The sequence below is a fragment of the Methylobacterium sp. EM32 genome, from assembly GCF_040593685.1.
Lineage (GTDB): Bacteria > Pseudomonadota > Alphaproteobacteria > Rhizobiales > Beijerinckiaceae > Methylobacterium.
In genome coordinates this window covers 1-43,927 of record NZ_JBEXZS010000266.1, presented here as the reverse complement: position 1 = coordinate 43,927, position 43,927 = coordinate 1, and the positions used below count along the sequence as shown (strand labels likewise).

General features: G+C 71.2%; 38 protein-coding genes and 1 tRNA gene. 18 read left to right on the top strand and 21 right to left on the bottom strand.

Annotated elements, in window-relative coordinates; all coding sequences use genetic code 11:
- Positions 1-213 precede the first annotated feature (213 nt).
- The 8 genes from ABZT49_RS33170 to ABZT49_RS33135 all read right to left on the bottom strand — a co-directional run bounded on the left by ABZT49_RS33170 (position 214) and on the right by ABZT49_RS33135 (position 10,728).
- Complete coding sequence (locus tag ABZT49_RS33170; RefSeq protein WP_355292723.1) at positions 214-1,176, bottom strand: amidohydrolase family protein; 963 nt, start codon at positions 1,174-1,176, stop codon at positions 214-216.
- 33 nt (positions 1,177-1,209) lie between these two features.
- A complete protein-coding gene (locus ABZT49_RS33165) occupies positions 1,210-2,139 on the bottom strand; it encodes an amidohydrolase family protein (RefSeq protein WP_355292721.1) in 930 nt (309 codons plus the stop codon).
- A gap of 8 nt (positions 2,140-2,147) precedes the next feature.
- The gene (locus ABZT49_RS33160) at positions 2,148-3,065 is read right to left on the bottom strand and encodes an SMP-30/gluconolactonase/LRE family protein (RefSeq protein ID WP_355292719.1); all 918 of its coding nucleotides are present in this window, start codon (positions 3,063-3,065) and stop codon (positions 2,148-2,150) included.
- A 30-nt stretch (positions 3,066-3,095) separates the two neighbouring features.
- Entirely contained in the window at positions 3,096-4,370 is a 1,275-nt protein-coding gene (locus ABZT49_RS33155) for an MFS transporter (protein WP_355292730.1), read from the bottom strand.
- A gap of 79 nt (positions 4,371-4,449) precedes the next feature.
- Positions 4,450-5,124: an RraA family protein gene (locus ABZT49_RS33150; protein ID WP_355292717.1), complete on the bottom strand. Its 675-nt coding sequence runs from the start codon at positions 5,122-5,124 to the stop codon at positions 4,450-4,452.
- A 254-nt stretch (positions 5,125-5,378) separates the two neighbouring features.
- The gene (locus ABZT49_RS33145; protein ID WP_355292716.1) at positions 5,379-6,287 is read right to left on the bottom strand and encodes a DUF1932 domain-containing protein; all 909 of its coding nucleotides are present in this window, start codon (positions 6,285-6,287) and stop codon (positions 5,379-5,381) included.
- A 23-nt stretch (positions 6,288-6,310) separates the two neighbouring features.
- Positions 6,311-9,361, bottom strand: coding sequence for an FAD-binding and (Fe-S)-binding domain-containing protein (locus ABZT49_RS33140; RefSeq protein ID WP_355292714.1), 3,051 nt, complete (start codon positions 9,359-9,361; stop codon positions 6,311-6,313).
- 32 nt (positions 9,362-9,393) lie between these two features.
- Positions 9,394-10,728 (bottom strand): MFS transporter, encoded by a 1,335-nt coding sequence (locus tag ABZT49_RS33135; protein ID WP_355292712.1) that lies wholly within the window; start codon positions 10,726-10,728, stop codon positions 9,394-9,396.
- 191 nt (positions 10,729-10,919) lie between these two features.
- On the opposite strand from ABZT49_RS33135, the gene ABZT49_RS33130 reads away from it, so the two are divergent.
- Both ABZT49_RS33130 and ABZT49_RS33125 read left to right on the top strand, forming a co-directional pair.
- Positions 10,920-11,618 (top strand): IclR family transcriptional regulator, encoded by a 699-nt coding sequence (locus ABZT49_RS33130; RefSeq protein WP_355292710.1) that lies wholly within the window; start codon positions 10,920-10,922, stop codon positions 11,616-11,618.
- Positions 11,619-11,886: 268 nt separating this feature from the next.
- A complete protein-coding gene (locus tag ABZT49_RS33125) occupies positions 11,887-12,945 on the top strand; it encodes an HPP family protein (RefSeq protein ID WP_355292728.1) in 1,059 nt (352 codons plus the stop codon).
- 153 nt (positions 12,946-13,098) lie between these two features.
- Here the strand turns inward: ABZT49_RS33125 and ABZT49_RS33120 are convergent, their stop codons facing one another.
- On the bottom strand, positions 13,099-13,530 hold the full coding sequence (locus ABZT49_RS33120; protein ID WP_355292727.1) for a group III truncated hemoglobin: 432 nt from the start codon (positions 13,528-13,530) through the stop codon (positions 13,099-13,101).
- Between the two features lie 372 nt (positions 13,531-13,902).
- Here ABZT49_RS33120 and ABZT49_RS33115 point away from each other — a divergent pair, with 372 nt between their 5' ends.
- The 3 genes from ABZT49_RS33115 to ABZT49_RS33105 are packed head-to-tail and all read left to right on the top strand — an operon-like array spanning position 13,903 to position 17,677.
- Positions 13,903-15,180, top strand: a complete 1,278-nt coding sequence (locus tag ABZT49_RS33115) for a selenium-binding protein SBP56-related protein (RefSeq protein ID WP_355292708.1) — start codon at positions 13,903-13,905, stop codon at positions 15,178-15,180.
- A 5-nt stretch (positions 15,181-15,185) separates the two neighbouring features.
- A complete protein-coding gene (locus tag ABZT49_RS33110; protein ID WP_355292706.1) occupies positions 15,186-15,869 on the top strand; it encodes an SCO family protein in 684 nt (227 codons plus the stop codon).
- A 20-nt stretch (positions 15,870-15,889) separates the two neighbouring features.
- The gene (locus ABZT49_RS33105) at positions 15,890-17,677 is read left to right on the top strand and encodes a cache domain-containing protein (RefSeq protein ID WP_355292705.1); all 1,788 of its coding nucleotides are present in this window, start codon (positions 15,890-15,892) and stop codon (positions 17,675-17,677) included.
- Here ABZT49_RS33105 and ABZT49_RS33100 read toward each other — a convergent pair.
- The 4 genes from ABZT49_RS33100 to ABZT49_RS33085 all read right to left on the bottom strand — a co-directional run bounded on the left by ABZT49_RS33100 (position 17,667) and on the right by ABZT49_RS33085 (position 20,788).
- Positions 17,667-18,644, bottom strand: a complete 978-nt coding sequence (locus ABZT49_RS33100) for an ABC transporter substrate-binding protein (protein ID WP_355292725.1) — start codon at positions 18,642-18,644, stop codon at positions 17,667-17,669. The two genes, ABZT49_RS33105 and ABZT49_RS33100, sit on opposite strands and share 11 nt — an antisense overlap.
- 159 nt (positions 18,645-18,803) lie before the next feature.
- Positions 18,804-18,989, bottom strand: a complete 186-nt coding sequence (locus tag ABZT49_RS33095) for a hypothetical protein (protein WP_355292704.1) — start codon at positions 18,987-18,989, stop codon at positions 18,804-18,806.
- A 174-nt stretch (positions 18,990-19,163) separates the two neighbouring features.
- Positions 19,164-19,571 carry an SWIB/MDM2 domain-containing protein gene (locus ABZT49_RS33090; RefSeq protein WP_407943625.1) on the bottom strand — a complete coding sequence of 136 codons (408 nt, stop codon included), beginning with the start codon at positions 19,569-19,571 and terminating at the stop codon, positions 19,164-19,166.
- Between the two features lie 203 nt (positions 19,572-19,774).
- On the bottom strand, positions 19,775-20,788 hold the full coding sequence (locus ABZT49_RS33085) for an aldo/keto reductase (RefSeq protein WP_355292700.1): 1,014 nt from the start codon (positions 20,786-20,788) through the stop codon (positions 19,775-19,777).
- 426 nt (positions 20,789-21,214) lie between these two features.
- Between ABZT49_RS33085 and ABZT49_RS33080 the strand changes: the two genes are divergently transcribed.
- A complete protein-coding gene (locus ABZT49_RS33080) occupies positions 21,215-22,390 on the top strand; it encodes an MFS transporter (protein ID WP_355292698.1) in 1,176 nt (391 codons plus the stop codon).
- Between the two features lie 114 nt (positions 22,391-22,504).
- Positions 22,505-23,176 (top strand): sigma-70 family RNA polymerase sigma factor, encoded by a 672-nt coding sequence (locus tag ABZT49_RS33075; RefSeq protein WP_355292696.1) that lies wholly within the window; start codon positions 22,505-22,507, stop codon positions 23,174-23,176.
- Positions 23,177-23,197: 21 nt separating this feature from the next.
- Here the strand turns inward: ABZT49_RS33075 and ABZT49_RS33070 are convergent, their stop codons facing one another.
- Positions 23,198-23,473, bottom strand: a complete 276-nt coding sequence (locus ABZT49_RS33070; RefSeq protein WP_355292694.1) for a hypothetical protein — start codon at positions 23,471-23,473, stop codon at positions 23,198-23,200.
- Positions 23,474-23,996: 523 nt separating this feature from the next.
- On the opposite strand from ABZT49_RS33070, the gene ABZT49_RS33065 reads away from it, so the two are divergent.
- Positions 23,997-24,308, top strand: a complete 312-nt coding sequence (locus ABZT49_RS33065; protein WP_355292692.1) for a hypothetical protein — start codon at positions 23,997-23,999, stop codon at positions 24,306-24,308.
- A 102-nt stretch (positions 24,309-24,410) separates the two neighbouring features.
- Positions 24,411-25,580, top strand: a complete 1,170-nt coding sequence (locus ABZT49_RS33060) for a mandelate racemase/muconate lactonizing enzyme family protein (RefSeq protein ID WP_355292690.1) — start codon at positions 24,411-24,413, stop codon at positions 25,578-25,580.
- A gap of 216 nt (positions 25,581-25,796) precedes the next feature.
- Here ABZT49_RS33060 and ABZT49_RS33055 read toward each other — a convergent pair whose 3' ends face one another.
- Both ABZT49_RS33055 and ABZT49_RS33050 read right to left on the bottom strand, forming a co-directional pair.
- Entirely contained in the window at positions 25,797-26,807 is a 1,011-nt protein-coding gene (locus ABZT49_RS33055; RefSeq protein ID WP_355292689.1) for a TRAP transporter substrate-binding protein, read from the bottom strand.
- A gap of 127 nt (positions 26,808-26,934) precedes the next feature.
- A complete protein-coding gene (locus tag ABZT49_RS33050) occupies positions 26,935-28,185 on the bottom strand; it encodes an alpha/beta hydrolase (RefSeq protein ID WP_355292687.1) in 1,251 nt (416 codons plus the stop codon).
- 334 nt (positions 28,186-28,519) lie between these two features.
- On the opposite strand from ABZT49_RS33050, the gene ABZT49_RS33045 reads away from it, so the two are divergent.
- The 5 genes from ABZT49_RS33045 (at position 28,520) to ABZT49_RS33025 (ending at position 35,501) form a co-directional block, all read left to right on the top strand.
- Positions 28,520-29,317, top strand: a complete 798-nt coding sequence (locus tag ABZT49_RS33045) for a glycosyltransferase family 2 protein (protein WP_355292685.1) — start codon at positions 28,520-28,522, stop codon at positions 29,315-29,317.
- A 210-nt stretch (positions 29,318-29,527) separates the two neighbouring features.
- Entirely contained in the window at positions 29,528-33,130 is a 3,603-nt protein-coding gene (locus tag ABZT49_RS33040; protein WP_355292683.1) for a CheR family methyltransferase, read from the top strand.
- Positions 33,120-33,884, top strand: coding sequence for a Crp/Fnr family transcriptional regulator (locus ABZT49_RS33035; RefSeq protein ID WP_355292681.1), 765 nt, complete (start codon positions 33,120-33,122; stop codon positions 33,882-33,884). The genes ABZT49_RS33040 and ABZT49_RS33035 overlap by 11 nt, the downstream gene beginning before the upstream one ends.
- Before the next feature lie 363 nt (positions 33,885-34,247).
- Positions 34,248-34,505 (top strand): hypothetical protein, encoded by a 258-nt coding sequence (locus tag ABZT49_RS33030; protein WP_355292679.1) that lies wholly within the window; start codon positions 34,248-34,250, stop codon positions 34,503-34,505.
- A gap of 441 nt (positions 34,506-34,946) precedes the next feature.
- Entirely contained in the window at positions 34,947-35,501 is a 555-nt protein-coding gene (locus ABZT49_RS33025) for a hypothetical protein (protein ID WP_355292677.1), read from the top strand.
- Between the two features lie 7 nt (positions 35,502-35,508).
- Here the strand turns inward: ABZT49_RS33025 and ABZT49_RS33020 are convergent, their stop codons facing one another.
- The 3 genes from ABZT49_RS33020 to ABZT49_RS33010 form a co-directional block, all read right to left on the bottom strand.
- Positions 35,509-37,227: a sensor domain-containing diguanylate cyclase gene (locus tag ABZT49_RS33020; RefSeq protein WP_355292675.1), complete on the bottom strand. Its 1,719-nt coding sequence runs from the start codon at positions 37,225-37,227 to the stop codon at positions 35,509-35,511.
- A gap of 148 nt (positions 37,228-37,375) precedes the next feature.
- Positions 37,376-37,615, bottom strand: a complete 240-nt coding sequence (locus tag ABZT49_RS33015) for a hypothetical protein (RefSeq protein WP_355292674.1) — start codon at positions 37,613-37,615, stop codon at positions 37,376-37,378.
- Between the two features lie 189 nt (positions 37,616-37,804).
- Positions 37,805-39,343, bottom strand: coding sequence for a tannase/feruloyl esterase family alpha/beta hydrolase (locus ABZT49_RS33010; protein WP_355292672.1), 1,539 nt, complete (start codon positions 39,341-39,343; stop codon positions 37,805-37,807).
- 104 nt (positions 39,344-39,447) lie between these two features.
- Between ABZT49_RS33010 and ABZT49_RS33005 the strand changes: the two genes are divergently transcribed.
- Positions 39,448-41,085, top strand: coding sequence for a GMC family oxidoreductase N-terminal domain-containing protein (locus ABZT49_RS33005; protein ID WP_355292671.1), 1,638 nt, complete (start codon positions 39,448-39,450; stop codon positions 41,083-41,085).
- Between the two features lie 16 nt (positions 41,086-41,101).
- Here ABZT49_RS33005 and ABZT49_RS33000 read toward each other — a convergent pair whose 3' ends face one another.
- A complete protein-coding gene (locus tag ABZT49_RS33000; RefSeq protein WP_093570767.1) occupies positions 41,102-41,392 on the bottom strand; it encodes a ribbon-helix-helix domain-containing protein in 291 nt (96 codons plus the stop codon).
- A 208-nt stretch (positions 41,393-41,600) separates the two neighbouring features.
- Here ABZT49_RS33000 and ABZT49_RS32995 point away from each other — a divergent pair, with 208 nt between their 5' ends.
- The 3 genes from ABZT49_RS32995 (at position 41,601) to ABZT49_RS32985 (ending at position 43,801) form a co-directional block, all read left to right on the top strand.
- Complete coding sequence (locus tag ABZT49_RS32995; protein WP_355292669.1) at positions 41,601-43,073, top strand: amino acid permease; 1,473 nt, start codon at positions 41,601-41,603, stop codon at positions 43,071-43,073.
- An 84-nt stretch (positions 43,074-43,157) separates the two neighbouring features.
- Positions 43,158-43,556, top strand: a complete 399-nt coding sequence (locus ABZT49_RS32990) for a cupin domain-containing protein (protein WP_355292667.1) — start codon at positions 43,158-43,160, stop codon at positions 43,554-43,556.
- Between the two features lie 14 nt (positions 43,557-43,570).
- Positions 43,571-43,801, top strand: coding sequence for a tautomerase family protein (locus tag ABZT49_RS32985; RefSeq protein WP_355292665.1), 231 nt, complete (start codon positions 43,571-43,573; stop codon positions 43,799-43,801).
- Between the two features lie 47 nt (positions 43,802-43,848).
- Here the strand turns inward: ABZT49_RS32985 and ABZT49_RS32980 are convergent.
- Positions 43,849-43,925: transfer RNA gene (locus ABZT49_RS32980), tRNA-Met, on the bottom strand.
- Between the last annotated feature and the right edge of the window lie 2 nt (positions 43,926-43,927).

Genomic DNA, 43,927 nt, shown 5'->3' with positions numbered 1-43,927 from the left:
TCCCATCTCGAACTCGGCCGTTAACCGCCCCAGCGCCTATGGTACTGTGTCTCAAGACACGGGAGAGTCGGTCACCGCCAGACCTGCCAAGCACGTACACCCTCCCTCGTCACGACCCTCACGACGAAGCCCGCCCGAGCTCACGCTTGGCGGGCTTCGTCGCGTTCAGGCGCCCTCGCCTGCCGAAGCGGAGGATATCGCCCCGCCCGCCGGTCACGATCGTCCGAAGTCGTAGAGCGTCGCCGGGTTGTCGACGAGGATGCGCTGCCGCGCGGCCTCGCTCGGAGCCCACTCGGCCAGGAGGTCGAACAGGCCGGCATCGTCCGGCATGTGCTTCTCGCCGCGATGGGGCCAGTCGCTGCCCCAAACCATGCGCTCCGGCGCCGCCTTCGCGAACAGCTTGGCGATAGGGGTCGCGTCCGCGTAGGCCGGTGGACCACTTGTGGTGTTGAGGTAGGCGCCCGACAGCTTCATCCAGGTCCGGCCGTTGTCGAGGAGCCTGCGGACGACCGGGACGGCGCGGTGGTCGAGCCCCTGCCCCGGCAGCAGGCGGGCGAGATGGTCGATCACCAGCGGGGTCGGCAGGCGCGCCAGGACCTCGGCATGGTCGGCGATCTGGTCACCGGTCATGTAGACCTGGACGTGCCAGCCGAGGGGCTGGACCTTCCGGGCCATCGTCTCCAGGCGCTCCGCCGTGGTGACGCCCCAGGATTGCGGCGTCACGAAGTTCACCCGGATGCCGACAGCGCCCCGGGCGGCCATGTCCTTGAGCTCGGCCTCGGTCACGTCGAGATCGACGACCACGACGGCGCGGGCGGCGGCGCCGAGCTGCGCCACCCCGTCGAGGGTGGCACGGTTGTCGATGCCGTAGGTCGACGGGGTGACGACGACCGTGCGACTGGTCCCGATGCGCGTCTGGAACAGGCGGTAGGCCGCGACGTCGCTGTCGGCGACCGGCTGGCCCTTCCAGTGCGGCGAAGCGGGAAAGCGCGTCGAGAAGATGTGGATGTGCGAGTCGCAGGCGTTCAGCGGCACCGCCGTCTTCGACGGCTCGGTGCCGGCGGAGAACGGCACGGCGCCTTGCGCGAAGGCCTCGCGGCCCCGCAGCCCGACGAGTGCTGCGCCGGTCGCGGTCGCCTGCAGAATGTCGCGCCGCGACAGGGTGAATGCTCTCACAATGGTCTCCCGATGATGAGGGGCGGGCCGCGCTCAGAAGCCGTAGAGCCGGGCCGGGTTCGAGACGAGGATCTTGGCCTGGACGGTCGGATCGGGCGCCCACTCCGCCAGGAGGTCGAGGAGCCCGGCATCGTCGGGCTTGGCCTCGGCCGGCGCCGTCGGGTGCGGCCAGTCGGAGCCCCAGACCAGCCGCTCGGGCGCGAGGGCGACGTAGGCGCGGGCGAGCCGGCCGCGATCGGCGTAAGCCGGCGGGCCGGACTTCGACAGGATGTAGGCGCCGGTGAGCTTCACCCAGGCGCCGCGCGTCGCGATCAGGTCGGCGATCACCCGGAAGGCCGGATGGTCGGGCCCGGCCGGCTCGGGCAGGTGGCCCATATGGTCGAACACCACCGGGACAGCTAGGCGCTCCAGCACGTCCTTCAGCGTGACGATCGTTTCACCCTCGGAGACGAGCTGGATGTGCCAGCCGAGATCGGCGATCTTGCGGGCGACCGGTTCGAGATCGGCGATCGGTGCGCCGCCCGGCAGGCGCGTGCCGAAGCGCACGCCGCGGATGCCGGCCGTGTCGAGGCGGCGCAGCTCGTCCGGCGCGACGCTCGCGTCGAGCATCGCGACGCCGCGCGCGCTCGGCCCGAAGGCTTTCAGCGATTCGACCAGCAGCCGGTTGTCGGTGCCGTAGGTCGAGGGCTGCACCACGACGTTGCGGGTAAGGCCGAGGCGGCGCTGCAGGGCCCGGTAATCGTCGACGCTCGCGTCCGGCGGTCGCAGGGTGGCCGCCGGCGCCGCGGGAAAACGGGCGTCGTAGATGTGGTGGTGGCAATCGGTGGCGTTCGCCGGGACGGCGATCCGGGGGCGCTCCGCGCCGGCGGACCAGCGCACGGCCTGGGCCGCCGCCGGGCCGGCACCGAGCGCGAGCCCGGCCGCCAGAAGCGCGAGGTGGTCGCGCCGCGTCATCTCGGTCATCGGGTTCCTCAGGCGTGCGAGAACAGGGCCTGGCCCGGAGCCGGCATCGGCGCCGTCAGGATGGTGCCCGTGGCGGACTCGGTGATGAACAGCGTCGTCCGGTCCGGCCCGCCATAGGCGATATTGGTGGTCGAGATGCCGGCGTGGGACTTCACCCGCAGGAGCGGCTCGGCCACCGGCGACAGGCGCCAGATCGAGCCGAAGCCCGTATGGGCGACGATCAGGCAGCCTTCCTCGTCGAGGGCGATGCCGTCCGGCCCGCCCATCCCGCCGTGGAGCTGGGCGAAGACGCCGACCTTCGCGACGAGGCCGCTGCCGTTCAGCGGGATGCGCCAGACCTGCTGCGCCCGGGTGACGGCGACGAACAGGTTCTTCATCGCGGTGTCGATCACGATGCCGTTCGGGCTCGGCACGGTGTCGATCAGGCAGGTCAGCTCGCCGGAGGCGCGCAGGCGGTAGACGCGGCCCGTCGGGTCCTGCAGGCCGGTCTGGCCTTGGTCGGTGAAGTAGAGGTCGCCGTTCGCCGCGAAGGTGAGGTCGTTGACGCCCCGGAACCCCTCCGACCCGGCATTCTCCAGGAACGGCGTCACCGAGCCCGAATCGGGATCGAGCCGCATGATCCCCCGCTTGTAGCAGGTGATGAAGATCCGCCCGTCGCGATGGATCTTCACGCCGTTCGGCCAGCCGTCATACTCGGCGACGAGGTCCCAGGCCCCGGCCGGATCGATGCGGAAAATCCGGCCGTGCGGGATGTCGGTGACGTAGAGCCGGCCCTGGCGATCGAAGACCGGGCCTTCGAGGAAGGAATCGATCGCCTCGCCGCCGCGGTTGGCGTCGGCCCAGGCGGTGGGCTTGGGCTTGCGGTAACGGTCTGGCAGGCGGGTGAAGGTCTCGGCCGTGACGATTGGCGGGGGAGAGAAGAACATCGCGGACCTCGGAAATTCGTGTTCGGGAGGTCAGGCCACCACGGCCTGTGCCCGCACCGCGCGGGCATGCGAGCGGCTGATCGCCAGCACGCTGACCGCCGCGGCGACGTCGAGGAGCGCGACGGGGAGAAGGCCGAGGGCGAAGCTGCCGGTCGCGGTCTTCACCAGGCCGACGATGTTCACCATCAGGCCGCCGCCGATCAGGTTGGCGATGGCGTTGATGCCGGCGAGGCCCGCCGCGAGCGTCCCGGCCGAGAGCCACCCGGCTGAGAGCGCCCAGAACGGCCCCTTGAAGGCGTAGGCGCCGACGAGCGCGAACGAGACCGCCACGATCGTCATCGTGAGGCCGCCGGCGAGGTTGAGGGCGGCGAGCCCGATGCCGGCGAGAAGCAGCGGGATCGCGGTGTGCCAGGTGCGCTCGGCGCGGCGGTCCGAGTGGCGGCCCCACAGGATCATCAGCACCGTGGCGATGCCGTAGGGCACCGAGTTGACGAAGCCGGTCTGGAGATTCGTGAGCCCGAACGACTTGATGATCTGCGGTTGCCACACCGAGAGCGTGCTGCCGGTGGCCGAGGCGCCGGCGCAGACCAGCGCCATGGTGAGGAAGTACTTGTTGCGCGCCAGGCCCCAGAGCGAGATGTGGCCGACCGGCGTCCTGCCCGCGGCCTCCGTCGCGAGGCGGGACACCAGCCAGTCGCGCTCGGCGGGCTTGAGCCAGGTCGCGTCCTTCGGCTTGTCGGTGAGCACGAATAGGCAGGCGATGCCGAGCAGCACGGTCGGCAGGCCCTCCAGCACGAACAGCCACTGCCAGCCGCGCAGGCCGAGGAGACCGTCGAGTTCGAGCAGCGTGACCGAGAGCGGCGAGCCCAAAAAGGTCGCGAGCGGGATCGAGACGGTGAAGGTGGCGAGCACCCGGGCCCGGTAGCGGCTCGGCAACCAGTAGGTCAGGTAGAGGATCGCGCCCGGGAAGAACCCGGCCTCGGCCGCACCCAGGACGAAGCGCATCGCGTAGAGCGAATATGGCCCGACAACGAGCGCCATGCCCATCGTCACCAGGCCCCATGTGATCATGATCCGGGCGATCCAGCGCCGCGCCCCGACGCGTTGCAGCGCCAAGTTGCTCGGCACCTCGACCAGGAAGTACGAGACGAAGAACAGGCTCGCGGCGAAACCGAACATCGCCGGCGTCAGCCCGAGATCGTGGTTCATCTGCAGGGCGGCGAAGCCGACGTTCACCCGGTCGAGCAGGGCGAAGAAGTAGCAGACCATCAGGAACGGCACGAGCCGGAGGATCACCCGGCGCATGGTCGTCGCTTCGAGGGTCTGATTGTCGTCTGTGGTGGCGCTCACGTCCCGTCCTCCCGTTCTTGGTCTTGTCTGACGATCAGAGGCCTTCGCAGCCGGCCTTCTCGAGTTCGCGCTCGACCCACGAGCGGTCGACGGTGCCGGCCTTGATCGCCGCCATGGTCTTGGCCTCGCCCTGCTGCTTCTTGTCGGCTGCGGCGAAAACCGTTTCCGTGAGGTCGTACGGCACGCAGACGAAGCCATCGTCGTCGCCGACGATCAGGTCGCCGGGCTCGATCACCATCCCGTCGATGGCGATCGTGCCGTTCACCTCGCCGGGACCGCTCTTGTACGGCCCGCGATGGGTCACGCCGGCGGCGTAGACCGGAAAGGCGTTCGCCTTGATCCAACCGAAGTCGCGGACGGCGCCGTCGACGATCACGCCCGCGCAGCCGACCTGCTGGGCATGCGAGAGCATGAGCTCGCCGAGGATCGCGTTGGTCAGGTCGCCGCCCGCATCGACGACGATTACGTCGCCCGGCTTCACGCGGTTGAGGGCGGCATGGACCATGAGGTTGTCGCCCGGGCGCGACTTCACGGTCAGTGCGACGCCGCAGAGCACGCCGCCGGCATGCATCGGCCGAAGCCGCGGCCCGCCATGCGTCATGCGCCCCATCGAGTCGCTGATGTTGGCGACCGCGATCGCCTTGAATTTTTCGACCGTGGCGGCGTCGACCGTGCGGGTGCGGGGATGGATCTTGAAGCCGATGGACATGGGGTGCTTTCCGTGGTTGCAGGCTGTGCGATGGGCTCGACGATCCTGCTCCCCACTCAGTCATTCCGGGGCCGCGCAGCGGAGCCCGGAATCCAGACACTCAGGTGGGGCAGGATGAAGCGGAACACTGTCCGCTTTGTTCTGAAGAACTCAGCCTTTCTGGATTCCGGGCTCCGCTGCGCGGCCCCGGAATGACGATGGAGGATATGAAATATCTCGGTGGAGAACTGGTTCTGATCAGCAATCGATCAGGATTACTTCTTAGCCTGCAGCCCCGCCTTCTCCGCCATAGCCTCCAGCGCCTCCTGGTAGGTGCCGGGCACGATGCCGCCGAAATGGTCCTTGAGGCCGAGGCTCTCCTTCCAGCGCAGGCGCTGGGCGATGGCGCGGGCCATGATCGGCTCGACGCCCGAATCGGCGACCGCCTCGGCCGACATCTCCAGCTCCTCGGCCCGGCGCTTGGCGTGGATGACGCCCGACGGGGTGAGGCTCTTGACCGTGTCCATCCAGGGACGATTCAGGGTCTTCGAGGCGGAGGCGAGCACGATCTCGTCGATGCCGTATTGGCGCGCGGCGAGCAGCATCTCGTCGTGCAGGGCCTCGATGCCCTTGATCAGGACCGAGCGCAGGATCTTGATGCCGGACGCCGTGCCGAGGGTCGGGCCGGTGAACTCGATCTGCATGCCCCAGGGCACCAGGAGGTCGCGCACCCGCTCGCCGGCGGGCCCGCTCGACAGCATCCGCATGGAATAGCCGTGCAGCGGCGTGCCCTCGATCGAGCCGTCGCCGAGGAGCGCGCCGGTGGCGGAGAGCCGCTCGGCGACCGCCTGCTTCACCTTCGGGGTGGCGGAGGCGAAGTCGAGGAAGGTGTGGCGGTCCGTCAGCACCGGCGCGAAAGCCTCGGCACTCTCGACCGAGGCGACGCCGGGGGTCACGCTGACAATCAGGTCGGCGGCCTCGGCGAGCGCGGCGTTCGAGCGCACCAGGGTGACCCCGGCCTCCCGCGCCCGGCCCTGGATCAGGGCGGCATAGGGGCCGTCGAAGGCGTACTTGTCGTAGCAGGCGATGGATTCCAGGCCGGCGCCGCGCAGGCCGGCCCCGAGGGTGCTGCCGATCTCGCCGTAGCCGACGAGGCCGAGCCTGAATTGCGTGCGCTCCGTCATGATGATCTCCTGTGATGTCAGGTTCAGCGCACCGCCTCGACGAGGCGGGGCGCGGGATTTCTTGTCGCGAGGTGGTCGCGCAGGATCTCGACCGGGTGCGGCAGCCGCACGCCGTCGATGATCTTGGCCTGCGAGCGGCAAGAATAGCCGTCGGCGAGGAGGCGGCCGGTCCGGCCCTTCTCGGCCACGGGCTTGGCCCAGCTGAGGCCGTAGATGCGCTCGGAGGTCGCCCGGTTCTCGGCCTCGTGACCGTAGGTGCCGGCCATGCCGCAGCAGCCGGAGGGCAGAACGGCGAGGCGCAGGCCCAGCGCCCGGAAGACGCCCGCCCATTCCGCCACGGCGGCCTGCGCCGTCGCCCGCTCGGTGCAGTGCGGCAGGAGCCAGTAGGGCTCGCCGGCGGGCGCGGGCGTGACGCCGTCGAGGCGCGCGGCGAGCCATTCCTGGACGAGGCGGACCTGCAGCAGGTCGCGGCCCGGCAGGGCCTGCCGGTACTCCGACCGGTAGGTCAGCGTCATCGACGGGTCGAGGCCGATCAGCGCGATGCCGGTCGCGGCGATCGTGTCGAGGTCGGCGGCGTTCGCGGCCGCCACCCGTTCGAACGCCCTGAGGAAGCCGTGGACGTGCAGCGGCTTGCCGTTCGGGCGGTAGGGCGCGAGCCAGGGCCGGATGCCGAGGCCGATCAGGAGGTCGAGCAGGGCCAGCAGGACCGGCGTGTCGTAGTGGCTGGTGAAGGCGTCCTGCACCACGACGACGCTCGCCAGCCGCTCGGCGGGGGTGAGCCGCGCCAGCGCGCCCGGATCGGCGAGGGCGACGCCGCGGCACGCCATCTCCCGACCGAGATCGATGCCCGACAGGGTCGGGGCATGGACGAGCCCGACCGCCCTCCCCGCCCCGAGCCGCGTCGCGGCGTTGACGATCCGCGGCACGCGGGCGAGCCAGGGGGCCAGCGGCTCCAGGGCCGCGATGGCGTAGTGGCGCAGGGGCCGCAGGTAGCGGCCGTGGTAGAGTTCGAGGAATTTCGCCCGGAAGGTCGGGACGTCGACCTTGATCGGGCACAAGCCCGTGCACGACTTGCAGGCGAGGCACCCGGCCATCGCCTCGTGTACCTCATGGGAGAAATCGTCCCGCCGCCGCAGGGTCGCGGCGAGGCGGGCCGGGAAGCTGCGCCAGGCAGCCTGCGCGCGCGAGGCCAGGGCCTCCGCCGGCGGGTCGAAGCCCTGCTCGGCGAGGCGGCGCAGCCACTCGCGCATCAGCTGGGCGCGGCCCTTGGGCGAGTGCCGGCGCTCCCGCGTGCCCTTCCAGGACGGGCACATCGCCTCGTCCGGATCCCAGGAGAAGCAGGCGCCGTTGCCGTTGCAATGCAGCGCCTCGTCGTAGGCGGCCCGGACCGCGGGCGGGATCGCCCGGTCGTGGCCGCCCTTGGTCGGCACGCCGTCGATGGTGAGGAGCGCGCCGCCCGCGGGGGCCGCGATCTTGCCCGGATTGAACTGGTTCCTCGGGTCGAAGGCGGCCTTCACCGCCTGGAGCACCGGGTAGAGCGGGCCGAACACTTTTGGCGAGAACTCGGAGCGCACGCCCTTGCCGTGCTCGCCCCACAGGAGCCCGCCGTATTTCTGCGTCAGCGCGACGACCTCCTCGGTGACCGCGCGCACCAGGGCCTCGGCGCCGGGCGCCTTCATGTCGATCGCCGGGCGTACGTGCAGCACGCCGGCATCGACGTGGCCGAACATGCCGTAGTCGAGGCCGCGCCGGTCGAGGGCGCCGCGGAACTCGGCGATGAAGTCGGCGAGGTGCTCCGGCGGAACCGCGGTGTCCTCCACGAAGGCGATCGGACGCGCCTCGCCCTTGCGGTTGCCGAGGAGGCCGACCGCCTTCTTGCGCATCGTCCAGAGGCGGCCGACCTCGGCCTCGCCCCGCGCCACCGTGTAGCCGCGCCGCCCGGCCGCGGATCCGTCTAAGTCGAGGGTCGCGGTGAGGCGGGCGAGTGCCGCCTCGACCGCGGCTTCGCCATCGCCGACGAACTCGACGAGGTTGACGCCGCGGGCACGCTCGCCCGCATCCTCGGGGAAGTAGGCCGCGACGCCGTCCCAGACGGGATCGCCCTGTGCCAGCGCCAGCACCGTCGAATCGACCGTCTCGATCGAGGCTGCCCCGCTCCCCGCCAGCGCCCGCGCGTCGCGGAGCGCCGCGTCGAAGCTCCCGTAGCGCAGGACGACGAGAGCCCTGTGGCTCGGCAGCGGCAGGACGGCGAGCGTCGCCTCCGCGATGAGGCCGAGCGTGCCCTCCGAGCCGCACAACACCGCGTTGAGGTCGAACCGCCCATCGGCGCGGCGAATATGGGCGAGGTCGTAGCCGGTGAGGCAGCGGTTGAGCGGGGGAAACCGCTCGGCGATGAGCGCCGCGTTCTCGCGCTGGAGCCGGTCGACCTCCCGGTGGATCGCGCCGGCCCGGCCAGCCTGAGCCTTCGCCGCGTCGAGCCCGGCTTCGTCCAAGGGCTCGGAGTGCCAGACCGTGCCGTCGGACAGGATCGTGGTCAGCGCCAGCACATGGTCGCGGGTCTTGCCGTAGAGGCAGGAGCCCTGGCCGCACGCATCGGTCGAGATCATGCCGCCGATCGTGGCGCGGTTCGAGGTCGAGAGCTCGGGGGCGAAGAATAGCCCGTAGGGTTTGAGCGCCGCGTTGAGCTGGTCCTTGACGACGCCGGCCTCGACCCGGACCGTGCGGGCGGCCGGATCGATCGCCAGGATGCGGTTCATGTGCCGCGAACAATCGACCACGAGGCCGTCGGTGAGGGACTGGCCGTTGGTGCCGGTGCCGCCGCCGCGGGGGGCGATCCGGATCTCCGCGAAGCGGTCCTCCGCCAGGAGCTTGGCGATCAGCACGAGGTCGTCGCGCTCGCGCGGGAAGGCGACGGCTTGCGGCGTGAGCTGGTAGATCGAGTTGTCGGTCGCCAGCACGGTGCGGTCGGCGGGCGACAGGGACAGGTCGCCGGCGAAGCCCCGCGCCCGCAGCTCGGCGCAGAAGGCCGCGTGGAGCGACGCCGTCTCGGGCTTGGAAGGCAGGCGCGGGATCATGGTGTCGGGCTTTCCGCTTCAAGGTCCCGGCGTCAGGCCGGGATCGCGGCGGGCAGGTCGGCGCGGCGGGCGCGCCGGCCGAAGGCGAGCATCAGGGCGGCGCCGGCGAGCAGGCAGAGGCCGACCGCCACCAGCGGCGCGGTGAAGCCGCCCGAGAGGTCGCGCACCAGGCCGATCATGTACGGCCCGGCAAAGCCTCCGAGATTGCCGATCGAGACGATCATGGCGATCCCGCCGGCGGCGGCCCGCCCGGTGAGGAAGCTGGAGGGCACCGCCCAGAAGGTGGCGACGAAGGAGTTGATGCCCATCACCGCCACGCAGAGCGCCGCGATGGTGAGGAAGGGCGAGGGGGTGAAGGCGCTGGCGATCAGCGCGGCGGCGCCGACGAGGAGCGAGATCGCCGGGTAGATCGTCCGGTCGCTGCCGCGGTCGGACATCCGGCCCCACACCACCATCGCAACCGCGCCGCAGATGTAGGGGATCGCCGTCACCACTCCGACGAGGGAGGTGGCGAGCCCCAGCTGCTTGATGATCTGCGGCAGCCACAGGCCGATGCCGAGCGAGCCGACGATGGCGCAGAAGTTGATGCAGGCGAGCATCAGCACGCGCCAGTTCCGCAGCGCCTGGGCGAGCGTCATCTTGTGCTTCTGCTCGATCAAAGCCTTCTCGGCCGCGAGCTTCGCCACGAGGGCGTCGCGCTCGGGGGGCGTCAGCCAGGCCGCCTTCTCGGGCCGGTCGGTCAGGACGAACAGGCAGGCGATGCCCAGAGCCACCGCCGGCAGCGCCTCGAGGATCAGGAGCCACTGCCAGCCCTTGAGCCCGAAACCCTCGACCTGGATCAGCGCCCCCGAGATGGGCGAGCCGATGATGTTGGCGACCGGGATGCCGAGCAGGAACAGGGCGGTCGCCCGCGCCCGCACCGCCGAGGGGAACCACAGGCTGAGATACAGGAACACGCCCGGCACGAAGCCAGCCTCGCCGAGCCCCAGCAAGAAGCGAGCGATGCCGAACTGCACCGGACCGGTGACGAAGGCGGTCGCCGCCGAGACCAAGCCCCAGGTGATCATGATCCGGGCGATCCAGATCCGGGCGCCGACGCGCATCATGATCAGGTTGCTGGGGATCTCGGCGATGAAGTAGCCGAAGAAGAACAGGCCGGCGCCGACGCCGAACGCGGTCGCCGTGAGGCCGATATCCTTGTTCATCGTCAGCGCGGCGAAGCCGACATTCACGCGGTCGAGGTAGCTAACCACGTAGCAGACGAACAGGAACGGCAGGATGCGCCACATCATCTTGCGATGCAGCGCCGGCTCGTCGACCGCATCGGGCGGCGTGAATGCCGACTGTGCCGATCCTGCCCGCGTCATGGCGTCGTCTCCCTATAATTTTGCAACGGCGTTTCATTTTGAGTAGCCGCGTCGTCCGGACGGGTCAAGCGCGGGCCGGCATGCGCGAATGCCGCAGGGCTCGCGGCCGATGGCTCGGGCGTTTGGCGGCGGCGCGCGGCACCGCTAAGGGAGGCGTCCGCCCCGCCGGAACCGTGAGTGAGCGTGAGACGATGCCGAAAGAGGCCCGACCGAGACCCAAGCTCGAAGGCGTCGCCTCGGCGGAGCGGGTGCTGGCCGTCCTGACCGCGTTCCAGCGCGGCGACGACGCGCTCGAACTGACGGAGCTCGCCCGGCGCACGGAGCTCGTGAAGAGCACCATCATGCGGCTGTGCATCTCGCTCGAGAAGTTCGGCCTGATCGAGCGGCTCGACGACGGGCGCTACCGCCTCGGTGTGGAGGCGGCGCGGATCGGCTCGGTCTACCAGCAATCCTTCGCGCTGGAGGAGCGGGTGGTCCCGGTGCTGGAGCGGCTCGCGGCCGAATCCCTGGAGACGGCGTCGTTCTACATCCGCCGGGGGAACCAGCGGCTATGCCTGTTCCGGGCCGATTCGCCCTACCCTTTGCGCATGAACGTGCGCCCGGGCGACATGCGGCCGATGGACCAATCGGCGATCGCCCAGGTTCTGGCCGCCTTCGGCGAGCGGACGGCGCAGGCGAAGCCCGAATTGCCGCTCTACAGCTCGGGCATCACCGACCCGCACGTCGCCTCCCTGGCGATGCCGGTCTTCGGTGCCGGCGGCCGGCTGATCGGCGCCATGGCGCTGTCGGGCCCGTCCTCGCGCCTCACCGCCGAGCGGGCCGGCACCCTCGCCCCGCGGCTGCGCGAGGAGGCCGAGCGCCTGTCGTCCGAGCTGGGGGCGCAGACGTGACGCGGCGGGCGGGCCATCGCGAAGCGCGCCTGCGCGCGGGCCATCGAATGCCGTCATGACGGGCATGGTGCCGTCAATCTTTGCAAGCTGAAGCGGTGCTCGTAGAGGTGCGCCGATCGGCGCGGGGAGACCGGCGCCGTCACGCTCCGCCTTGTCGAGGAAGCCGGCCGGTATGAGGGGACCATCGCGCCTATCCGGGATCGTCGGGCCGTTGCGCTCCAATGGTCGCCGCTGGGGGAGCCGGCTGGTCAGGCCCCTGCTCCCGCCGATGCTGCCCGGCGCGACCCTGCGCGATCGCCTCGTCGCCTGCCTGGGCGCCCTGATAGGCATCGCCCTCACCGGGCTGATCAGCGGCTGGATGGTCGGCCAGGGGCCGCATATCCCGACGATCGTCGCGCCGATGGGCGCGAGCGCGGTGCTGCTCTTCGCCGTGCCCGCGAGCCCCCTGGCACAGCCCTGGTCGATCATCGGCGGAAACACGCTCTCGGCCCTGATCGGGGTGACCGCCGCGCATTTCATTCCCGATCCGGTGGCGGCGATCGGCGTCGGGGTGTCCGTCGCCATCGCCGTCATGTCGCTCACCCGCTGCCTTCACCCGCCCGGCGGCGCCGCGGCTTTGACCGCATTGATCGGCGGTCCGGCGGTCACCTCGTCCGGGTTCCTGTTCCCGTTCGTGCCGGTCGGCCTCAACTCGCTCATCCTGGTGGGGCTCGGCATCGTCTTCCACCGGCTCGCCCGGCGCCAGTACCCACACGTCCCGACCTCCGGCCCGGCCAATCCGCACGCTACCACCGACCTGCCCGCTCCGGTGCGCGTCGGGTTCCACGTCGAGGACATCGACGCGGCCCTGCTCGCCCTCGACGAGACCCTCGACATCGACCGCGCCGACCTCGACCGGCTGCTGCGCGAGGTCGAGCACAAGGCGCTCGTGCGGTCGCACGGAACGCTGACCTGCGCCGAGGTGATGTCGCGCGACGTGGTCACCGTCGCGGTGGACGCGCCGGTCGCGCGGGCGGTCGAGCTGCTGTTCAGGCACGATGTCCGCATCCTGCCGGTCGTGAACGAGGACGGCCGCCTCCTCGGCACCGTCGGCTTGCGCGAGCTGACCCGCGGACCGGCGGGCGACATCGCGCAGGCGATGTCCGCGGCCCGGATCGCGGGGCCGGACGAGCCGGCGGTGGCGCTGGTGCCGGCGCTGACCGACGGCCGCACCCACGCCGTCGTGGTGACCGCGCCGGACCGCAGGGTGCTGGGGATCGTGACCCAGACCGACATGCTCGCGACCCTGGCCCGTGCCGCTACCGCGCGGGTCCTGCTGACGTCGTGAGACCGGGGATGCGGTGAGCGGCCAGGGTGGGCCCAATTGTTGCAAGCACGACCCCTGTTGCGCACGCTCCGTCCGCAGGGAAGATTCCGATGACCGACTCGCCCCTGGGCCTCCACCTCCTGCACGCCGCCCTCATGGCGGCGAGCATGATGCTCACGTGGCAGGTCCACCGGTGGCAGACGGTCCGGCTCCGGAATCGGGCGCTCCCGCAATCTCGGGACGGAAGAACAGGCCGGCCTTGAGGCTGGCGCCGATCCGCTCGGCCCGGTCCAGCAGGGCGGCGACGTCCTCCGGTGTGAAATGCGCCGCCGCCGTCTCTTGGAACAGGGCGAGCCAGCGCGCGAAATGCTCCGGACGCAGGACGCCGAGGGCTTGGTGGCGGCCGAACGGATTGCCCTTGTAGCGGCCCGTCCTGAACAGCACCGACGACCAGAAGGCCTCGATCGTCGCCATGTGCCGCGGCCAGTCGGCGTCGGGAATCGCGGCCGCGAAGACCGGGCCGAGGAGCGGATCGCCGCGGACGCGCCCGTAGAAGGCCGCCAGGAAGGGGGCGAGGCTGTCGTCGTCCAACGCCGTGCGGGTCATTCCCATCAGATGCCCACCGGCGCGGGAAGCTGCAAGGGACGCGGCCCGGACGATGCGGGCCGGCACGACCTTATCGGTCCCGGCACGTCGGCATCATCGCCGAGCGTCCGGTAAAAACTTGGCTGCGACGCAACGATCGAAAAATGATCGATCTGCCGAGGTGCGGTCGGCTATACTGATACAATCGATTGACAGCCAGGCATAACCGGCAAAACATGGACACGGTCGCTATCTTGGCGGCGTCGCTCTCTGCGCCGGAGCGCTTATAACAGTAAAATATGTCCGGCGGATACGCGGTGATGTCGCTCGTGCGCGCGAGGGGAGGAAACCATGCGGGGACGCCGTGCAATCCCACGCCGCAGGATCGCTGCGATGCTGTGCGCCGCATCGCCCCTGGTGACCGTATTGCCTGTGCGCGCCGACGAGACCTGCCAGTCGCCCTACATGGCGAAGATCACCGGCATCGAGGATTTCGTCTATGTCTGGACCCTCGGGGTCGAGGGGCTGGGCGACGGCTCGGACAAGCTCGTCACGGTCGATGCCCGAGAATCCTCGCCCACCTTCGGCAAGCCGATCCATGCCGCCCCGGTCGGCGGCCGGCACGAGGCGCATCACGGCGGCTTCACCGACGACCGGCGCCAGTTCTGGGCCGCCGGCCTGTCGGACAGCCGGATCTTCATCTTCGACGTCGCGAGCGAGCCGGCCAGGCCCCGCCTCGTCAAGGTGATCGACGACTTTGTCGAGAGGAGCGGCGGCGCGGCCGGCCCGCACGGCGCCTACGCGCTGCCCGGCCGCATGCTGATCCCGAGCCTGTCGAACCGCGACGGCACCGGCCGGGCGGCTCTGGTCGAGTATTCGAACGAGGGCGAGTACGTCGCGACGCACTGGCTACCGACCGATGCGGAGCCGAACGGCGCCCGGATCGAGGGCGCGGCGGACGGCTACGGCTACGATGCCCGCGTGCTGCCGCGCCGCAACGTGATGCTGACCTCGTCCTTCACCGGGCTCGACAATTACATGCGTCCCCTCGGCGACCTGATGAAGGATGCCGAGGCGATGAAGCGCTTCGGCCAGACGATGGTGCTGTGGGACTTCCACGCCAGGAAGCCCCGCACCGTGCTCAGCGTGCCCGGGGTGCCGCTGGAGATCCGCTGGGCCTGGGGGCCGCAGCACACCTACGCCTTTACTTCGACCGCGCTGACCTCGAAGCTCTGGCTGGTGCGCGAGGACGCCGCCGGCGCCTGGAGCGCCAAGCCGGTGGCCGAGATCGGCGACCCCGCGAAGCTTCCGGTGCCGGTCGACATCAGCCTCTCGGCCGATGACCGCACCTTGTTCGTCGACACCTTCATGGACGGCACCACCCGCGTCTTCGACGTCTCCGATCCCGACCGGCCGCGGCAGATCTACGAGAAGAAGATCGGCGCGCAGCTGAATATGGTCTCGCAGAGCTGGGACGGGAAACGGATCTACTATACCAGCTCGCTGCTCGCGAACTGGGACAAGACCGGGGCGGAGAACGAGCAGTTCCTCAAGGCCTACACCTGGAACGGCAAGGAATTGGCGACGCGCTTCGCGATCGACTTCACCGCCGAGCGGCTCGGGCGGCCGCACATGATGGCGTTCGGCGCCGCCTCGCTCTACGGGCCGTGACGCCGATGCGAAGCCCCTCATTCTCTTCCTGCGCGGCGCTCCTCTTCACCGGCGCCCTCGCTCACGCTGCCCTCGCGCATGAGGGCCACGCGCCGCGGCCCGCCGCGGCCTCCGTCTTCCCCATCCCGGCGCCCGGGAGCTACCGCCTGCCGCCGATCAAGCCCGCGTCCGGCGGCACCGTCCTCGACGAGGCCGGCGCGCGCCGGGACCTCCTGGGGGAGCCCCGCCGCATCACCGTCCTGGCGCTGATCTACACGCGCTGCGGCGACGTCTGCCCGCTCGCCAGCGCCGACATGGCCCGGCTGCAGGACCTCGCCGCGAAGGATGTCGGGCTCGCGCGCCGGATGCGCCTCGTCACCCTGAGCTTCGACCCCGAGCACGACACGCCGGAGGTGATGCGCAGCTTCGCCGCCGCGTGGCGCTCCGCCGATCCAGCGGCGCCCGCCTGGGCCTTCCTGACGGCGCCCGATCGGGCCGCGCTCGCACCGATCCTCACGGCCTACGGGCAGCGCGTCGATGCCAGGGCCGATGGCGGGCTGAACCACGTCTTTCGCGCCTTCCTGATCGATCGCGGGGGCTCGGTCCGCAACATCTACAGCCTCGACTTCTTCGAGCCGGCGCTCGTCCTCACCGACATCCGCACGCTGCTCCTGGAGGAATCCGGCCCGGGAGGCACGCAGGGCCGCTGAATGGAGCGGGAGACGCGAACATGGTCAGGCCCGCGCTCGATCCGCGCCGGTCGCTCTTCGCCAAGTACTGCGTCGTGCTGTTCTCCGCGGTGGCGCTGCCGCTCTTCGCCAATGGTGGGCTCGAGGCGTGGTTCGGCACCCGCGACCGGCGCGATCAGCTCGACGCGCTCCTCGGCCTGGAGGCGCGGGACGCCGCCTTCCGCATCCAGGGCTTCATCGACACCATCCGCGGCCAGCTCGGCTGGATGGTGCAGCTGCCCTGGACTCCGGCCGCGGAGGAGTCCCAGCGGCTCGACGCCTTGCGCCTGCTGCGGCAGGTGCCGGCGATCGCGCAGCTCACCCTCGTCGACGGGGAGGGCCGCGAACGGCTGCAGGTCTCCCGCGTCAGCTTGAACCGCGCCGGGAGCGGCGCCGACCGTTCGGGCGATCCGGCGGTGGCCGGTGCCCGGAAAGCCCCGGCCGGTGCCACCCGGGCCTGGTACGGGCCGGTCACCTATCACCGCGGCTCCGAGCCGTTCATGACCGTGGCGGTGGCGGGCACCAGCGCCTCGGTCGGGGTGGCGGTGGCGGAGATCAACCTCAAGCTGATCCGGGAGGTGATCTCGGGCATCCGCGTCGGCGAGACGGGCCAAGCCTTCGTGCTCGATGGTCCGGGCCGGCTCGTCGCCCATCCGGATCTCAGCCTCGTGCTGCGCGGTGCCGACGATCCGGCGGCGCGCGCGCTCGCGGCCTTGCGCGCCGAGGCGCGGGTGGCCGGCGGCACCGCCACGGGCCGCGACAGCCTCGGCCGCCGCGTGATCGCCGCGACCGCGACGGTCCCCGGCGTCGACTGGACGGTGGTGGTGATGCAGCCCCTGGCGGAGGCGGTCGCGCCGATCGTGCGGGCGCTCCTGCGCATTGGCGCGCTGATCCTGCTCGGCCTCCTGTTCGCCGCCGCCCTCGCCTACGGGCTGGCGCGGCGCATGACCGGCCCGATTCGCCTGCTCGAGGAGGGCACGCAGCGGATCGGCGCCGGGGAGTTCGGGCACCGCATCGCCGTCGCCTCGGCGGACGAGCTCGGCCGGCTCGCCGCCCGGTTCAACGCGATGGCGCGCGACCTGGCCCTGTCGCAGGAGCGCGAGGAGCGCATCGGCCGCCTGAGGCGCTTCCTCGCGCCGCAGGTCGCCGAGCTCGTCGATCGTTGCGGCGACGACGGCGTGCTCGACGGGCGCCGCGTCGAGGTGGCGGTGGTGTTCGGCGACCTGCGCGGCTTCACCGCCTTCTCGGCCGCGGCGGCCCCCGAGACGGTGATCGAGGTCCTGGGCGAGTATTTCGCGGCGCTGGGCGGCGCGATCACGGCGCATGGCGCGACCCTCGTGACCTTCACCGGCGACGGCCTGATGGCGCTCGTCAACGCGCCGGTGCCGGTGTCCGACCCGGGACCCACGGCCATCCGGCTCGCCGTCGACATGCAGGCGGCCGTCCGCCCCCTCGCGGCGGCGTGGGACGCGCGGGGCTTTCGCCTCGGCTTCGGCGTCGGCGCCGCGATGGGGCCGGCGACCGTTGGGCGGATCGGCTGCGAGGGCCGCTCCGACTACACGGCGATCGGCCCGGTGGTGAACCTCGCCGCCCGGCTCTGCGCCGCGGCGGGGGACGCGCAGATCCTGGTCGATGCGACCCTGGCCGAGGCCGCGCCCGGAGCCTGCACCGTTACGCCCCTCGGGACGGTGCCGCTGAAAGGATGGGCGCGGGAGGTGCCGGTCTTCGGCGTCGACGGCGCGTCGCCGGCCGCGTCCGAACGAGGGCTCGCCGCCCCGCTCACTCGATGACCGTGTCGGCGCCGACGAGGAGCGAGGTCGGAATCGACAGCCCGAGGGTGGCGGCGGCCTTGAGGTTCACGAACAGCTCGACCTTCGTGACGAGCTGCACCGGCAAGTCGGCGGGCCGCTCGCCCTTGAGGACCCGGCCGGTATAGTGGCCGGCCAGCCGATGCGACTGGGTGAAGTCGCCGCCATAGCTCAGCAAGCCGCCGGCCAGCGGAAAATCCCGCGACTGCGTCACCGCCGGCAGGGCGTGGCGGCGCGCGAGGTCGGCGAGCAGCCGGCTGCGCCCGGCGAAGTACGGGTCGGAGGTGAAGACCAGTCCCCCGGGCCGCTCGGCCGCCGCGAAGATCGGCGCGAAATCCGCCTCGTCCCGGACCGGGGAGACCCGGAGTTGCACGCCGAGCGTCCCGGCGGCCTCGTGCAGGGCGCGCAGCTGCGAGGGCGCGGTCGGGCTCGTCGGGTTGAACGCCACCGCGAAGGACCGGGCGCCCGGCACGGCCTCGTGCAGGTATTCCAGCCGCTTGCCCGAGACCTCGACGCTCAGGCTCGACACGCCGGTGAGGTTGCCGCGCGGGCGCGCGAGATCCTGCACGACCCCGAGCGCGACCGGGTCTCCGCCCATCTCGAAGACGATCGGGATCGTCGCGGTGGCGGCCTTGGCGGCGAGCGCGACGGGCGCACCGCCCGGCGCCGCCAGCACCGCGACCCGGCGCGCGACCAGCTCCCGCGCGAGGTCCGGCAGCCGTTCGTAGCGCCCCTCGGCCCAGCGGAAATCGATCCCGACGTCGCGCCCCTCGACGAAGCCGGCCTCGGCGAGACCATCGCGGAAGGCGGCGAGCCGGCTGGCGAAGGGGCCGGGCGATTCGGGGCCGAGATAGCCGACGACCGGCAGCGCCGGATCGGCCTGCGCCCGCGCCGCGCGCCGGCAAGCGAGCATGCCCCCGAGTCCGGCCAGGACGGCGCGCCGCCGCAGCGGCGAGGCGGAGCGGGTCTCCCCGGGGTGTCGGTGCGGCGTCGTCATCTCAGGGCTATCCGAGACGGATCGGGACGCCGGCATGATAGGGAAATTCCTGTCGGCGCTGAACCCGGACGTGGCGATCGCCGCCGGTACGGATCTCGCTGCGGCGGCCGATCACGGAGCGGACCGCAGCACCGCGCAGTCCCGCCGGCCGCTCGCCAGGCAATCCTCGCGGGCCGCCTCGCGCCGCAGCGCATCGGCGAGCCAGACGCCACCGACGACCAGGAAAAGGATGGCGGCGAGCGCGCGCCGTCGGCCGGCTTCGCCCGGATCGCGGTCGGGCTCCTGGAATGGGGGCATTCGGACAGCATCCGGCAGACCGCGAAGGCCCCGGGTTCACGCGAGGGTGCGGGACAGCGGTGCGCCCGCTTTCGTTCGCACGGATCAGTCTTGCGGCTTCCCCTCCCGCTCAGCGCGACAAGGGAACGGATGGCCGCGTCGCGCGACCATCCGGACGGGAGGAGGCCGATCGCCTTACTTCAGGTGCTGGGCGAGGTACTTGTTCATCTCGAACATCGTCGCCTTGTCCTTGCCGAAGACCTTCTTCAGCTTGTCGTCGGCGAGGATCTCGCGCTTGTTTTCGGGGTTCTGGAGCGAGTGCTTGCGGATGTAATCCCACACCTTGCTCACTACCTCGCCGCGCGGAATCGGGCTGTCGCCGACGATGGCAGCGAGCTCGGGCGTCGGCTGCAGCGGCTTCTGCAGGGCGTTCGGCTTGTCGCCGGATTTCGGAGCGGCGACCTTCTTGCCCTTACCCTCGTCCTTGGCGGCGGCCTTGCCCTCATCCTTGGCCTCCTTGGCGGCAGCCTTCGGGGCGGCCTTGGCCTTCGGGGCGTCGGCTTCGGGCTCGGCCTTGGTCTCGGCCTTCTTGGTGGTCTTGATCGCCATCGGTCTCCTCCGGTCTGCAACCCGTCTCCCAGGGTCGAACAGTGGACATGCCTGGGCACATAGCGTCAACAACTAAGCCGTGCGCGGCGCGTTCCAAGAGGAAATCGCCGTCGGACCGACGTCATCCACATCGGATGCGCCATTAGCCTGACGGCGACGAGCGTGGCTCAGTCCCGGGGCGCCGTCCAGGTCGTCCTCTAAGTGGTCGTCCAGGTGGTCCTGCCCTCGAGCGGATAGGCCGGATCGGTATAGCCCGGGGTCGAGGGATGGCCCGCCGGCACCAGGCGGTCGACCAGGGCCTCGTCCTCCGGCGTGAAGCGGTAGGCTAGCGCCCCGGCATAGGCGCGCCACTGGTCGAAGGTGCGGGGTCCGGCGATCACCGCGGTGACGGCGCGGTTGTTGAGCACCCAGGCCACCGCGAAATCGATCACCGAGGCGCCCTTCGCCTCCGCGTGCGTCTTCAGCGCCTCGGCGATGCGCAGGCTCTCGGGCCGCCACTCGGTCTGCATCATCCGGGTGTCGCCGCGCCCGGCGCGGGTGCCCTCGGGCGGGGTCTCGCCGGGGCGATACTTCGCCGTCAGCACGCCGCGGGCGAGCGGCGAGTAGGGCACGACGCCGAGGCCGTAATGGGCGCAGGCCGGCAGGTGCTCGACCTCCGGCATCCGGTTGAGGGCGTTGTAGTAGGGCTGGCTCGCCGCCGGCCGGTCGATGCCGTGCTCGTCGCACAGGCGGCAGATCTCCGCCACCCGCCAGGCGCGGTGGTTGGAGACCCCGAAATACCGCACCTTGCCGGCCCGGATCAGGTCGGCCATCGCCCGCACCGTCTCCGCGAGCGGCGTCTCGTGGTCCTCCTTGTGGAGGTAGTAGAGGTCGATCCGGTCGGTGTTGAGCCGCCGGAGGCTCGCCTCGCAGGCCTGCACGATGTGGGCGCGGGACAGGCCGCGGTCGTTCGGCCCCGTCCCCATAGCGTTCGCCACCTTGGTGGCGAGCACCCAGGCGTCGCGGTCGCGGGCGATGGCCCGGCCCACCACCTCCTCGGAACGCCCCTCGGTGTAGGCGTTCGCCGTGTCGATGAAGTTGATCCCCTGCTCGCGCGCATCCGCGACGATGCGCTCGGCCTCCTCGTCGGGCGTCGGCCCGCCGAACATCATCGTGCCGAGGCACAAAGGCGAGACCTTCAGGCCGGACCGGCCGAGCGTGCGGTACTCCATGGGGCGTCCTCCCGTTGACGGTCTCTCAGCATCATTCGCCGAAGCGGTTACCGGTTCGGCGGCAAAATGATGCAAAAACAAGAAGCTCAGCAGAGTTGCCCCGTGCAGCCCTGCTGAGCCGTGCGCCGTTGCGGCGATGATGGCGTTTGCGTGGCCGTGGCGGCAACGCCGCACCCGCCCGCCCGCGCGATGTGGATGCCGGGGTTTTCCCTCTCTTCACCCTGTTCGGCAAGGTCGCGTTAAGCACGGAATCGCGAAGCTCGGACCCATGATCATCACCCTCTCCCTCGCCTTCTGCGCCGCCGGCGCCCTCGTCCTCGGCCTCGGGGCCATCGTCGCAGTCGAGCCGCCGCGCGACCATCCGCACAGCGCCGGCCTGCTCTGACCGGCCGCGCGGCAGACAGGACATCCGTGTAGACTTGCATCATGCAAGTCGGAGCCGTGCTGCCGCGCTTCCTCGTCGTCTACGCCGCGCTCTATGCCGGTTACGGCCTCACCACGCCGTTCCTGCCCGCGCTCCTCAGCCAGCGCGGGCTCTCGCCGACGGAGGTCGGGCTGGTTCTCGCCACCGGCACCGGCATCCGGCTCGTGGCCGGTCCCGTCGCGGGCCGCCTCGCCGACCGGCTCGCCGCCGGCCGGGCCGTGCTCGCCGCCTGCGCCGCGCTCTCGGGGCTGAGCGCCCTCCTCTACCTCGCCGGGCACGGCTTCGCCGGTCTCCTGCTCGCCGGCCTCGTCCACGCCGCCGCGACCGCGCCGCTCGCCCCGCTTGCCGACGCCCTGGCGCTGCCCGCCGCCGGGGCCGCCCGCTTCGCCTACGGCACCGTGCGGGGCGCCGGCTCGGCGGCCTTCATCGCCGGCACCCTGGTGGCCGGCCAGGTCACCGGATGGTTTGGCCTCTGGGCCCTGCCGGTCGCCGGCGCCCTCGCCTTCGCGGCGCTCGCCGGCGCGACGTTGCGCCTGCCGGACGGGGCGACCGGTGTTGAGGCACCCATCGCCGCCGGGGCCGGCCTGCTTCTGCGCTCGCCCGGCTTTCGCCGCCTCGTCGCGGTGGCGGCCCTGGTGGTCGGCAGCCACGCGATCCACGACGCCTTCGCGGTGATCCGCTGGCGCGAGGCGGGCCTGAGCCCCGCGACCGCGAGCCTGCTCTGGGCCGAGGCGGTGGCGGCGGAGGTCCTGGTCTTCTTCGTCCTCGGCCCGCCGCTCCTCGCGCGACTCGGCCCCGCCGGCGCCCTCGCGCTGGCGGCGGGCGCCGGGGTCCTGCGCTGGTCGGTGGCGGCACTCACCGTCGCGCTGCCGGCGCTCGCCGGCATCCAGGCCCTGCACGGGCTGACCTTCGCGCTCCTCCACCTCGCGGCGATGCGGATCCTCGGGCAGACCGTGCCGCCCGCCCTCGCGGCGACGGCCCAGACCCTCTACGGCACGCTGGGCCTCGGCCTCGCCACCACCCTCGCGACGCTGGCGGCCGGGCCGCTCTACGGCGCCCTCGGGGCGGGGGCGTTCTGGGTTATGGCGGCCTCGTGCGCGGCGGCCCTGCCCCTGGTGCCGGGCCTGGCCGACGTGGCGGCCGGAGGACCGGAGCCGGGGCATGGGGAGGCGCGATAGGGTCGGCGCATGCCTGCGCGGGCTGCCGGCCATACTCGGCGGACTGGTATGGCCGGATCATTGTAATGGTACGGCGGGGCATGCCTTAAGCGTCGGTCCACCGGAGACCGCACGATGGCGCCGCCCCACACCGACCCGGACCGGACCGACCCCGCCCGCGCCGAAGCACCGTCCCTGCCGGTCGGCATCCAGGCCCATCTCGGGGCGGCCCTGCGCGCCGCGTACGACGATGCCGCGCTCCCGCCCAGCCCACCGCTTCAAGCGCTGGTCGCCCGCCTCGCCGAGGCCCTGGGCGGGCTCGACACCAGCGCCGCGGCGGCCTTCCGCCGCGACCTCGTCGCGGAGGTGCCGCGGCTGCGGCGCCGGGCCGTGACCCTGTGCAACGACCGCACCCGCGCCGACGACCTCGTGCAGGAGACCCTGCTCAAGGCATGGGCGGCGCAGGACCGGTTCGTCCCCGGCACCCATCTCTCGGCCTGGCTCTACACCATCCTGCGCAACAGCTTCTATTCCGAGCACCAGAAGCGGGCGCGCGAGGTCGGCGATCCCGACGGGCTGTTCGCCGCGAGCCTAGTCTCCCTGCCGGCGCAGCAGGGCACCCTCGACCTGCACGACCTGCAAACCGCCCTCGACCGGCTGGTGCCGGATCAGCGCGAGGCGCTGCTGCTCTCCGCCGTGCACGACCTCTCCTACGAGGATATCGCGACGGCGATGGAGTGCCGGGTCGGCACCGTGAAGAGCCGGATCAACCGCGCCCGGGCGCGGCTCGCCGAGCTGCTGGGCTGACCGGCCCGAGGCCGGGCCATCCTACCGGTTGCAGCCGACGCAGATGCCGGTGTCGATCCGGTCGTCGATACGCTCGTCGCGGGTGCGGTCGTCGATCCGACGCTCCAGGCGGTGATCGACCGCGCCGGGGCGCGGCACGGTCTGGCCGACCGAGCTGGTATTCGGCGCCGTGATGGTGGAGCGCGGACCGCCCCCGGTGCCGGTCTGGTCGGGGAGGCCTTGCGCCTGGGCGACGGAGCCGGCGGGAACGAGCGCAACGATGAGGAGCGCGCGGGTGAACGAACGCGATGCGGGCATGATGGGCTCCTGTCGCAGGAGGACCTGACTCCATGGGGCCGCCGCGCGGCCGCCCGCAAAGCCTAACGCACCAGGAACGCCGCCGTTGCGCCGCAGCCTGTCCGCTCTCGCCCTCCGCTCAAGAGCGCCGCCGGGAGATCGGGTCCTCGCTTGTGTCGGGATGATGACCGAACACGCCGACGGCGACCAGGACGGCAACGAGCCCCAGGGCGATCAGGAACACCTGCATCATAACTCCTTCGCGCGGGACGGGCCGCGACCGGACCCCGCGCACTCCCTATCAAGATCCGCGCCACCTTCTGCCGGGTGGCGATAGCCGCCGACTCATGACGGCAGGACGACAGACCGCCTAGTCTGCATGCAGTGCGGCCCGGATGCAAAGCCATGAGGCTGCCCCGTTCGTCCAAGCGGCATTCGTCCGGGCCGCCCGGGCCGCCCCCGACCGATCGGTCCCCGGCCGGGAACGGTGGCGCGCTCCTGCCGTTGCCCCGGTCCGATCGCACCCGAACCGCGGACAGACCCCATGACGATGCGCATCCTCTCCATCGCCCTTCTGGCCGGCACGTTGATGGCCGGCGCCGCCGCCGCCCAGGGCATCAACAACGGCAGCGGCGTCGCCCCGCCCTCGAGCGGCAACACGGGCTCCGGGATGTCGAGCCAGCCGCCGGGCAACGGCATCGGCGGCAACAACCCGGGCAGCATGGGCTCCACCGGCTCGCAAGGATCGAGCGGCGGCAATATGGGTCCGGGCCCGACCGTGCAGCGCGAGGGCCCGACGGGCAGCGGCGCGCCCGGCACCGGCCCCGGCGCCCAGAAGAACGGCACGCCGAAGTAAAACCCCGCGGGCCCGGCCGACGCCTTGCGTCCCGCGCATTTGTCAGCGCGGGCACGGCCCCCTACGAACCATGGCCTTCAAGACGCTCGAGGGGGATCCGTCATGCGCATCACCGCCATCCGCGACATCGTCGCGCCGATCAAGTCGGACATCGCCAACGCCTGGATCGACTTCTCGACCATGACGGCGAGCGTGGTCGCGGTGGTGACCGACGTGGTGGTCGACGGCCGCCCGGTCGTCGGCTTCGGCTTCAACTCGAACGGCCGCTACGCGCCGCAGGGGCTCTTGCGCGAGCGCTTCATACCGCGCCTGCTGGCCGCCAGCCCGGAAGACCTCCAGGGCGAGGACGGGCTGATCGATCCGCACCGGGCCTGGGCGGCGATGATGAAGAACGAGAAGCCCGGCGGCCACGGCGAGCGCTCGGTGGCGGTCGGCGTGCTCGACATGGCGTTGTGGGATGCGCTGGCCAAGGCGAAGGGCGTGCCGCTCTGGCGGCTGCTGGCCGACCGCTACCGCGGCGGCGAGGCCGACGCCAAGGCCTGGGTCTACGCCGCCGGCGGCTACTACTACCCGGGCAAGGGGCTCGACGCCCTCAAGGACGAGATGCGCTCCTATCTCGACCGCGGCTACAGCACCGTGAAGATGAAGGTCGGGCTGGTGCCGCTGGAGGAGGACGTCGCCCGGATCGAGGCGGTGCTCGGCATCCTCGGCGGCGACGGATCGCGCCTCTGCGTCGACGTCAACGGCCGCTTCACGCTGGAGGAGGCGATCCGCTTCGGCCGGGCGGTCGCGCCCTACGGTCTGCGCTGGTACGAGGAGCCGGTCGACCCCCTCGACTACTTAGGCCATGCCGCGCTCGCCACGACCTATGACGGCCCGCTCGCCACCGGCGAGAATCTCTTTTCGCACCAGGACGCCCGCAACCTGATCCGCCACGGAGGCTTGAGGCCGGACCGGGACATCCTGCAATTCGACCCCGCTTTGTCCTACGGACTGGTCGAGTACCTGCGCACCCTCGACGTGTTGCGCGCCCACGGCTGGTCGCCGCGCCGCTGCGTGCCCCATGGCGGGCATCAATTCGCCCTCAACATCGCGGTGGGTCTCGGGCTGGGCGGCAACGAGAGCTACCCGGACGTCTTCGCCCCCTTCGGCGGCTTCGCCGACGCGGTGCCGGTGGCGGACAGCCGGGTCGCGATGCCGGACGTGCCGGGCATCGGCTTCGAGGCGAAGAATACGCTCTACGCGGTGATGCGGCCGCTGGAGCGAGGGTGATGCGGTCGGCGACTGCTTTTCAAAACAGTACCCCAACATACCCACCTCATCCTAAGGTATCAGTCGATTGAAAATCGACTGACCTCGAAGGAGGGCTCCAGATAGCTTTGTGGTTTCTGGAGCTCTCCTTCGAGGCTCACTTCGTTCGCACCTCAGGATGAGGTCGCGGGCAGGACGAAGGAATCCCTTATCGGCTGCCGGATGAGCAAGCCGGTCCTACGACACCGCCCCGGCGAACTTCTCGAGGTGGCCCCAGGCCTCGGCCCCGTACTTGCCCTTCCACTCGGTGTAGAAACCCGCCTTGCGCAGCTTCTCCTGGAAGGGCGCGGCGGGCGCGTCATTGATCGCGAAGCCGGCCTTGCCCAGCGCCTCGCGCATCGCCACGCCCTGGCTCGCGATGTCCTGGCGCTGGTCGAGGGCCGCCTGGTTGAAGTGGCGGGTCAGCACCGCCTTCGCGTCCTCGGGCAGGCGCGACCAGGTCCGGTTGCCGGACATCAGCCAGAACCCGTCCCAGATGTGGTTGGTGAAGGAGAGGTACTTCTGCACCTCGGCGAGCTTGAAGCTCGTGATGATGGCGAGCGGGTTCTCCTGGCCGTCCACCACCTTGGTCTGCAGGGCCGAGTAGGCCTCCGAGAAGTTGAGCGCGACCGGCGCGGCGCCGAGCGCCCGGAAGGCGGAGGTGAACAGCGCGCTGTTCGGCACCCGGAGCTTCAAGCCCTCGAAATCGGCCGGGCCGGTGATCGGCCGGATGCTGGTCGTGGTCTGGCGGAAGCCGTTGTCCCACATCCGCTCGAACGGCACGAGGCCGGCCTTCGTGATTTCCGACCGGATGAAGGCGCCGAGCTCGCCGTCGACCGCCGGCCAGACCTTGTCGTAGCCGCTCCACGCGAAGGCGATGTTGATGAGCGAGGCCCGCGGCACCAGCGTCGCGAGGTTCGACGAGGCTTGGGCGAACATCTCGAGCGCGCCCGAGCGCAGCTGGCTCAGCATGTCGGAATCCGAGCCGAGCTGGCCGTTGGGGAAGACCGCGACCTCGACCGCGCCGTTCGTCTCCTTGGCGACCTTCTCGGCCGCCTCGCGCAGGCGGATCGTCGCCGGATGGGTGTCGGGCGTGACGACGCCGCATTTCAGCCGGAGCGCTCCGGCTTGTGCCCGGACCCACGGGGCGGACAGGAGCGCGGCAATGGTCCCGCCCGCGAGCAGGCTGCGGCGCGTGGTGGTGTGCATGGTCTCAAGGCCTCCCCGGACGCCCCCCCCCGTCGCCGTCAGTCCGACGCGGGATCTCGTCTCGGAGCCACGCCTTACGCGGAGTCGAGGCGTCGCGCCACGGCCGGGAGGCCGCGAAAAGCCGCCCTCACCGCCCCCCGAGCGCCCGCGCCGGGGCGGTCGCCAGGTCCACCGCCCCCTCCGCCGTGTCGCCGATGCCCTGGCCGAGGTTGCGCAGGTGCTCGCCGTAGGTCTCGCGGCTCTGGGCGTCGATCACCGCGACCGGGGCCGAGACCGCGAGGCCGGCGGCGGTGCCGACGGTGGCGGCGGCGCCAGCGGTCATCTGGACGATCCGGTCGCTTAGACCCACGCGGGAATCCGTGATGGTCTGGCCCTGAGCCAGGCGGTTGCCGAGGAGCGCGACGAGCTGCGGGCTGCCGGCGAACTTGCCGTGGTTGAGGGCGTCGCTGCCCTTCAAGGCGGTGAGGTTGAGCACCGCGATGTTCTCGCGGGCGAGCTCGCTGCGATAGGGCTCGGTCGAGGGGTCGATGGCCCCGAGCCGCGCGCCGGAACTGCCCCAGACCAGGCGCGAGACCGCGAGCGCGTTGTCGTCCTGGGAGACGAACAGGTTCAAGCGGGGCCGGGTCGGGCCCATATCGCGAAAGGCCTCGCGGGCGAGGTCGACGTCGACGTCGGGGGCGGCCAGCACCACGTCGCGGATCTTTTGCGCCACGCGCCCGTCTCGGATCGCCATCTGGCGCAGGGATTCGAGCACCAGCCAGTTGCCCATCGAGTGGGCGAGCACGGTGATCTCGGCCACCTCCGGATTCTGGGCAAGGCGGCGCAGCACGCCCTCCAGCGCGTTGCGCGAGTAGTTGGTGCTCTCGCGGTCGTAGCCGTAGGCGAGCACGCTGCCGCGGGACGGCCAGGTGAACAGCACCGGCACCACCTCGGCCTTGGTATCGTGCACGATCTGGGCGAAGCGGTAGACCGCGTCCTCGAAGCGGTTGTTGAAGCCGTGCACGAAGACCAGCACGTGGCGCTTGCCCGCGCGCGCCGTGTGGCGCAGGCGTGCCGCCGCCTCCGGCCGGTCCAGGGTCTCGGCCCGGAGGGTGACGAAGTCGGTGGCGGGGTTGCCGGGCAGTTCCTTCGGCCACTGCACCGTGCCGGGCTGGCGCACCGCGTCCGGCGGGATCGAGACCGTGATGTCGGCGTAGGACAGGGCCGGACCGCGATCGCCCGAATACATCTCGCCCGGATTGGCGGCGGTCTTGCGCGTGGTCGCCACCAGCATGTCGACCTTCGAGGCCCCCGGCACCGTCGCGGCCACCGGCGCCAGCACGCCTTTCGGCGTGCCCGCGCAGGCGCCGAGCCCGGCCGCGACGAGGAGGATCCCCAAGGTCCGACTCCACACGAGAACCCCCATCACGAACAACGTCCGCTCCCCGCTCGCCGACCCGCCCTTAGAACATTGCGGCAGCCGGCGATTCCTCGCGCCCGATTCTCCGGCGCACTTCTTAAGGATGAGCCAAATCGATGCGGCGCCAATGGGGCGGCGGGGCCGGGCCGCATTTCTGCCGGGGGCCGTGGCCGCAAGGGCACGCTCCCGGCCGCCGGCGGGCCCGGTCCGCCCGGGCCGGTTACCGGGTCCCCGAAATATGCTCTAGAGGCTGCCTGATCCCCCCGGCGCCCGCGCGAGCGGCCCGGCTCCTCTTTTTCGCCCGTCACGTCCCATGGTCGCCCCGCTTCCCCTCTCGATCTTCCTCATCGCCCGCAACGAGGCCGACCGGATCGGCGCCACTCTGGCGGCGGTGCGCGACCTGACCGACGACCTGATCGTGGTCGATTCCGGCTCCACCGACGGCACGCGGGAGCTCGCCGCGTCCCTCGGCGCCCGGGTAATCGAGCGGGGCTGGCCCGGCTACGGGCCGCAGAAGCGATTCGCCGAGGAGCAGTGCCGGCACGTCTGGATGCTGAACCTCGACGCCGACGAGGTGGTGCCGCCGGAGCTCGCGGCCGAGATCCGCCGGCTGTTCGCGGGGGGCGAGCCGCCGCACCCGGCCTACGCGGTCGGCATCGCCGAGGTGTTTCCCGGCGAGGTCCGGCCGCACCGTCTCGCCTACACGCTGTGGCCGGTGCGGCTCTACCGGCGCGACCGCGGCCGCTACTCGCCCTCGCCAGTCCACGACCGGGTCGACCTCGACCCGGGCGCCACGGTCGGGCGCCTGCGGGGGGTGATCCACCACTTCTCGGTCCGCTCGCTGGGCGACCAGCTCGACAAGCTCAACCGCTACTCCGACCAGCAGGCCGACGACCTCGAGGCACGGGGCGTCCGGATCCCGACCTGGCGCCTGTTCGTCGAGCTGCCGGGCAACTTCCTCAAAGCTTATATCGGCCGGCGCCACTGCGTGCGCGGCGCCTACGGCTTCCTCACGGCGATGAACTACGCGATCTCGCGCCACCTGCGGGTCGCCAAGCACTACGAGCGCCGGATCAATGGCCGGCCCGGGCCCGGGTCGCCCGGCCGCTGAGGCGCGGGTGTCCGCCGTTCCCGCCCGGCCGCTTAACGTGTGTTGAAGCAGGGCCTCGCGGACGGATGCGAGGCTCGACCGGCCGGAGGCCCGTGAAATCGGTTCGGGATTGCCGGCCGGTCGGCCTGACAGCGCATCGCCGGACGCGTATGCTCGCCGGTGGCGGACCCGACCCTCTTGAGACCCGACATAGACCGGAGGCGACGACCCTTGACGTGGAGGATCCGTGCGGAGCCGGGCAGCGACGACGCGGGCGACCGGTCGCCGGAGGGGCCGGTGGTCGTCGGCGTCGGCGCGTCGGGACTCGCGATCGACTCCCTGGAGCGCTTCCTCGCCCACGCGCCGGACATGCCGGACGTCGCGGTCGTGGTGGCGTTCCAGCAGCGCGAGGCGATCGACGAGGCGCGCTGGCGCACCGTGCTGGCGCGGGCAGCCGCCCTGCCGCAGGCACCGGTCACCGAGGGCGCCGCGATCGAGGCCGGGCACCTCTACATCCTGCCGGCGGACGCCACCGTGACCCTGGCGCAGGGACGGTTCCGCCTCGCGGCGGAGACGGACGAGCTGGGCGGGCGGGGCGGCCTCGACACCTTCCTGGTCGCCCTGGGCGAGGATCGGGGCGCGCAGGCCGTGGCGGTGGTGCTCGCCGGCACCGGCAGCGACGGGACCCTCGGCGTCACCGCCGTCAAGGCGGCGGGTGGCCTGACCCTGGCCGAGCCGCATGCCGAGGAAGCCCTGTCCGGCAGCACCGCCGCCTCGCTCGCCGACCACGTCGTGCTGCCGGAGCTGATGGCCGACCGGATCCTGTCCTACGCCCGCCACCTGCGCCGCAGCGCGGAGGCCCGGCCGGCGGAGGAAGTGGCTTCGGCCGATTCCCTGATCCGCATCGCCACCATCCTGCGCAACAAGACCGGGCACGACTTCCACGGCTACAAGCAGAACACCTTTCTGCGCCGCGTCCACCGCCGGATGCAGGTGGTACAGGTCGAGACGATCGAATCGTACGTCGACCACCTGCGCGCCGATACCGACGAAGTGCAGAACCTGTTCAACGACCTGTTGATCGGGGTGACGCAGTTCTTCCGCGACCACCGCGAGTTCGGGCTGCTCGAAGCCGAGGTGGTCCCGCGGCTGTTTTCCGGCAAGGGCTCGGGCGACCAGGTCCGGATCTGGGTGCTCGGCTGCGCCACCGGCGAGGAGGCCTACTCGATCGGGATCCTCCTGCGCGAGCACATGGCCAAGCTCGACGCGGTACCGCAGGTACAGATCTTCGCCACCGACATCGACGGGCGGGCGCTCGCGAGCGCCCGGGTCGGGCGCTACACCGAGGCGGTGGCCCGCCAGGTCCGGGCCGACCGCCTCGCCCGCTGGTTCGTCAAGGAAGGCGCGACCTACAGCGTCGTCAAGGAGCTGCGGGAGATGTGCATCTTCTCGCAGCACAACGTGATCAAGGACGCCCCGTTCTCGCGCCTCGACCTCGTGTCGTGCCGCAACCTGCTGATCTACCTCAATGGCGAGTTGCAGAACCGGGTGATCCCGCTGTTCCATTTCGCCCTGCGGCCGGGCGGGTTCCTGTTCCTGGGCAATTCCGAGAACGTCACCCGGCAGGCCAAGCTGTTCGCTCCGATAGACCGGCGCTACCGCATCTTCCGCCGCCTCGAGAGCGCCACCCGGGTGCTGCCGGAATTCCCCCTCACCGTGGTCGCCGACCGGCGCCAGGCGGAGAATGGCGGCGCCCTGCGGCCGCGGACGATCGAGGGCGGCCTCGCCCGCCGGGCCGAGCGTGTTGCCGAGCGCTATGCCCCGGCCTACGTGGTGGTCGACGAGGCCTACGACGTACTGCACTTCTCCGGCCGCACCGGGCGCTACATCGACCCGGCGACCGGCGCGGCGAGCCTCAACCTGCTCAACCTCGTCCACCGCGACCTGCGCCTCGACCTGCGCGCCGCCCTGCTCAAGGCGGGCGCCGAGAACCGGACCGTCAAGGCCGAGCGCACCGCCATGGGTACCAACGGCGAGCGGCGCCTCGTCACCCTGGTGGTCGAGCCGGTGCCCGGGGGCGAGGGCCCGCCGAGCTTCGTCATCCTGTTCCAGGAGGGCGAGACCCTGGAGGGCGAAACCTTGGAGGGCGACGGCACCGAGGAGCCGACCCCGTCCTTCCTGCGCGACGAGCACGTCCAGCGCCTCGAGAGCGAGTTGCGCCTGACCCGCGAGCGGCTCCAGGCGACGATCGAGGAACTGGAGAGCACCAACGAGGAGCTGAAATCCTCCAACGAGGAGTATCAGTCGATCAACGAGGAGCTGCAATCCGCCAACGAGGAACTCGAGACCTCGAAGGAGGAGCTGCAATCGGTCAACGAGGAGCTGCAGACCGTCAACGGCGAGCTCGGCCACCGGGTCAACGACCTCGGGCGCGCCAATAGCGATCTGAAGAACCTGCTCGAGAGCACCCAGATCGCCACGGTGTTCCTCGACAACGAGTTCCGGGTGAAGAACTTCACCCCGGCGGTGACCGACATCTTCCACCTGATCGAGTCCGATCTCGGCCGGCCGATCACCCATATCGCGGCGCGCATCCACTATCCCGAGCTGCCCGAGGACGTGCGCAGGGTGCTGCGCACGCTCGGCACCATCGAGCGCGAGGTCGGCAGCCCGGAGAGCGGTGCGCGCTACCTCGCCCGGGTGCTGCCCTACCGCTCGATCGACAACTTCATCGCCGGCGTCGTCATCACCTTTCTGGACGTCACCGCCACCGCCCGGGCCGAGCGGGCCCTGCGCGCGAGCCAGGAGCGCTTCCGCCGGATGGAGCGGATCGTCCCGGCCTTCCTGTTCACCGCCGATGCCGAGCTGAACTGGCTCTACGTCAATCCGCGCTTCTACGAGCATACCGGCCTGGAGGACGGCCGGGCGCTCGGCCTCGGCTGGCTCACGGTGATGCATCCGGAGGACGTCGAGGAGAACCAGCGCCGCTGGCAGCGGGCGGCGGCCACCCCGGAGACCTTCGAGCACGAGTTCCGCATCCGGGCCGCCGTCGGCACCTACCGCTGGTTCACCGTCCGGGCCGAGCCGATGGTCGAGCCGGAGGGCGGCGCCGTCACATGGTTCGGCTCCTGCACCGACAGCCATGAGCGGCGGATGGCCGAGGACCGCCAGCGCCTGCTGCTGATCGAGCTGCAGCACCGGGTGAAGAACATCCTGGCGGTAGTGCGCTCGGTCGCCAACCGCACCGCCGAGGGCCAGACGTCGCTCGCCGATTTCACGATGCGTTTCGACGGCCGGCTCGGGGCGCTCGCCCGCGTCCAGAACATCCTCACCCGCAGCCCCGACGTCGCCACCGACCTCGCCGAGCTGATCGGCGAGGAAGTCCTGTCCCACGCGGTGCGGGACGGCGGCCAAGTGACCCTGGACGGCCCCGAGGTGCGCCTGCCGCAGCGGACCGCCGAGACCCTCGGCCTGGCGCTGCACGAGCTCGCCACCAATGCGATCAAGTACGGGGCGCTCGCCCGGCCGGAGGGACGCATCGCCATCACCTGGGACGTCTACGGCGCCGGTCCGCACCGCCGCCTGCGGCTCGAATGGCAGGAGAGCGGCGTCACCCTGCTTCCGACCGCGCCGGCCCGCCGGGGCTTCGGGCGCGAATTGATCGAGCAGGGCCTGGTCTACGAGTTCGGCGCCACGACCGCCCTGGACTACCGCCCGGGCGGCGTACGCTGCGTCATCGAGATGCCGGTCCGGGCGCCGGGCCGCGGGTTGCCGGGCCCGGACGCGCCGGCCCCCGCCGAGAATTCGCGCGCAGAGGCCGACGATGCCGGGTGAGCCCCTCGCCCACGCCCCCGCCGCATCGGACGCGGCCCTGCGCCGCCTGTCGGGCTACGCCCCGCTGACCCCCGACGAGGCGGCGCTGCTGCACCAGATCGCCGCCCGCACGGTCCTGGTGCCGGCCCGCACCGAACTGGTGCGCGACGGCGAGGCGGCGCCGCGGCCGCAGGTGCTCCTGGAAGGCTGGGCCTGCCGCCAGCGCCTCCTCGCCGACGGAAGGCGCCAGATCGTCGTCGTGCTCTTGCCCGGCGACTTGATCGGCCTCGACCAGCGCCGACGCCCGCTGCCCTTCGGCTCCGTCGCCACCCTGACGCCGGCCCGGATCTGCGAGGCGGGCGCCTTGCGCGACGCCGCCGCGGGTGGCGGCAAGGAGGCGGGCAAGGAGGCCGGTTTGGCGGCGGCGCTCCGGCAGGCGCGGGAGATGGAGGAGATCTGGCTCGTCAACCAAGTGGTGCGCCTCGGGCGCCAGACCGCCTATGAGCGCGTCGCCCATTTCCTGCTGGAGGTGCGCGAGCGTCTGGCGGCGGTGGATCGGGTCCAGGAGAACCGGTTCTCGTTCCCGATCACCCAGGAAGTCCTAGCCGACGCGCTGGGCCTCAGCGTGGTGCATATGAACCGCACGATGCAGCAGTTGCGGCGGGACGGCCTGGTCGAGCAGCGCGCCACCGCCATCACGCTTCGCGACGTCCCGGCCCTGATCTCGATCGCGGACTATACCGGCACCCACGACACCGGCATCCCCGGGGCCTGACCGCCGGCGACACTCCCCGCGCCCTGTGAATCTTCACATAAGTGATGGAACGGCCCGAAAAAGAGCAGCAACATCACAAGTGTTGCGGCAATTCTTGCCCGACCGTCCCTGCTGGCCCGGTCTCGACCGGGTGGACGACCATCAGGGATGTTGCTGAGGCCCCCAAGTCGACTTCACCGCCCTGCTCGCTCCCGCCGGCAGGGCCTCTTTTTGCGTGAGGGCCTACGCCTTTCGGGGGCGGGCGACGATGCCGCGTTGCCACCGCCGCATGATCTTCCCATCCTGCCCTCACCGGCACGACGGACGGCGTCTCCTCCCGAGAGATGCGTCTTCTTCCAGAGAATGGACGAGGGGAGATCGGGCGTGGAGGATTACCGGGCCGAATTGCTGCGCCAGGTCCGCCTCGGCGACATCGCCACCGGCGAGGCCGCGGGCGCCTGCCTGCCGGGCCTGCTGCGCCGCCTGAAGCATCACGAGGCCCGGGCCGGCACCGCCCCGCACCCTTTGCGCCTCTATCATCTCTGGCGCCGCAACAGCCTGCGCCGGCAAGTGGCCGATGCGCGCTGGCACGTCGAGCAGGGCCGCGCCGCCCGGATGGGCGATCTCGCCTCGCGGCGCTGACACGTCTTCGGGGCGTGACCACCCCGACGGGTTCTGCATTCTCCTCGTCATTCCGGGTTCCGCTGCGCGGCCCTGGAATGACGAGGATGACGTCAGTCTCCGTGGGTGCTCAGACAGGGTCTCAATGCAGGTAACCGAGGAAGAACAGGATCAGGATGATCGGAATCGGTATGCCGATCAACCAGAGCAGCCCGCCTTTCATCATCGTCGCCTCCATGACTCCGCAAATACTCTTATGGAGTAGTAACGGAGCTTGGCGCGATCCGGTTCCGTCGGTACCCGGACGCCTCCGCGGTGACGGGATAGACAGCAGGGTGTCGGGCCTGCGCGGGCGATGCGATCCCCTCGACACGGCGCCACCTCCACCCATAAGCTCGCCGAAACGCCGAGCACGGTGGCCGGGACAGTGACCGGTCGATGCTGGCGGGCAGGGCGCCGTTCATGGCCGAGATCAAAATCGTCGCGGGCAGCTGCGGCAAGGGGCGCGGCGTGTACGAGGCTGGGTTGTTCACGACGCCGGACGGCGTCGAGCGCGGCGTCGAAACGGTCGTCACCATCGAGTCGCATGGCGGCGTGGCCGGGGAGCGCGGCTGGGGCGAGCAGGTGCTGACCGGGATCAAAGGCGGCCTCGGCCTGGCTTCCCAACTCGACCTGACCGGAGCGGCCGGGTTAGCCGCCTCAGCTCTGGCCGCGGTGGAGGCCGACGAGCACCGGCCGAAGGCTCTGGTCGAGATCGTTTTCGCGGATGGTGGGCTCGTCGTCGCTCTGGCGGATGCACGGCTGGCTGCCCTGGTGGCGCATGACCGTGAGGTGCTGCGGGTCGGTCTGGCCCGGGCGGCGAGCCGCCTTGCGGCCCCACTCGCTCCCGAGACGGCATCAGCCGGAACGCTGCAGGCCGCGAGCGACGCGGTTCAGGCCGCCGCCGAGGCGGCCGGCAGCAGCCTGACCTCCGCCCTCGGCTTCGTCCGCCGCTCCGTGCGCCTCGAGCGCGGATGAGTGCCGCTCACGCGGCCCGCTCCACCTCTCCGACCTCCGCCGCGGCGCTCACCCGGTCGCGGCCCCGCGCCTTGGCCTCGTAGAGGGCCGCGTCGGCGCGGGCGATCGCCGCTTGGATGTCGGCATCGCGGGCGGACACGGTCGCGACCCCGATGCTGATCGTGACCGGGATGGCTTGGCCGCCATGCGCGATCTCCGCCTCCCGCACGGCGGCACAGAGGCGCTCGGCGGTGAGCAAAGCCTCAGGCCCGCCGAGGCCGAAGAGCAGCACCACGAATTCCTCGCCGCCGAAGCGGGCCACCGTGTCGGAGCCGCGCACCGCCTCCGCCAGCAGGGCGCCGACATGGCGGATCACCGCGTCGCCGGCATCGTGGCCGTGCTGGTCGTTGACGCGCTTGAAGTGGTCGATGTCGGCGACCAGAACGGCGACGCCGCAGCCGCCCCTCGCCTGCGCGAACGCCTCCTCCGCCGGCCGGGCGAAGCCGCGCCGGTTGAGGAGCCCGGTGAGCACGTCGGTGCCGGCGACCTGGCGCAGGTCCTCGATCTGGCGCCGGTAGAAGGCGGCGACGCGGGTCTGGCGGATCGTGGCGTCGCTGAGCTCGCGCTCGGCGGTGCCGATCCGCCGCAGCAGCGACCGCAAGGAGGCCGAGAGCGCCACGAATTCCCGGGCGCCGTCGAGGCGCGGCAGCGTCGTCGCCTCGACCTCGCGGCCGATCCGGTCCGCCGCGGCGGTCATGCGCCGCAAGGGCGCCGCCGCACGGCGGCCGAGGCACCAGGCGAGGGCGATGCCGGTCGCGGCCTCAGTCGCGCCGAGCGCGAGCAGCGCCCGGATCGAGCGCTGCACCGGCGCGAGGGCCTGTGCCTTCGACCTCGTCGCCACCACGATCCAGCCGAGGCCGGGGTCGCCACCCGCGATCTCGCTCCGCGCGCCCTTCGCCGCCGAGGCGAAGCCGGCCAGCAGCGTGTCGGATCCGAGCGCGGCGGCGAAGCGGCCGCTGCCCTCCTCGACCATGGCACCGACCCGGGCCGGACCGAACGGGGTCGTGCCGAGAAGCGGACCGAGGATCACGCGGCCGCGCCGGTCGAGCACCCACAGGTCGGTGCCGGGCAGGCCCTCGTCGAGAAGGCGCCGCCGGGCCCGGATTGCCCAGTCCCAGCTCAGGTGGCCACCGAGCACCCCGACGACCTGGCCCGAGGCGTCGCGCACCGGCGCTGCGAGGTCGACGAGGCGCAGGGGCTCGGGCTCGGAGCGGACGAGAAGGCGGCTCAGCCGCGCCGCCGCGTGCACGTCGCCGACATTGGGGCGGGACAACCCGACCTCGAACCAGGCCCTCTGGGTCACGACCAAGCCCTCGAGCATGCCCTCCGTGCCTGCCCGGACACGGCCGTCGAGAGCGACGAAGCCGAGCCAGGCATAGTCCGGCGCCGTCGTCCGCATGGCGGAGAGGACGCCGCGGACCATCGTGGCGTCGCTCGTCCAGCGCTCGCGCAGCGGTTCGAGACCGGCGACGACCTGGATCTCGCGGAAGCGTTCGCGCAGGGTGACGTCGAGGGCCTCGGCCATGCCGGCGGCGAGGCGGGCGAGGCGCGCCTCGGCGAGCCGGAGGGCGCTCCTGCGCTCGAGCCAGACGGCGCCACCCACCGTCGCCCCGACCAGGGCGAGGCAGAGCAAGCCGACCAGTGCGGCGAGCTGGTGCTCGAACCGCAGTCGATTCCTGAACGACATGAGGCACCTCCGCGACCGGAGGCCGTTCTGGCCCGCCGTCCTCACCAGCCGGTTCAGCCGATCGGCGTGATTTGAACGAACATGCCTTCCCTTGGGGAAATCAGAAGGGCAGCTCGGCCGGCTGCGCGGGCCTCACGGTTCCTGGTCCTCAGGCTTCCTGGGCCGGGCGCCGTCCCTGGCTGTGCAGGCGCCGCTCCTGCGCCCCGCGCTCGGCGGCGTCGGTGAGCTGGGTGATCAGCGCCCCGGCCGCGCCGAGGGGAATCAGCAGGAAGACGGTGCCGCCATCGGGCCCGCTCACCTCGGCCGCCAGCGTATCGCCGCCGTCGATCGTGCTGACGGCGGTGATGCTGGTGATCGAGAGGACCTGGGGTCGTGCATCGTCGCTCATGCCTGCCTCTCCTGCGGCACAGATGCCACGAAAGCGGCCCTGAACAATTGCTAACACGTTACATTATAGGAAAACCCTGCCGGCCGTGGAGAGACGATGGAGGATTTTCCCGCGCCATAGGCCGACCGGCCGAGGCCGGTCGGTGCCGCCGGCCGAGGCCCGTCGGCTCGGCCCCGATCGCGGCCGCCCTCACGGCGCCGCGCAGGTGAGGCCGGCGCCGTCTGGCCGGGGAACCTGCGGGTAGGCACAGACCGGCCGCGACCATTGCGCCGCGCCGCCGGGGTCGCGCTTCGTCATGACGAGCTCGCGCGGCGCCTCGCCGGCCTCGACCCAGCGCTCCAGGGCCGTCAGCGGATCGATGCCGGTGTCACTGACGCCCGGCCCCTCGGTGCCGATGCCGCAATGATCCATGCCCGGCACCATGAACAGGCGCGCGGTCCTCGCCAGGGTGTCGAGGCCGCCCGCCCCTTTCGCCAGCGCCTCGTAGAAGGCGACGCTCATGAACGGCGTGACCAGCGGATCGCCCCAGCCGTGATAGATCAGGAGCTTGCCGCCCGCGTCGCGGAAGGCCGAGAGGTCGGCGACCGGCCGCACGGCACCGGTGGCCGGATCGTAGGTGGCGACGTTGTAGACCTGCGCCTGCAGCGCCATCCGGGCCGGATCGGCGGCGAAGTCGAAATCGGTGACGCGGTAGGACGGGCCGGGCGAGGGCCAGAACGCCATGTAGCGCAGGAAGTCGGCGGAAAAGAGCGGCAGGATCGGCGGCGCGTTGCCGAGGCCGGTGAGCCAGCGCGGCCAATGCGCCTCGGAGCCGAGCGGGATGCCACCGGGATAGAGCGCCCGGCCCGTGGCATCTTTCGGCCCGGCGTACCACTTCTCCAGCACCCCGATCTCGGCCTCGCTCAGGCACTTGTCCGATGTGTCGCCGGTGCAGCGCAGGGACGAGGGCTTGAAGCCGCATTGCCGCGGGTCGGCGACGAGGCCGGACTGGTCCTTCGTCCCGCAGGCCGCCGCCACCGCATCCGTCACGAGCTTGGCCCGCGGCGTGGTCAGGATCGGCTTGCCGTCCGGGCCCGTATTCGCCTTCGCCACCCAGGCGAAGGTCGTGGCGACGAGGCCGGTATAATCCAGGGCGGGCGCGCCGCTGATGATCCCGTCGAAGTCCTTCGGGTATTTCAGCGCCTCCATCGCCGCCATGCGGCCGCCGGTGGAGCAGCCGGCGAAGTAGGATTTCTGTTGCGGCCGGTCGTAGAAGGCCCGCACCAGCACCTTGCTGACCCGGGCGGTCTCGGTCACCGCGCGCTGGCCCCAATCCATCCGGGCGACGAGGTCGCCGACGGCCCAGCGCCCGTCGGCCGAGCCGGTGCCCCAGTGGCCGCCATCCATCGTCGAGGCGGCGTAGCCCCGGCGCAGGCCGTAATTCATCGCGTTGGTGAAGCCGGGCGCGTCCGACAGGAGGCTGCCGCAGAAGCCGCCGCAGCCGGTGCCGTAATACTTGCCGTTCCAGTTCTGCAGCGGCAGCCGCACCTCGAAGCTGGTCGCCGGCCGCACCGTGCCGAGCACCCGGCAATAGGCCGGCAGGTCACCGGCGGCCGGCACCTCGGCGGCGGAGTGGAGGTTCACCGCCTCGATCTTCAGGTTGGCGAGCGCCCCGCACTCCCCGGCCAAAGCCGGTGCCGCCAAAAGGCCGGCGGCGAGGCCCGCCGCGATTCCGATCGTCCGCCCCATGCCTCTCCCCCCTGTTTCGAGACAGCTTAGCCGCAACCTCTTGCGCCGTCGCCAGCGGAATGCGCTAAACCCGCCGGAACGACAGATCAGGGTTGGGAATCGCGATGGCAGGCAGCAAAGCCGGCGGGTCTCTCGAGGATTTCGGCACCTACGACGACATCGTGGTCGGGGCGGGCTCGGCGGGCTGCGTGCTCGCCAACCGCCTCTCGGCCGATTCCCGCCGCCGCGTGCTGGTGCTGGAGGCGGGTGGGCGCGACAACTGGATCTGGTTCCACATTCCGGCCGGCTACCTCTTCGCCATCGGCAACAAGCGGGCGGACTGGCTGTTCACCACGCAAGCCGAGGCCGGCCTGAACGGGCGCCAGCTCGCCTATCCCCGCGGCAAGGTCATCGGCGGCTCGTCGGCCATCAACGCGATGATCTACATGCGCGGCCAAGCCGCCGATTACGACGGCTGGCGCCAGCTCGGTCTGGAGGGCTGGGGCTGGGACGACGTCTTGCCCTACTTCCTCAAGCACGAGGATCACATCGCGCCGCCGAACGCATTCCACCGCTCCGGCGGCGAGTGGCGGGTCGAGCCGCCGCGGATCCGCTGGGCGATCCTCGACGCGATCCGCGACGCCGCGGAGGCCGCCGGGATCCCGAAGATCCCGGATTTCAATACCGGCGACAACGAGGGCTCGTCGTATTTCCAGGTCAACCAGCGCCGCGGCCGGCGCTGGAGCGCGGCCCGCGGCTTCCTCAAGCCGGCGCTCCAGCGCCCGAACCTCCGGCTCGAGACCGGGATCCATGTCGAGCGGGTGCTGATCGAGGACGGCCGCGCCGCCGGCGTGGTGTTCGCTCGCGGCGGGCAGCGTTACCTCGCCCGGGCGCAGGCTGAGGTCGTGCTCTCGGCCGGTGCGGTGGCGACCCCGAAGCTCCTCGAACTCTCCGGCATCGGCGACGGGGCGCGGCTCCAGGCTCTCGGGGTCGCGGTCGCGCATCACGCGCCCGGCGTCGGAGAGAACCTGCAGGACCACCTGCAGATCCGGCCGGTCTACAAGGTCACCGGCGTGCCGACCCTCAACCTCTCCTACGCCAACCTGATCAAGCGCGGCTGGATGGGGGTGGAATACGCGCTGTTCCGCACCGGGCCGCTGACCATGGCGCCGAGCCAAGTCGGCGTGTTCACCCGCTCCTCGCCCGATTACGCCACCGCCAACCTCGAATACCACTTCCAGCCGCTCTCGCTCGACAAATGGGGCGACGGCCTGCACCGGTTCGGCGCCTTCACGGCGAGCGTCTGCAACCTGCGCCCGTCGAGCCGCGGCAGCGTGCATGCGGGGAGCCCCGATCCCCTCGCCCCCCCGGAGATCCGGCCGAACTACCTCTCGACCGAGGAAGACCGCCGGGTGGCGGTGGATTCCCTCAAGCTCACCCGCCGCATCGTCGCCCAGGCGCCGCTCGCCCGCTACCGACCGGAGGAGCACCTGCCGGGGCCCGGCATCGCCAGCGACGCCGACCTCCTCAAGGCCGCGGGCGACCTCGGCACCACGATCTTCCATCCCGTCGGCACCGCCCGGATGGGGGCCGACCACGATGCCGGGGCGGTGCTCGACGCGCGCTTGCGGGTGCGCGGGCTGCGCGGCCTGCGGGTCGCGGACGCCTCGGCGATGCCGCGCATCACCTCGGGCAACACCAACTCGCCGACGATCATGCTGGCCGAGAAGGGCGCGGCGATGATCCTGGAGGATTCGCGCTGAGGGCGTGGGCTCCGCGCTACTCGGCCGCCATCAGCACCGGCGCGCGGTTCCCCGCGGACAGGTAGATCAGGCAGGAGCAGCGCAGGAGCGAGGCGAAGTTGCGCACCTCGCCGTGCCGCTCCAGCACTTCGTCGTGGAGCTTGGTGGCGAACTTCGCGACGCTGAGGCCCTCCTGGCGGGCGATGTCCTCCAGGATGGTCCAGAACGCGGTCTCGAGCCGCAGGGAGGTGCAGTGCCCGCCGATCCGCAGCGAGCGCGTCTCATAGGCGTAGCGCTCCGGCGTCTGCTCGGCGAAGATCCGGCACATGGGGGCTCCTCCCGTGGTTGTTGCTGAATCATATTGAAGCGGAGGAGGGATCGGCAAGCGGCCGATGCGTCGCGGGCGAAACGATTGCGGTGCAGCAATTTTCCCCCGCGCGAAATCCCAGGACCATCACGGTGCAGCTTTGGCGGTGACGCTGCGTTGATGTCTCCAAGAATCCTTGATGTTTCCAAGAATCCTCGGAGGACGCGCGATGGCACAGGAGAGCGTAGCGGAGGGGTTGATGCGGACGAAGCCGATCGACCGCCTGCGCCAGGACGCGGAGGGCGGCGGCCACGGCCTCGAGCGCACCCTCGGCCCCGTGAGCCTCGTCGGGCTCGGCATCGGGGCGATCATCGGCGCCGGGCTCTTCTCGCTCACCGGCATCGCCGCCGCGGAGCATGCCGGACCGGCGGTGGTGATCTCGTTCGCCATCGCGGCGATCGGCTGCGCGCTGGCCGGCATGTGCTACAGCGAGCTCGCCAGCATGATCCCGGTCTCGGGCAGCGCCTATACCTACGCCTACGCCACGATGGGAGAGTTCGTCGCCTGGATCATCGGCTGGGACTTGGTGCTCGAATACGCGGTCGGTGCCGCCACGGTGTCGGTGAGCTGGTCGAAATACGTCGCCACCCTGCTTCAGGACTGGGGGATTACCCTGCCCCCTCGCCTGCTGCACTCGCCGTTCGAGACGGTACAGCTCGCCGACGGCTCGACGGTCCACGGCCTCGTCAACCTGCCGGCGGTGCTGATCCTGTGCCTGATCTCGCTGCTCCTGATGCGCGGCGTGCGCGAATCGACCCGGGTCAACAGCGTGATCGTCGTGGTGAAGGTCGCGGTGGTGCTGATCGTGGTCGGGGTCGGCCTGTTCTACGTCAAGGCGCAGAACTACGTCCCGTTCATTCCCGACAACACCGGCACCTTCGGCGAGTACGGCTGGAGCGGCATCATGCGGGCGGCCGGTGTGGTGTTCTTCGCCTATATCGGTTTCGACGCGGTCTCGACGGCGGCGCAGGAGGTGAAGAACCCGCAGCGCACGATGATGATCGGCATCCTTGGCTCGCTCGCGGTCTGCACCGTGCTCTACATCGCCTTCGCGGCGGTGCTGACCGGCCTCGTCCCCTACGCGTCGATGAAGGGCGACGCGGCTCCCGTCGCCACCGCCATCAAGCAGACGCCGTTCCCCTGGCTCCAGACCCTGGTGACGCTCGGCGTCATCGCGGGCTTCACCACCGTGATGCTGGTGCTGCTCTACGGCCAGTCGCGGGTCTTCTTCGCCATGGCGAACGACCGGCTGCTGCCGAAATTCTTCGCCGCCATCCACCCGACCTGGCGCACGCCGTACCGCTCGAACCTGTTCTTCATGGTGTTCGCAGCGCTGCTGGGTGGTCTGACGCCGATCAGCACGCTCGGCCACATGACCAGCATCGGCACGCTGCTCGCCTTCATCATCGTCTGCGCCGGCGTCGTCATCATGCGGCGCACGCATCCGAACGAGGCACGGGGCTACCGCGTGCCGCTGGTCCCGCTCGTGCCGGTGGCAGGCATCCTCGTCTGCCTCGCGATGATGCTCTCCCTCGACGGCGAGACCTGGCTTCGTCTGGTGGTCTGGCTCGCGATAGGGCTCGCGATCTATTTCGGCTACGGCCGGCGCCACAGCCGGGTCGGCCGCGACGCGGCGCGCTGACCGGCCCCTCCCCTGGCGGGGCCGCGGGCGACTGGGCTATGGCAGGTCCGGTCGCGCGCGGATGCGCGCCAGGAGGCAAGCGCCATGGAGATCCACAGGAGCGGGTCCCGTCCGTCGCAGACGGGCTCCGCGGAGTACTTCACCGGCCGGGTGCGGATCGATCCAGTGCTCAGCCCGCCGGACCCGGCCCGGGTCGCCGGCGCCCATGTCACCTTCGAGCCGGGGGCGCGGACGGCTTGGCACACCCATCCCCTCGGCCAGACTCTGATCGTCACCGCGGGCCTCGGCTGGGCGCAGATCGAGGGCGAACCGATCGAGGAGATCCGGCCCGGCGACGTGGTGTGGTTCCCGCCGGGCGTTCGGCACTGGCACGGGGCGACCGCGACCACCGGCATGAGCCACATCGCCATCCAGGAGAAGCAGGACGGCAGCGCCGTGACCTGGCTCGAACAGGTCAGCGACGCCGAGTACGGCGCCCGCTGAGGAGGACTCGATCCATGCCGCACGTCATCGTGAAACTCTATGCCGGCCGCAGCGACGAGCAGAAGCAGCGCATCGCCGACGAGGTCACCAAGGCTCTGATCGCCGCCGCGGGCTGCTCCGAAGGCTCGGTCTCCGTCGGCATCGAGGATGTCGAGCCGAGTGCCTGGACCGCCACGGTCTACGAGCCCGACATCACCGCCAAGGCCGCCACGATCTTCAAGAAGCCGGGCTACGCGCCGGCCTGAACATGAGAAAGCCCGCCAGGATGACCTGGCGGGCTTTCTCGTCGTGTTGGTTGCGGGGACAGGATTTGAACCTGTGACCTTCAGGTTATGAGCCTGACGAGCTACCGGGCTGCTCCACCCCGCGCC

Excerpts from the sequence above, each read along its gene's own strand:
- ABZT49_RS33015 (WP_355292674.1), bottom strand. The coding sequence starts at position 37,615 with ATGAGCGACGATGCACGACCCCAGGTCCTCTCGATCACCAGCATCACC.
- ABZT49_RS33075 (WP_355292696.1), top strand. The coding sequence starts at position 22,505 with ATGGCGCCGCCCCACACCGACCCGGACCGGACCGACCCCGCCCGCGCC.
- ABZT49_RS32985 (WP_355292665.1), top strand. The coding sequence starts at position 43,571 with ATGCCGCACGTCATCGTGAAACTCTATGCCGGCCGCAGCGACGAGCAG.
- ABZT49_RS33115 (WP_355292708.1), top strand. The coding sequence starts at position 13,903 with ATGCTGTGCGCCGCATCGCCCCTGGTGACCGTATTGCCTGTGCGCGCC.
- ABZT49_RS33080 (WP_355292698.1), top strand. The coding sequence starts at position 21,215 with ATGCAAGTCGGAGCCGTGCTGCCGCGCTTCCTCGTCGTCTACGCCGCG.
- ABZT49_RS33060 (WP_355292690.1), top strand. The coding sequence starts at position 24,411 with ATGCGCATCACCGCCATCCGCGACATCGTCGCGCCGATCAAGTCGGAC.
- ABZT49_RS33005 (WP_355292671.1), top strand. The coding sequence starts at position 39,448 with ATGGCAGGCAGCAAAGCCGGCGGGTCTCTCGAGGATTTCGGCACCTAC.
- ABZT49_RS33055 (WP_355292689.1), bottom strand. The coding sequence starts at position 26,807 with ATGCACACCACCACGCGCCGCAGCCTGCTCGCGGGCGGGACCATTGCC.
- ABZT49_RS32995 (WP_355292669.1), top strand. The coding sequence starts at position 41,601 with ATGGCACAGGAGAGCGTAGCGGAGGGGTTGATGCGGACGAAGCCGATC.
- ABZT49_RS33165 (WP_355292721.1), bottom strand. The coding sequence starts at position 2,139 with ATGACCGAGATGACGCGGCGCGACCACCTCGCGCTTCTGGCGGCCGGG.
- ABZT49_RS33135 (WP_355292712.1), bottom strand. The coding sequence starts at position 10,728 with ATGACGCGGGCAGGATCGGCACAGTCGGCATTCACGCCGCCCGATGCG.
- ABZT49_RS32990 (WP_355292667.1), top strand. The coding sequence starts at position 43,158 with ATGGAGATCCACAGGAGCGGGTCCCGTCCGTCGCAGACGGGCTCCGCG.
- ABZT49_RS33150 (WP_355292717.1), bottom strand. The coding sequence starts at position 5,124 with ATGTCCATCGGCTTCAAGATCCATCCCCGCACCCGCACGGTCGACGCC.
- ABZT49_RS33095 (WP_355292704.1), bottom strand. The coding sequence starts at position 18,989 with ATGCCCCCATTCCAGGAGCCCGACCGCGATCCGGGCGAAGCCGGCCGA.
- ABZT49_RS33140 (WP_355292714.1), bottom strand. The coding sequence starts at position 9,361 with ATGATCCCGCGCCTGCCTTCCAAGCCCGAGACGGCGTCGCTCCACGCG.
- ABZT49_RS33070 (WP_355292694.1), bottom strand. The coding sequence starts at position 23,473 with ATGCCCGCATCGCGTTCGTTCACCCGCGCGCTCCTCATCGTTGCGCTC.
- ABZT49_RS33155 (WP_355292730.1), bottom strand. The coding sequence starts at position 4,370 with ATGCGCCGGGTGATCCTCCGGCTCGTGCCGTTCCTGATGGTCTGCTAC.
- ABZT49_RS33010 (WP_355292672.1), bottom strand. The coding sequence starts at position 39,343 with ATGGGGCGGACGATCGGAATCGCGGCGGGCCTCGCCGCCGGCCTTTTG.
- ABZT49_RS33130 (WP_355292710.1), top strand. The coding sequence starts at position 10,920 with ATGCCGAAAGAGGCCCGACCGAGACCCAAGCTCGAAGGCGTCGCCTCG.
- ABZT49_RS33065 (WP_355292692.1), top strand. The coding sequence starts at position 23,997 with ATGACGATGCGCATCCTCTCCATCGCCCTTCTGGCCGGCACGTTGATG.
- ABZT49_RS33085 (WP_355292700.1), bottom strand. The coding sequence starts at position 20,788 with ATGGAGTACCGCACGCTCGGCCGGTCCGGCCTGAAGGTCTCGCCTTTG.
- ABZT49_RS33035 (WP_355292681.1), top strand. The coding sequence starts at position 33,120 with ATGCCGGGTGAGCCCCTCGCCCACGCCCCCGCCGCATCGGACGCGGCC.
- ABZT49_RS33120 (WP_355292727.1), bottom strand. The coding sequence starts at position 13,530 with ATGACCCGCACGGCGTTGGACGACGACAGCCTCGCCCCCTTCCTGGCG.
- ABZT49_RS33000 (WP_093570767.1), bottom strand. The coding sequence starts at position 41,392 with ATGTGCCGGATCTTCGCCGAGCAGACGCCGGAGCGCTACGCCTATGAG.
- ABZT49_RS33125 (WP_355292728.1), top strand. The coding sequence starts at position 11,887 with ATGCTGCCCGGCGCGACCCTGCGCGATCGCCTCGTCGCCTGCCTGGGC.
- ABZT49_RS33105 (WP_355292705.1), top strand. The coding sequence starts at position 15,890 with ATGGTCAGGCCCGCGCTCGATCCGCGCCGGTCGCTCTTCGCCAAGTAC.
- ABZT49_RS33110 (WP_355292706.1), top strand. The coding sequence starts at position 15,186 with ATGCGAAGCCCCTCATTCTCTTCCTGCGCGGCGCTCCTCTTCACCGGC.
- ABZT49_RS33160 (WP_355292719.1), bottom strand. The coding sequence starts at position 3,065 with ATGTTCTTCTCTCCCCCGCCAATCGTCACGGCCGAGACCTTCACCCGC.
- ABZT49_RS33020 (WP_355292675.1), bottom strand. The coding sequence starts at position 37,227 with ATGTCGTTCAGGAATCGACTGCGGTTCGAGCACCAGCTCGCCGCACTG.
- ABZT49_RS33025 (WP_355292677.1), top strand. The coding sequence starts at position 34,947 with ATGGCCGAGATCAAAATCGTCGCGGGCAGCTGCGGCAAGGGGCGCGGC.
- ABZT49_RS33145 (WP_355292716.1), bottom strand. The coding sequence starts at position 6,287 with ATGACGGAGCGCACGCAATTCAGGCTCGGCCTCGTCGGCTACGGCGAG.
- ABZT49_RS33045 (WP_355292685.1), top strand. The coding sequence starts at position 28,520 with ATGGTCGCCCCGCTTCCCCTCTCGATCTTCCTCATCGCCCGCAACGAG.